Annotated in this window: 61 protein-coding genes, 1 tRNA gene and 1 pseudogene (1 of these 63 only partly in view); 25 read left to right on the top strand and 38 right to left on the bottom strand. The window is 65.8% G+C overall.

Going from position 1 to position 54,957, the window contains the following annotated elements; genetic code table 11:
- The 3 genes in view from QP045_RS13445 to QP045_RS13435 are tightly spaced (at most 54 nt apart) and all read right to left on the bottom strand, a layout consistent with a single transcriptional unit that may run on beyond the window.
- On the bottom strand, positions 1–350 hold the 5' portion of the coding sequence (locus QP045_RS13445) for a hypothetical protein (RefSeq protein ID WP_422515501.1). Its footprint begins 550 nt before the window's first position; 350 of the gene's 900 nt are visible here — the first part of the coding sequence; it begins with the start codon at positions 348–350; its stop codon lies off the left edge, out of view.
- Between the two features lie 12 nt (positions 351–362).
- Positions 363–4,724, bottom strand: a complete 4,362-nt coding sequence (locus QP045_RS13440) for a hypothetical protein (RefSeq protein WP_422515500.1) — start codon at positions 4,722–4,724, stop codon at positions 363–365.
- Positions 4,725–4,778: 54 nt separating this feature from the next.
- Positions 4,779–7,364 carry a hypothetical protein gene (locus tag QP045_RS13435; protein ID WP_422515499.1) on the bottom strand — a complete coding sequence of 862 codons (2,586 nt, stop codon included), beginning with the start codon at positions 7,362–7,364 and terminating at the stop codon, positions 4,779–4,781.
- Between the two features lie 24 nt (positions 7,365–7,388).
- Here QP045_RS13435 and QP045_RS13430 point away from each other — a divergent pair, with 24 nt between their 5' ends.
- Positions 7,389–7,736 (top strand): hypothetical protein, encoded by a 348-nt coding sequence (locus tag QP045_RS13430; protein ID WP_422515498.1) that lies wholly within the window; start codon positions 7,389–7,391, stop codon positions 7,734–7,736.
- Here the strand turns inward: QP045_RS13430 and QP045_RS13425 are convergent.
- The 22 genes from QP045_RS13425 to QP045_RS13320 form a co-directional block, all read right to left on the bottom strand.
- Positions 7,733–8,152, bottom strand: a complete 420-nt coding sequence (locus QP045_RS13425; protein ID WP_422515497.1) for a DUF6950 family protein — start codon at positions 8,150–8,152, stop codon at positions 7,733–7,735. The two genes, QP045_RS13430 and QP045_RS13425, sit on opposite strands and share 4 nt — an antisense overlap.
- Entirely contained in the window at positions 8,149–8,796 is a 648-nt protein-coding gene (locus tag QP045_RS13420; RefSeq protein WP_422515496.1) for a hypothetical protein, read from the bottom strand. Before QP045_RS13420 ends, QP045_RS13425 begins: the two co-directional genes overlap by 4 nt.
- Complete coding sequence (locus QP045_RS13415) at positions 8,793–9,401, bottom strand: hypothetical protein (protein ID WP_422515495.1); 609 nt, start codon at positions 9,399–9,401, stop codon at positions 8,793–8,795. Before QP045_RS13415 ends, QP045_RS13420 begins: the two co-directional genes overlap by 4 nt.
- On the bottom strand, positions 9,392–12,667 hold the full coding sequence (locus QP045_RS13410) for a phage tail length tape measure family protein (protein ID WP_422515494.1): 3,276 nt from the start codon (positions 12,665–12,667) through the stop codon (positions 9,392–9,394). Before QP045_RS13410 ends, QP045_RS13415 begins: the two co-directional genes overlap by 10 nt.
- A gap of 9 nt (positions 12,668–12,676) precedes the next feature.
- Positions 12,677–12,826 carry a DUF7697 family protein gene (locus QP045_RS13405; RefSeq protein WP_422515493.1) on the bottom strand — a complete coding sequence of 50 codons (150 nt, stop codon included), beginning with the start codon at positions 12,824–12,826 and terminating at the stop codon, positions 12,677–12,679.
- Positions 12,827–12,858: 32 nt separating this feature from the next.
- On the bottom strand, positions 12,859–13,425 hold the full coding sequence (locus QP045_RS13400) for a hypothetical protein (protein ID WP_422515492.1): 567 nt from the start codon (positions 13,423–13,425) through the stop codon (positions 12,859–12,861).
- On the bottom strand, positions 13,425–13,706 hold the full coding sequence (locus QP045_RS13395; RefSeq protein ID WP_422515491.1) for a hypothetical protein: 282 nt from the start codon (positions 13,704–13,706) through the stop codon (positions 13,425–13,427). The genes QP045_RS13400 and QP045_RS13395 overlap by 1 nt, the downstream gene beginning before the upstream one ends.
- A 20-nt stretch (positions 13,707–13,726) precedes the next feature.
- Positions 13,727–14,680 carry a phage tail tube protein gene (locus QP045_RS13390; protein ID WP_422515490.1) on the bottom strand — a complete coding sequence of 318 codons (954 nt, stop codon included), beginning with the start codon at positions 14,678–14,680 and terminating at the stop codon, positions 13,727–13,729.
- A 17-nt stretch (positions 14,681–14,697) separates the two neighbouring features.
- Complete coding sequence (locus QP045_RS13385; RefSeq protein WP_422515489.1) at positions 14,698–15,120, bottom strand: hypothetical protein; 423 nt, start codon at positions 15,118–15,120, stop codon at positions 14,698–14,700.
- A complete protein-coding gene (locus tag QP045_RS13380; protein ID WP_422515488.1) occupies positions 15,117–15,767 on the bottom strand; it encodes a DUF6441 family protein in 651 nt (216 codons plus the stop codon). The genes QP045_RS13385 and QP045_RS13380 overlap by 4 nt, the downstream gene beginning before the upstream one ends.
- Positions 15,764–16,102, bottom strand: a complete 339-nt coding sequence (locus QP045_RS13375) for a head-tail joining protein (RefSeq protein ID WP_422515487.1) — start codon at positions 16,100–16,102, stop codon at positions 15,764–15,766. Before QP045_RS13375 ends, QP045_RS13380 begins: the two co-directional genes overlap by 4 nt.
- A 4-nt stretch (positions 16,103–16,106) precedes the next feature.
- On the bottom strand, positions 16,107–16,448 hold the full coding sequence (locus QP045_RS13370; RefSeq protein ID WP_422515486.1) for a DUF2190 family protein: 342 nt from the start codon (positions 16,446–16,448) through the stop codon (positions 16,107–16,109).
- Between the two features lie 6 nt (positions 16,449–16,454).
- On the bottom strand, positions 16,455–16,754 hold the full coding sequence (locus QP045_RS13365; RefSeq protein WP_422515485.1) for a hypothetical protein: 300 nt from the start codon (positions 16,752–16,754) through the stop codon (positions 16,455–16,457).
- Positions 16,755–16,822: 68 nt separating this feature from the next.
- Positions 16,823–19,009, bottom strand: a complete 2,187-nt coding sequence (locus QP045_RS13360; RefSeq protein WP_422515484.1) for a ClpP-like prohead protease/major capsid protein fusion protein — start codon at positions 19,007–19,009, stop codon at positions 16,823–16,825.
- A complete protein-coding gene (locus QP045_RS13355) occupies positions 19,010–20,563 on the bottom strand; it encodes a phage portal protein (protein WP_422515483.1) in 1,554 nt (517 codons plus the stop codon). It lies immediately after the preceding gene.
- Positions 20,564–20,779: a phage head-tail joining protein gene (locus QP045_RS13350; protein ID WP_422515482.1), complete on the bottom strand. Its 216-nt coding sequence runs from the start codon at positions 20,777–20,779 to the stop codon at positions 20,564–20,566.
- A gap of 1 nt (position 20,780) precedes the next feature.
- A complete protein-coding gene (locus tag QP045_RS13345; protein ID WP_422515481.1) occupies positions 20,781–22,631 on the bottom strand; it encodes a phage terminase large subunit family protein in 1,851 nt (616 codons plus the stop codon).
- A gap of 103 nt (positions 22,632–22,734) precedes the next feature.
- Complete coding sequence (locus QP045_RS13340) at positions 22,735–23,220, bottom strand: terminase (RefSeq protein ID WP_422515480.1); 486 nt, start codon at positions 23,218–23,220, stop codon at positions 22,735–22,737.
- A 221-nt stretch (positions 23,221–23,441) separates the two neighbouring features.
- On the bottom strand, positions 23,442–23,687 hold the full coding sequence (locus tag QP045_RS13335; RefSeq protein ID WP_422515479.1) for a hypothetical protein: 246 nt from the start codon (positions 23,685–23,687) through the stop codon (positions 23,442–23,444).
- Between the two features lie 231 nt (positions 23,688–23,918).
- Complete coding sequence (locus QP045_RS13330) at positions 23,919–24,710, bottom strand: Crp/Fnr family transcriptional regulator (RefSeq protein WP_422515478.1); 792 nt, start codon at positions 24,708–24,710, stop codon at positions 23,919–23,921.
- A gap of 266 nt (positions 24,711–24,976) precedes the next feature.
- Positions 24,977–25,678, bottom strand: coding sequence for a Crp/Fnr family transcriptional regulator (locus QP045_RS13325; protein ID WP_422515477.1), 702 nt, complete (start codon positions 25,676–25,678; stop codon positions 24,977–24,979).
- A gap of 14 nt (positions 25,679–25,692) precedes the next feature.
- Entirely contained in the window at positions 25,693–25,947 is a 255-nt protein-coding gene (locus QP045_RS13320) for a DUF6894 family protein (protein ID WP_422515568.1), read from the bottom strand.
- 126 nt (positions 25,948–26,073) lie between these two features.
- Between QP045_RS13320 and QP045_RS13315 the strand changes: the two genes are divergently transcribed.
- Together QP045_RS13315 and QP045_RS13310 are read left to right on the top strand one after the other, a co-directional pair.
- Entirely contained in the window at positions 26,074–26,316 is a 243-nt protein-coding gene (locus QP045_RS13315; protein WP_422515476.1) for a DUF6894 family protein, read from the top strand.
- A 7-nt stretch (positions 26,317–26,323) separates the two neighbouring features.
- Positions 26,324–28,183, top strand: a complete 1,860-nt coding sequence (locus QP045_RS13310; RefSeq protein WP_422515475.1) for a M61 family metallopeptidase — start codon at positions 26,324–26,326, stop codon at positions 28,181–28,183.
- Between the two features lie 120 nt (positions 28,184–28,303).
- Here QP045_RS13310 and QP045_RS13305 read toward each other — a convergent pair whose 3' ends face one another.
- Complete coding sequence (locus QP045_RS13305) at positions 28,304–29,161, bottom strand: manganese catalase family protein (RefSeq protein WP_422515474.1); 858 nt, start codon at positions 29,159–29,161, stop codon at positions 28,304–28,306.
- A 166-nt stretch (positions 29,162–29,327) separates the two neighbouring features.
- On the opposite strand from QP045_RS13305, the pseudogene QP045_RS13300 reads away from it, so the two are divergent.
- Positions 29,328–29,525, top strand: a pseudogene (locus QP045_RS13300) (IS630 family transposase); the annotation flags it as partial.
- Positions 29,526–29,619: 94 nt separating this feature from the next.
- The gene (locus QP045_RS13295; RefSeq protein WP_422515473.1) at positions 29,620–30,117 is read left to right on the top strand and encodes a DUF421 domain-containing protein; all 498 of its coding nucleotides are present in this window, start codon (positions 29,620–29,622) and stop codon (positions 30,115–30,117) included.
- A gap of 86 nt (positions 30,118–30,203) precedes the next feature.
- Here the strand turns inward: QP045_RS13295 and QP045_RS13290 are convergent, their stop codons facing one another.
- From QP045_RS13290 to QP045_RS13270, 5 genes are all read right to left on the bottom strand, one after another.
- Positions 30,204–31,001 (bottom strand): hypothetical protein, encoded by a 798-nt coding sequence (locus QP045_RS13290; protein ID WP_422515472.1) that lies wholly within the window; start codon positions 30,999–31,001, stop codon positions 30,204–30,206.
- A gap of 250 nt (positions 31,002–31,251) precedes the next feature.
- A complete protein-coding gene (locus QP045_RS13285; protein WP_422515471.1) occupies positions 31,252–32,103 on the bottom strand; it encodes a hypothetical protein in 852 nt (283 codons plus the stop codon).
- Positions 32,103–33,530, bottom strand: a complete 1,428-nt coding sequence (locus tag QP045_RS13280) for a replicative DNA helicase (protein ID WP_422515470.1) — start codon at positions 33,528–33,530, stop codon at positions 32,103–32,105. Before QP045_RS13280 ends, QP045_RS13285 begins: the two co-directional genes overlap by 1 nt.
- Positions 33,527–34,522, bottom strand: a complete 996-nt coding sequence (locus QP045_RS13275; protein ID WP_422515469.1) for a DUF7146 domain-containing protein — start codon at positions 34,520–34,522, stop codon at positions 33,527–33,529. Before QP045_RS13275 ends, QP045_RS13280 begins: the two co-directional genes overlap by 4 nt.
- Entirely contained in the window at positions 34,519–34,923 is a 405-nt protein-coding gene (locus QP045_RS13270) for a hypothetical protein (protein WP_422515468.1), read from the bottom strand. The genes QP045_RS13275 and QP045_RS13270 overlap by 4 nt, the downstream gene beginning before the upstream one ends.
- Positions 34,924–35,012: 89 nt before the next feature.
- Between QP045_RS13270 and QP045_RS13265 the strand changes: the two genes are divergently transcribed.
- Complete coding sequence (locus QP045_RS13265) at positions 35,013–35,246, top strand: hypothetical protein (RefSeq protein ID WP_422515467.1); 234 nt, start codon at positions 35,013–35,015, stop codon at positions 35,244–35,246.
- A 146-nt stretch (positions 35,247–35,392) separates the two neighbouring features.
- The gene (locus QP045_RS13260; protein ID WP_422515466.1) at positions 35,393–35,665 is read left to right on the top strand and encodes a hypothetical protein; all 273 of its coding nucleotides are present in this window, start codon (positions 35,393–35,395) and stop codon (positions 35,663–35,665) included.
- 153 nt (positions 35,666–35,818) lie between these two features.
- On the opposite strand, the gene QP045_RS13255 is transcribed toward QP045_RS13260, so the two are convergent.
- Positions 35,819–36,037, bottom strand: a complete 219-nt coding sequence (locus QP045_RS13255; RefSeq protein ID WP_422515465.1) for a hypothetical protein — start codon at positions 36,035–36,037, stop codon at positions 35,819–35,821.
- A gap of 86 nt (positions 36,038–36,123) precedes the next feature.
- Here QP045_RS13255 and QP045_RS13250 point away from each other — a divergent pair, with 86 nt between their 5' ends.
- The 10 genes from QP045_RS13250 (at position 36,124) to QP045_RS13205 (ending at position 43,641) form a co-directional block, all read left to right on the top strand.
- On the top strand, positions 36,124–36,804 hold the full coding sequence (locus tag QP045_RS13250; protein ID WP_422515464.1) for a S24 family peptidase: 681 nt from the start codon (positions 36,124–36,126) through the stop codon (positions 36,802–36,804).
- A 113-nt stretch (positions 36,805–36,917) separates the two neighbouring features.
- Positions 36,918–38,060, top strand: coding sequence for a hypothetical protein (locus tag QP045_RS13245; protein WP_422515463.1), 1,143 nt, complete (start codon positions 36,918–36,920; stop codon positions 38,058–38,060).
- A 5-nt stretch (positions 38,061–38,065) separates the two neighbouring features.
- Entirely contained in the window at positions 38,066–38,581 is a 516-nt protein-coding gene (locus QP045_RS13240) for a hypothetical protein (RefSeq protein WP_422515462.1), read from the top strand.
- Between the two features lie 100 nt (positions 38,582–38,681).
- Positions 38,682–39,008, top strand: coding sequence for an HIRAN domain-containing protein (locus QP045_RS13235; RefSeq protein ID WP_422515461.1), 327 nt, complete (start codon positions 38,682–38,684; stop codon positions 39,006–39,008).
- A gap of 86 nt (positions 39,009–39,094) precedes the next feature.
- Complete coding sequence (locus QP045_RS13230) at positions 39,095–40,756, top strand: hypothetical protein (RefSeq protein ID WP_422515460.1); 1,662 nt, start codon at positions 39,095–39,097, stop codon at positions 40,754–40,756.
- Positions 40,753–41,055, top strand: a complete 303-nt coding sequence (locus QP045_RS13225) for a hypothetical protein (protein ID WP_422515459.1) — start codon at positions 40,753–40,755, stop codon at positions 41,053–41,055. The genes QP045_RS13230 and QP045_RS13225 overlap by 4 nt, the downstream gene beginning before the upstream one ends.
- Positions 41,052–41,549: a hypothetical protein gene (locus QP045_RS13220; protein ID WP_422515458.1), complete on the top strand. Its 498-nt coding sequence runs from the start codon at positions 41,052–41,054 to the stop codon at positions 41,547–41,549. The genes QP045_RS13225 and QP045_RS13220 overlap by 4 nt, the downstream gene beginning before the upstream one ends.
- Entirely contained in the window at positions 41,546–41,773 is a 228-nt protein-coding gene (locus QP045_RS13215; protein WP_422515457.1) for a hypothetical protein, read from the top strand. The genes QP045_RS13220 and QP045_RS13215 overlap by 4 nt, the downstream gene beginning before the upstream one ends.
- The gene (locus QP045_RS13210; RefSeq protein ID WP_422515456.1) at positions 41,770–42,156 is read left to right on the top strand and encodes a hypothetical protein; all 387 of its coding nucleotides are present in this window, start codon (positions 41,770–41,772) and stop codon (positions 42,154–42,156) included. Before QP045_RS13215 ends, QP045_RS13210 begins: the two co-directional genes overlap by 4 nt.
- A 135-nt stretch (positions 42,157–42,291) precedes the next feature.
- On the top strand, positions 42,292–43,641 hold the full coding sequence (locus QP045_RS13205) for a tyrosine-type recombinase/integrase (RefSeq protein WP_422515455.1): 1,350 nt from the start codon (positions 42,292–42,294) through the stop codon (positions 43,639–43,641).
- 17 nt (positions 43,642–43,658) lie between these two features.
- On the opposite strand, the gene QP045_RS13200 is transcribed toward QP045_RS13205, so the two are convergent.
- Positions 43,659–43,734: transfer RNA gene (locus tag QP045_RS13200), tRNA-Ala, on the bottom strand.
- A gap of 214 nt (positions 43,735–43,948) precedes the next feature.
- Between QP045_RS13200 and QP045_RS13195 the strand changes: the two genes are divergently transcribed.
- Complete coding sequence (locus QP045_RS13195) at positions 43,949–45,259, top strand: DUF2171 domain-containing protein (protein ID WP_422515454.1); 1,311 nt, start codon at positions 43,949–43,951, stop codon at positions 45,257–45,259.
- 125 nt (positions 45,260–45,384) lie between these two features.
- On the opposite strand, the gene QP045_RS13190 is transcribed toward QP045_RS13195, so the two are convergent.
- Genes QP045_RS13190 through QP045_RS13170 form a run of 5 tightly spaced genes read right to left on the bottom strand, consistent with a single transcriptional unit; the run spans position 45,385 to position 48,479 of the window.
- On the bottom strand, positions 45,385–46,392 hold the full coding sequence (locus QP045_RS13190; protein ID WP_422515453.1) for a zinc-dependent alcohol dehydrogenase family protein: 1,008 nt from the start codon (positions 46,390–46,392) through the stop codon (positions 45,385–45,387).
- Positions 46,393–46,450: 58 nt separating this feature from the next.
- Positions 46,451–46,630 carry a hypothetical protein gene (locus QP045_RS13185; protein ID WP_422515452.1) on the bottom strand — a complete coding sequence of 60 codons (180 nt, stop codon included), beginning with the start codon at positions 46,628–46,630 and terminating at the stop codon, positions 46,451–46,453.
- A gap of 22 nt (positions 46,631–46,652) precedes the next feature.
- On the bottom strand, positions 46,653–47,108 hold the full coding sequence (locus QP045_RS13180; protein WP_422515567.1) for a YaiI/YqxD family protein: 456 nt from the start codon (positions 47,106–47,108) through the stop codon (positions 46,653–46,655).
- Positions 47,105–47,581, bottom strand: coding sequence for a GreA/GreB family elongation factor (locus QP045_RS13175; protein WP_422515451.1), 477 nt, complete (start codon positions 47,579–47,581; stop codon positions 47,105–47,107). Before QP045_RS13175 ends, QP045_RS13180 begins: the two co-directional genes overlap by 4 nt.
- A gap of 4 nt (positions 47,582–47,585) precedes the next feature.
- Entirely contained in the window at positions 47,586–48,479 is an 894-nt protein-coding gene (locus QP045_RS13170; protein WP_422515450.1) for a neutral zinc metallopeptidase, read from the bottom strand.
- 125 nt (positions 48,480–48,604) lie between these two features.
- Between QP045_RS13170 and QP045_RS13165 the strand changes: the two genes are divergently transcribed.
- The 7 genes from QP045_RS13165 to QP045_RS13135 all read left to right on the top strand — a co-directional run bounded on the left by QP045_RS13165 (position 48,605) and on the right by QP045_RS13135 (position 54,697).
- The gene (locus tag QP045_RS13165; RefSeq protein WP_422515449.1) at positions 48,605–49,771 is read left to right on the top strand and encodes a patatin-like phospholipase family protein; all 1,167 of its coding nucleotides are present in this window, start codon (positions 48,605–48,607) and stop codon (positions 49,769–49,771) included.
- Positions 49,772–49,788: 17 nt separating this feature from the next.
- Positions 49,789–50,574 (top strand): 3-hydroxybutyrate dehydrogenase, encoded by a 786-nt coding sequence (locus tag QP045_RS13160; protein ID WP_422515448.1) that lies wholly within the window; start codon positions 49,789–49,791, stop codon positions 50,572–50,574.
- Between the two features lie 194 nt (positions 50,575–50,768).
- Positions 50,769–51,284: a DUF4893 domain-containing protein gene (locus QP045_RS13155; protein ID WP_422515447.1), complete on the top strand. Its 516-nt coding sequence runs from the start codon at positions 50,769–50,771 to the stop codon at positions 51,282–51,284.
- A 70-nt stretch (positions 51,285–51,354) separates the two neighbouring features.
- Entirely contained in the window at positions 51,355–52,659 is a 1,305-nt protein-coding gene (locus tag QP045_RS13150) for an amidohydrolase (protein ID WP_422515446.1), read from the top strand.
- A gap of 133 nt (positions 52,660–52,792) precedes the next feature.
- Positions 52,793–53,413: a 50S ribosomal protein L25/general stress protein Ctc gene (locus QP045_RS13145; protein ID WP_422515445.1), complete on the top strand. Its 621-nt coding sequence runs from the start codon at positions 52,793–52,795 to the stop codon at positions 53,411–53,413.
- A 95-nt stretch (positions 53,414–53,508) separates the two neighbouring features.
- Positions 53,509–54,081 carry an aminoacyl-tRNA hydrolase gene (pth, locus tag QP045_RS13140; RefSeq protein ID WP_422515444.1) on the top strand — a complete coding sequence of 191 codons (573 nt, stop codon included), beginning with the start codon at positions 53,509–53,511 and terminating at the stop codon, positions 54,079–54,081.
- A 10-nt stretch (positions 54,082–54,091) separates the two neighbouring features.
- Complete coding sequence (locus QP045_RS13135; RefSeq protein WP_422515443.1) at positions 54,092–54,697, top strand: TIGR02466 family protein; 606 nt, start codon at positions 54,092–54,094, stop codon at positions 54,695–54,697.
- Positions 54,698–54,957: the final 260 nt, after the last annotated feature.

Raw genomic sequence — 54,957 nt, 5'->3', positions numbered from 1 at the left:
GTCACCGCCTCGGGGGGCAGCAGATTGCGGCTTATGCCAAAAACAGTGAATTTGTCGGTGAGGGGTACGGGCGAGAAAACCGCAAGACCGCCCGTTCGCGTCACCCGGTCGAGCGACGTGGCAACGCCCCCGGCGGTCTTGAAGGCGACAGAGCCGGGGATAAGCGGAGCGTCGTTGCCCCTGCCGCTCCGGTCGGTAGCCGGACCCGCATAGGCCTCGCCCACGGTGCCGCTCTCGAAGAGGTACAGCGCCTCGAGATTGTCGGCCGGGACGCCGTAGAGCAGCTTGTTGACCTTGGGGTTGCCGATCGCGCTGAAGTCGGCGCCGGGAACAGTGATAAGAATGGACATGGGATCGGCTCCTCAAGCGACCGGAAGGAAAAAGGCGACGCTCCAATTCCAGAGCGGGTAAGGCTTGTTCACGAACTGAGGGATGTTGGCGGTCGGGTACATTCCGCGCTCGGGCTCGTAGACGTAGTTGTCGCAGGCGACGGCCGGATCACTGTCGCGGACCATGCCGTTGCCCGTGGTGCCCTGGCTGGCGTACCAGACCCTGGCGTTCGCCCCGATCGCGCGCGTCGTGGTGATGCGGATGATGGTGTCGCGGACGATCGACACCTCGGCGATCCCGATCGCACCCGCGTCGTCGGTGAGGCGAAAGCCCTTCGTCGGACTGCTGTATTCGTTCCCGCCCGACATCTGCGGCTCGTCAAAGACGAGCGGGCCGAACGGGACATGGTACGAGACATAGATCGTCGAGGTGCCCGACTTGGTGGTCTTGATGGGGCGCAGCGGCTCCCAGGCCCGGCCTTCCACCGCGACGTGGTGATAGACTTTGGCGAACTGGTGCCCGAACCAGCGCGAGCCGTTGCTGTCGAGATGCCCGCCCTTGTCCGTGTACGGGTAGGCCGGCCCGACCATCGCCGCGGTTGCGCGGTTGGCGAGAACCGCGTCGAGCTGCGCCATGCCGACATGCAGGCCGGGAACGCCGTCGCCATCGACGTCGCGGGTGTAGCTGCCGCTGGTCTGGTAGGTCAGGAACAGCGGCGGCAGCGCCTGCCCGGTGATGCTGATCGCATCGCCCTGCATGTTGGCGATCATTGCCTCGAACTTCTGGCGGTACGTTGCATAGGTGCGGTTCAGAGAATTGTGGCCGCTCGCCTGCTGATAGTCGTGCTCGCCCTGCATGTAGCCGACAGCGCCAACCGTGACCGACTTGCCGTCGGCGCTCGCGATCGCCTTCACCTTGGTAATGGCGCTCGTGTACCGCCCGTAGCTCTCGCTTCCGCCCTCGGTGTGGTTCTTCGCCAGCTCGCCGATGGTTGCGCCGGAGACCGCGACGTTGACCGAGACGAAGCGGCGCGACGAATAGTCTTCGTTGAGCAGATATTGACCGAGCGCGTAGCGCGCGCCGTTCGCCCAGCCGTGGTTGATCGGCTCGCCGCGCGCGCCATTTCCGGGTGCGAGCTGCGCCTCGCCGGCCGCATCAACGAACGTGCTGTTGTTCGAAAACGTCACCGCCACCAGCGGCTTCAGCACGTCGGCACCGCCCACCGGCAGGAAGGTGCCCGTTGTCGCGTTGACCCCACCGCCAAGGTATTGGACGCTGTCGCCCAGCATCAGATTGCCGAAGCGATTGGTGCGGGACAGCGCGGGCCAGGTCTCGTCGCCCTGCGCCAGCGACTGCCCGTACACCGGCAGCAGCACATAGGGCGAGGTCGGCCGCTGGACGGTGGTGACACGCCGCATGTAGACCGACTGTGAATAGGCTTTGTTCGCCGCGTCCTGCGCGTCGAGAGCGTCGTCGTCCCCGGACTTGCCCGGACCATAGAAGGCGCCGTTCATCCACCCGGCAAGGACGTGCCCCTGCGGGTCGGCAATCGCGACATCATAGTCGTGCTTGCCGAAGTCGATTGTAACCCCGTTGAAGTAGCTGACGGTAAGGCGCTCGTTGCCCATCTCAGCGGTGAAGCGCGGGCCGAAAACCTTGCGCCCCATGACACCGAACAGGACATTGCCGGCGTCGTCCTGGATCACCGCGTCATAGTTGGCATCTTCCAGGTCGATCCGGGCGCCGCCCTGGTCCCGGCCGATCGAGCCGCGCTCGTCGAACTTCACCGCGCTATCGCGCCCCATGCTCGCCTGTGCTCCGGCCGGCATCAGCAGGGACGCTGCTTTGACCAGCGGGGCAACGACGCTCGACAGAGCCTGCAGGCTCTTTGCAGTCCATGCGCCATCAGAACCCAGACCCGCGCCGAAGTGGCCCGCCTCGTCGACGAAGGCGGCGATGAGGTTGAGCAGTGCTGGGTCTGCTGTCGACAGCTTCGTCAGCGGGTCCGGGGCAAGCCCAGCCGTCTTGAGCTCGACGGCGGCCAGATCGGTTTCGACAGTGCCTCCGCCGGGCCGCTCAAGATCGGACGCGGCAACCGCGGAGCCGCGGTCGACCCGAACGATTGCGCTATGCTGCCCATTCGCACCGATCGCGGTGACCGTGAAGTCGGTCGTCTGCGTCACCGGGTCGGGCAGCGACTGCGCCCGAAGCGCGCTGTCCACGAAGTCGGCAACGGCACGATCGCCTGCCGCGTTGAGGTGGAGGGTATCGCCCGCGCGTCGCAACGACCGCGGGGTGAAGCCCGCTGCCACGTCCGCCAGATCGTTCGCCGATCCATCGTTGCGGCTCTGCAAAAACTGCAAGAGCGTGCGGCCATCCGCGTGCTTCGCCATCAGCCCCGGAAACAGTGCCTCCGTCCGCGCATTGGCGGCTTCCATCGCCGTGTACGGGGTACCGAGCCCCCGCGTCGTCCACTCCGCAACCGGAATTAACGGAAGCAGGAGCACGCGGCATCCCTGCGATTGCAGGAAGGCGACGATCAGCCTGAGGTCGACCCACATCTGCGGATTCGTGTGGTCGCCGTATTCGTTCGCGACGCCGCTGAAGAAGAAGTTGTTGCCCATCCAGACGACGGCGGTCCGCCCGGCAACGGACAGTGCGAAGTCAGGCACAAACGTTGCGGGCCCGTCGAACGTGATCGCTGCCTGGCCCGGCTCTTGGGCGACCCGATAGGCGAAGCTGGCGGCGTTGGGCGCCGAGACCGTGACGCGACGCGTTTCGCCGTTTCGCTGAAGACGGCCGGTCATGCTCATGCCGGTCGTCAGGCCCGGGTCGCCCGTCGTCAGAAACGCGGCCGGGTTGTTGCCGTCGATCGGCGCGCCGTTGATCTGGGTGATCGCGACCGTGCCGCTGGCAGGCAGAGCCCCGGCCAGCGTCAGCACGATCGGCTTGGCGCCGCTGCGGTAGACCATCCGGGCGTCTGACGAATAGCGGGCGACCGACACGAAGGGCTGGCCGTAGCGAGCGGCGAGTTCCTGCGTCCAGCGATCGGTGGTGTCGGTGCTGTCCGCGAGGGAGTTGCCGATGAAGGCGAACGGCTGCGCGAGGGAGTTGCTGGGGAACTCCATCCGGCGCGCGTCGCCGCCGAGCGTGACCGTGCGGCTACCCCATTTGACGGTGTGCGCTGTGGGCTGGCCGCTGGTGGTCCACTCGACATAGCCGCGCGGGTTCGCTGCGCTGGAAAGGGCGACGGCGCGGGCGGAGAGGATCTTGACCCCCGAAAGCTCGGCGAAGGTCTGCGCGGTGACGACCTGCTTCCGGTACGCGATGCACCAGCGGAGCTGCACCTGGCCGTTCGTGGTCGGGGCATCGAGCGAGATCGTCTCGGGGAGGTCCGGGAAGCTATAGGTGTAGCCAGCGTCGCCCGACTGCACCTGAGCCACGGCGAGCGCGCCATCGGAAGGCTGAATTGCGAGGATGTCGCCCGGCAGCACAGCGATGGGGTTTGCCAGCGGGCGGTTGCGAACCGTTCCGCTGCCCGAGGTGGTGACGCTTTCCAGCGCAACGCGGGTGAGGTTGGATGGCGCGCCACGATAGACGGCGATCCGCACGGTGCCGGCCCCTTTGTCGAACACGTCGATGGACTGGAGCGTGCCCGGGTGGTCGACGGTGTCGTGCCAGTATACCGCGCCGGTGCCCTTCGGCGTGCCGTCGACAAGCACGGCGCCACCGGGGCGACCGATGAACTCGGTGCTGTCGGTGCTCAGGTTGTCGAGCGCGATGGTGGCCTCAACTGCTGCTGCCACGGCTTCGTCGCGTAGAGCCTCAACTGCCCCGCGCACCTCGCCGATCAGGTCGGCGCCATCGATCACGACAGTCGCCCCGCCGTCCTGGCTGATCGTCAGGGTTGCGCCCGCATCTGGGGACACCGCTTGCCGTGCCATTCCCGATGCATAGGCAAGCGGCCGGTTGGCGGGAGCGTCATCGGAGCGGTATGGGTGCGCCGGCAGAATGACCCGCCCGGTGAGCCGCGTGCGCCCCCCGATGACGAGCGCATATTCGAACTCGGCGGGAGTTCCGACCGGTCCGTCATAGCCGAGACCCTGCAGGGTGCTACGATCCATCCGGATCCGGATGTCGCTGACGTCGACACCGTCAACGACAGTCACACCTCGGAAATGGACGCCCTGCGTTTCGGAGGTAGCACCCCCCTGGCCCGGCACAACCTTAGCCAGAGCAATCTTGGGCGGGCCGGGAACGTCGCCCTCCAGGCGAACCTCCATGGCAAGCGCGATGTCCTTCAGGTCGGCACCGACGACACGGATCGGGTACTCATAATAGTCGTCGTTCCGCCAGATCTTGAGATCGTGGCGTGCCGTGACATCCTGCGTCATGGACGGTTCTCCGGTCAGGTGTTTGGGTGCGGACAGGACGGCTGGCCGGCTGGATCAGGTCTGGTCGACCTGCCGCGGCTCCATCTTGATGTTGTGCGAGAGGACGCCGTTGGAGACGTAGGTATGGGCGTCCGTCACGGTCGCCTTCACGATCCGATGTGAACCCGGAACCGGCGTGCCGATGTCGCGCATCTTCACCCAGGCGCCGGTGTAGACCAGGTGGTCGCCGGTGGCGCGCAGCTGCCGGCCGCCAACCTCCGCCTGCCAGACGTCTTCGCTGTCCGCGATCTCCACCGCCTCAACCGGGAAGATGCCCCATCCCCCTGCGATCTCGTTCAGCCGCAGCTCGTGCCGCGTCAGCATGCGGTCACCAACGGCAAGGTCGCCAGCCGGCTTCTCGGTACCATCGGCCATCAGGATCGGCGTGTCGGTGGTCACGCACTGCCCGCCCGGCGGGGTCGCGCCGCCGCCGCTCGACGGCGGGCTTCCGGCGGTCGGGATGATTGCATAGCCCAGGTAGTGCCGGCCGGGGTGGTCTGGCGCAGCGCGGGCGTCGATATCGTCTTCGAACAACTGGTAGGTCACCGCGCCGCCAAGGCGCTCCTCGTCGTCATAGCCAAGCGCTCGGAAAGAGCCGGGAGCAAGGCCGGTGGCGATCGTCGCCCCGGCAACGGCAACGTCCGGATGGCCGTCGGTGTAGCGGCGAGTGTGCGCGCTGATCGTCAGCGTCCCGTCGTCGCCGGCCGAGATCGTCAGGCCGACGGGGAAGGAGTTGGCGATTGCGGCTTGGGTTCCGCCCGCCGCACTAAACACCCCGGCTGTGACCGGGCCCAGCACCAGCCGGTCGCTGTAGGCGCCCGCCACCATATAGCGGACCGCAACCTCGTACTGCGTGCCGGAGCTAACGCTCGTGATCTCCTTGCGAGTGATGCCCGCTCCGTCGATACCTCCGCCGCTCCAGCCGGCGTCCGGCTCGGCGCCAGCCGCATAGGGCCGGTATTCGAACAGGACGCCTGCCATCGGACGATCATCGGCCGCGCCGGTGACGATCACGGCGGGGAAGGACACGCCGTTGGCGCTCAGCACCGCGCCGTTGGCGGCCCAGTCGGCGGCATCAGGCGCGCTGAGGTCGACCGTGGGGATCGAAAGATCGGGCGTCGGCGGCGCGGTGCCGCCCTTGCCCAGCGCGAAGTTGTGCTTCGAGGCAGTCTCCGACCGGCAGGTGAAGGTCACACCGACCGTCGCCATGTCGATCTCGCGCATACGCACCACGACGCTGCGGCCGACGAGCGCGGCTTCGGGAATGTCGACCGTCAGGCAGTCACCGGGGCGATAGCCGATCATGGTCGCGTTGCAGGGAAGAAGAATGCCGTCGAGCTCGCGCCCGTTCAGGATCTCGTAGAGCCCCAGCTGCGCGCCCTGGTCGATCTGCTGCACCAGCGGGAACTTCACTTCCCACGGCCGGCTGCCACCGTCGACGGCGACATAGTCAGGGATCGGGATGGCGTCGAGCGGGACCATCTCCCAGCCGTGGCTTTCCAGCCGTACCCACGGGATGACGGTGTTGCGGCGAGCCCGGCGGGAAGCGGTGCCCGGCACGTCGACGTCGCCGATGATGTCTGCGCTGGTGATGGTGCCGATCGACACGCGCGGGGCGTTGAAGGTGACCGACAGCTGCCCGGCGACCGGCATCGGCTCGCCGCCGCCCGCCTGGCAGATCATCTTGAGGATGTCCCAGTCGTTGTCGGCCGTCGTGTAGACGATGCCGCCGACCTTCCAATTGTTCGCATCGCAGACGTTTGCGAACTCGACAAACGGCGCGAGATCGAGGCCGACGATCTTCATGCCGCCCCCGGCGATCAGCGTGCCGTTCTGCGCGCGCCCGTGCGCCCAGGTGATGGCATGCAACGCCGGGTTCTGGCTGTAGACGTACGTTCCCTCCTGCCCCAGCCGGCACGAGCCCACCCCGCCCGGATAGGTGCTGTCGAGGCGGGGATCGTAGACGAAGACCCCCTCAAGGATCCGTCCGCGCTCGGGCACCCCGTTCGGGAACATCTTGCCCTTGCTGTCGAACTTGAGCGTCCACAGGTCGGCAGCGAGCCCGGATAGTTTGGAGGTGGCGTTCCAGCCGGGAAAGTCCCCCTGCGGCCCCTGCAACGCGCGGCTTTCCGGGCAGGCGCCAAGCTGTTGGTCGAGCCACATGTAGCCCGCGTACGTCCCCAGCGCCGCACGGTTGGAGAAATTGACGGTGGCCTTCTCGACCTGGAACGGCCCGAGGCTCTTGATAGGGCCGATGCTATGGACCGCGACCCAGCTCTCCAGGCTGTTCTTCGACCCATAGAACTGGCGGTGCACGACCTTGCCGGCCGAGTAGGTCCGGCCCATCGCGTACGGCAGGCCCGATTCCTTATCGATCGTGAACTGGGTCGGATTGCCGCCAAGCGAGCCCTTTGGAGCGGCAGCCGCCGAGGCAATCGACAGAGCGGCCGCACTGAACTGCGCCACTGTCGCAACGGTAGCGATCGTGGCGGTGGTCGCGCTCGCTGCAACCGCACCAAGGGTCACAGCCGCCCCTACGCCTGTTGCAGCGAGCGCGACTGCGCCTACAACGAAGGCTGCGGTGCGGAGAGCCTTGGCCATGCGTGCTCCTGGGAGATAGAACAGATGAAGATCATGGTGGCGCCGATACTGATGCTGCTAAGCGCGCCGGCTATCTCCGGGCCCTTGTCGAAGTTCGACGAGAAGGAGCCCGTCGCTGACTACGTCACCTCAGCTTCGATCGGAGACGTCGAGCGGTGTCTGATCGATATGGACGGCTGGCTGGCACCGAACGTTTACCGACAGCCGGATCGACCTGACCGTGTCACGCTGGTGTGGATTGCCGGTGGTGTCAGCTCAGGCAAAGCGGCCGCTCGGGTCGACCTGACGACTGGCGATAAAGGCACTCACGTCCGGTCCTGGATGCCCGCCAAGCAAGCGCTCGCTTGCGCTCCGAAGCAGGGCGCCTCTTAGGTCCGCCAGGCAGTGAGCATCTCAACCGGCTGAAGAATGTCCGCCCCTTCGATAGCCTCGTGATAACCGATCAGGCGACCGTTCCCGACGGCAACGGTTAGCGCGCCGCCAAACGGACCCGCGGCAGGTAGCAGCACCAGATCCGCTACCCATGCAGCAGCGGGAGCAATGCGCGGCAGGCCCAGCGCGTCGACGGCAGCCGCCAGATCCTCAAACCCCGAGCGTTGGAGCGCGCGAGCCGCACCCAGGGCCGTCTTGTAGCTGCCCGCCCTCGCCAGTTGCGGCCGGTGCCCCATCTTTCGCAGCAGAAATGCCGCCAGCCGCACGCAGTCGTTTTTGCCATAGATCAGGGGCTGACCCTTGAAGCGGTCGAGCGTCGCCTGCGCGGCACGCTGGCGGCGGAGGAGCTCGGTCATAGTCCGATGTTCCCGAGGAATGAGGCGGCAAGACTGCCGCCGCCAACAACGCGGACGTTTGAGGGGGGCTTCTCGACACCCCATAGCGACGTCTTGTCGATGCCGGTCATGTTCGCCAGCCCGGTCTCGCCCGGCCACATCATCCGGTGCCAGCTATCCGACAGCCGGGCGCCGCGCTCTTCGTCATGGAACGTCTCGAGTGCGGAGGCGCAGCGCCATTCCAGCGTGCGCGTCCCCTTCCCGACCCTCAGCCGGGGCACGTCCAGCTCTCCAGCGAACAGCTGCAACGGCTCCGGCAGCAGCCGGCCGGTCGCGGGATCGATCAAGCCGAGCCAGCCGGCGACCTCCCCGCCCTGAGCGGTTGCCGACGCCAGTTCCGAGGCTGCAGCCTCATTCGGAGGAACGAAGGTCAGCTGCCAATCCGGCGCCTCGTCCGCTACACCGTCTTTCAGGTTGCTCGCAGCGACCAGGACGCCGAAGCGCGGATCCTCGCCGACGTAGCGGTCCGCCCCGAACGGCACCTCAACCGACCCCACCACCTGGCAGAGCGTGTATCCGCGCAGCCGCACCCGCACGAGCGGCGCAAACGGGTATCGCCCGGTCCGCAGCGCGGCCGACATCTGGGGTGTCAGGCGAAAGGTCATGCCCGCTCCTGGATGCTGAACGACAGTGGGTCCGTCTTCGCGCGCCGGAACAGCGCGCCCTTGTCGAAGCCGAGCAGCTTCCCCTCGATCCTGGGGGCTACGAACTCGACGGGTTCAGCGTCGATCGTCAGGAAGCGGAGCATCGGCCAGATGGGCAACTCCACCCTTCCGGTATCCGGCACCATCATCTGCCCGGCGCCCGCGATCATGTGGACGTAGTGCCGGCCTCGATGAATGATGCTGAAGAAGTTGCCGCGGGTGAGCCAGCCCCGCTGCAATCCGCGCAGCGCCAAAGTCGTGCCCCCCTGGTCCACGCCATCGACCACCACGCCAAACCCGGCCGTATGACGTGCTCGATTCGGCTGGATGATCCGCATAGCCGCTGTGCCGTTGCTGGCCTCGAACAGCGCGGCCATCATCATCCGGCCCTCGTCGTCATTCCGGAAGTGGGTCGTCTCGACGTCAGCCGCGAAACGGTCTCCAGGGCGCGGGATGGGGAGATCGGGGCCGCCAAGCGCACCCTCCTGCTCCCCGCTAAACAGGCGCGGACGGAGGGCAAAAGACTTGATCCGCAGATGCGGGATCTCAACAGCCATCAGCGCCAACCCCGCCCTAGACGTCGAGCGCCAGCCGCCATGTCGTTCGCCTCCGCGATCGCCGCGCCGCCCGCCGCTGCAACCTGGGCGCCTTGAGCGACCATCGGGCCCGCCACCGACGAAACCCGTGCGTCAAAGTACGGAGACGGGGTTAGCTCAAGCTTCAGCTTCATCTCGCCCCCCGGCAGTCCCCCCGCTCCGCCCAGCAGGCGCCGCGTCTCACCGGCCGACGTCACCCGCGAACCCTGCGGCAGGTTGACGATCTCCGGCCCGTTCTCCGCCAGCCACGTCGCGCCGCCCGACCACCATTCGGTGCCGGCGGCGTTGTTGCCGACGCCCTTGGAGCCGAACAGCTTCCCGATGTTGCCGATCGCGCTGGTGAGGGTGGGCAGAGCCTTGTCGCCGTTCAGCAGGTTCTTGATCGGGTTAAGCAGCGCAAGCTTGATGAACTCGCTCTTGAGCATGTTCGTGACCGTCTTGCCGGCGTTCCCCCAGCTCGACCAGGTGTCCTCGGAAAGCACGGTGTCCACGAAGTCGCTGCCGAAGTCGCGCAGCTCCTGGAACCCGGCGGCGGCGAGCTTCGCCTGATTATAGAGGCCATCCAGACGCTCATGGTTCGCGAGGATTTCGCGGCCTTCGGCGCTGTCGACATCGATCCCCTGGCGCTTTAGGTCCAGGATCAACCGCAGCTTCTCGGCCTGACGGCCGCGCTCGTTATCGTTGGCGGCGGACAGCGCCAGCTCCAGCTGCGCAAGCTGCAGGGAATCACGCTGATCCTCGACGGTGCCAGCGTAATACTCGGCCCGGCGCTTCGCCTCGCCCGCCCAGGCTTCATCTACGCGGGCGTCGACGAAGCGCTGCCGCTCCTCTCCCTTGTAGCCCTGGCCGTCCGCCTCCGCCTCTGCGGCCCGGCGCGCGCTGTCCATCGCGCGGCTCAGCGGATCCTTTGCGAGGTCATAGATGCTGGAGATGGTCTCCGCGAACCGGGCCTTGGCCGCATCGGTCGCCTTCACAGCGCCGCTATTTGCCTCTTCCTCGTGCATCTCGGCCAGCGCCTTGCGATACGCCTCGATCACCGTCGTCAGCTGCGCCAGCGCCTCGCCCTGCGCCACCGTCTGCAGCTTCAGCAGCGGCCGGAGCGCAGCCTCGTCGGACAGCGCTCGCGCCATGTCCTGCGCGGGCAGCGTGCCGGCGAGCACCTGCGCGCGAACAGCCGCGCGTGCCTCGGTCTCCTCACGCAGCTGGGCAACGGACTTCGCGCCGCTCGCCACCTGCTCGCCGACCATCACCTGCAACTGACGGGCGACCTGCGCGTCGGTGTCGATACCGCGGCGCGTGGCATCCGTCAGGCCCTTGCGGGCAGCCTCGGCGCGCAGGGCGGCGGCTCCGCCCACCAGATAGGCCTTCGCCAGGTCGAGCGACGCTTCGGCGTTGACCTCCATCGCCTCGGCCTGACGGCCCAGCGATTCCGCGCGGCGATCACCGCTGCGCCGGCTGGCGTCCTGCGCGACGTTGAGATCGCGCTCGGCGGCCGTGCGTGCCTCCAGCAGCTTCGCCTGGTCCGCCTGCGTCTTGCCGCTCGCCGCATAGGCGGCATCGGCTTCCTTGATGCGGATTTGATACTGCGCCTGCGCGCGGTCGAGCGTGGTGGTCGCCCCGGCGAGCTTGGCACGCGCCTCCAGCAGGCCGGTGTCGGCGTTTGCGAGGGCGGTGGTATCGCCACGGAGCGCGCGGAGCTCCTTCTGCAGGTCGGCGTTCTCACGCGTGGCGATGATCGCCTGACCGCCGATGCCGGATACGTCGAGGGCCACCCGAGCCAGTTCCGGCCGAGTTTTCGCCAGCGCGGCCAGACCGTCGGCCAGCTTCGCCACGTCGCCACCTGCAGAGCGAATGACCCGCTGCACATCGACGTCGTCTTCGAAGCTCACGCCGCTCGTGGTGGAGCCCGGAGCGGCGCGGGTCGTGCGGAGGGTAGCATCCGCGGCGCGGTCGAACGCCTTGCTGCGGGCGTCGGTGATCGCCTTCTCGTTCGCCGCGATCTGTGCCTGCCGCGTCAGGATGGCATTGAGCACCAGCGTGCGGTTCTGCTCCTTGAGCTTGCCCGTCGTGGTGTCGATGAAGTTCCCGATATCCGACTGCCGGTCCTGGAACTTCTTCATGCCCGCCTCGGCCTTTTCCGAAGCGTCGTTGTTCTTGAGCAGGTGATCCGTGAGCGCGCCGAGCAGCAGCATGCCACCCGTGATCGCGAGGCCATAGGGCCCGATCATGAAGCGGGCGAATGACCCGGCCTTGCCCTCTAGGTGGGCAAACTGCCCTGCCGCCTGCCCGCCCTGGATTGCGAGCACACTGAGCGGGTTCGCGCCCATCGATAGCTGGGTGAATAGATCCTGCGCCTGGAACGACAGCCCCTGCATCGCCGCGCGCTGGGCGCCAGCCGAGTTGGCATTGCGCTGCTGCGCCGCGGTAGCCGTGTCGAGAGCGGCCCTCTCCTGCCCCAGCTTGGCGACGTACTGGTCGAGCGAGATCCTGCCCTTGCTGACAAGGTCCCGGGCGTTCTCCATTTCGGCGTTGAACCGCTGCTGTGCGGCCGCAGCGGGGAGGATAGAGGCGACCAGCGCCCGGGTCCGGGCGTCCAACTGCTCTTCGACGGTGAGCAACTCGCTCATTGCCTGCGCCGAGCGCTTTGCCGAGCCCTCCCACCGGCCGAAGCCGGTTCCCGCAGCAGCCTCTACGCGAGCCTGCACCGCAGTCAGCTCGGCTGTCTCGGTCGCGGCCGTACGCGTTGCGCCAGCCACCTTTTCGAGGACCGCAGCTGCCTGGGCCTCCGCCTGCATGAACTGATCGAGCGTGATCCGCCCGGCATCGTGCAGCGCCGCCGCCTCTCGGATCTCCGCGTTGTAGCGCTGCTGAGCCGCAAACGCCGGATCGATCGCGCTCACTAGCGCCCGGGTCCTGGCCTCCAGCTGCTCTTCGGTTGCGATGAGCTCCTTGAACGCGGCCGCAGATTGCCGGGCCGAGCCCTCCCATTGGCCGAAGCCGGTGCCGTTCGCGTCGGCGATCTGCATCTGCAGCGGCGACTGGGGCGTGATTGCAGCGATCTTCGCGGCAGCGTTGGCCTGCCGCTGGATCGCCGCCTCGGCGTCCTCACCTGCCCGCTGGTAGGCTTTGCTCCAGCGCTTTGCCGACGCGTCACCCGACGCGGCGATCTCGTCAAAGGTGCGGGTGACATCGGCCTTTCCGGTGGTGCCCATGCGGATCGAGACGGACTTTTCCACGCGCCCTCCTCAATCCCCGGCTTCGTCCCCGGCGAACCGGGCGACGATCACGGCTTCCGCGTCTGGCAGCACGTCCGCCAGCATTTCCATGTCAGCGCCTAGGGCGGCGCCGATCGCCATTACGGCGGCGTAGTCGAGGGCGAACGGCTTGCCGTCCATGCCCCGGACGCGCAGCTGCCGCTCGCAGGAGGTCAGGACTTGCCAGACACCTTCCGCTTCCTCGGTGTCCGGCTCTTCGATCCGGTACGGGCACTGCTCGCACCGCCGCGCTTCGCTCGCTTGGCAGGTGAGCTGGCAGTATCGTTCACCGGCATCGCCGCCTCCCCAGTGCCAAGATGAGAGGCGGCGGAGACGTTTTTTGTCCGCTCCCGCTGCACGAACGGCATGACATAGGCTTGGTCGAACGCTTCAAAAGTGAGCGGGTCGGACAGCGCGTACTCAAGGTTTTCGCGGCTGAACGGAAGCGGCTCGCCCGGCCCCTCGTCGTCCGGCCCCGCCATCAGGCAGACGTCCTTCCAGTCGCGAGCGCCGGCAAGGATCAAGGCCACGCTGAGCGCGTCCCCCAACTCCTCCAGCTGCTCGGCGGGCGGGGCGTCCGCGGCCTCTTCGCCTTCCTCGGGCTCCTGCCCCCGGATCGCCTTGATCGCAGCGCGCCGCGCCGCCCGCATCATCTTCCGGTCGACTGGCGCAAACAGCACCTGGCAGCCCATGACGGGCACCCATGCGGGCCCCTCTGCCTTTTTCTGGACAACGAGCATCAGGCGGCGTCCCCGATCCACTCGAGACGGACCTTGCGCTCCTCCTCGATGACCTTCAGGTCGCTGCCCTCGCGGACGAAGTTGCCGCGCTCGACGGCATAGCGGCGGACGGTACCCTTGTCGGTGTCCGCCTCCAGCACGTGCGCGATCGCCTTGCCGGTCTCGGCGTCGATCACGCGCAGGTCTGCAAAGCCGGGGGTGATGCCGGCGGCAGCATGGGTCGGCAGCGGCGGCGGGGTCTTTTCGGTCGCCGCGTTGGCGGCGGTGTCTTCCTTCTTCACGGGCGTTCTCCGCTGGAGGATCAGTAGCTAGCCACGTCGTTCTTGAGCACGGCCGTCAGCGTGTGACCGCCGGCACCAGATGCCTGCCAGTTGGACGTGGCCTGGACGCCGCCGGGGCCGGTGATCGGCGTCTTCACCCGCGGGAGGAACACGCGCGGGACAGTGAAAAAGAGACTGAAATCGCCCCGCTTCCAGCCGAACGACAGATCGATCGGGGTGCCGTCGACAGCCGCATCATAGAGGTCCAGCCGGTCGAACCGCATCGTCAGTTCGCCGTTCATCATCGCCTTGAGCGGATCCGCGCCATCGATACGGCCATCTTCGCGGATGGCTTCCACCTTCTCGTAATTGTTCGAATAGGTGAAACCGGCGCCCGTGACGCTGCCCAGCACCTCACCGCCGCGCTTGATCGATCCCGTCGCCTGCTGAAACCGCTCGCCGGCCAGGGTGGTGGGCGTGCCAGCAACGCTCAGCGCCTGCTTGCGGGTCTCGCCCTGCGCGATGACGCCAATCGTCGCGTTGAGCATGCCAGAGCGTGCCATCGAAACGCGCAGCTGGTTCGCGAGCGCGCCGAAGTTGACGGAGAAGCTCGGGATCTCGGGGTTGCCGATCTCGATAGACGCGGACGGCAGCTGGTCCTTGCCGGAAGTGAAGGTGTGCGTGGTGACGCCGCTCGCGGTGGCGGAAACCGGGTCGCCGAGCAGCAGCTTCAGCCACCAGCCGAACGCGCGGGTGTCCATCGGCACCACGACGTCACCATCGTTCGTCGCGACATCATATTCCGGGTCCAGCCCCTCGCGGCCGAAGCCAAGCTGATCGTCTTCGATGAGCGGCCGCTCCTCCCCCAGCGAGTTGCTGACGAACGGCAGGCGGCGGAAGCCGCTCGTGGGCGTCTGCCCATAAGCAGTTTCGAACACGGCCGACTGCACGGCATTGATGCCGAGCGCGCGCCGGCGGGTAGGCTGTACGGCCATGGTGGGTTCCTTCGGGCTCAGTTGAGAGGGGAAGTGGTCGAGTAGGAGGCGACCAGGTCGAAATCTGCGCCTCGCGCAGGGTTCGCGCCCTCGCCGTAGATGTCGTCGGTGTTGGGTCCCGTCGGCTCCAGCCAGTCGCACAGCCCGCCGAGCGTGCGGTCGGCTTCGACCTGGGCGCCGATCCGACCCATCATGCGGTCGACCTCTTCCTCGGTAGCTCCGGTCACCTCGACCGGGATGCGGTGCGCATAGTGGTAGACGAGCGGACAGAGGTCGACTTCGGGCTCGCCGGGCTCGCCGCTCCGGATTACGACGCGGCCAGTCGGCGGGATCCGTGCGGGCGCAGCGTCGCTGCCATCGAGCCCCAGCACCTGCGAGTGCGGCACGGCCGCCTGTACGAGCGCCTTTACCGCGGCGAGAACATCGAGGCGCTTGCTCACCAGTTCTTCTCCAGCCCGCGCGTGAATGCGGCGATGTAGGCCGCGCTCCAATTCGCGGCGGGGCGATCTAGGTCGAGCAGCTTGGGCATGCGCGCCACCGGCACGAGGGTGAACATCAGCACGCGCTTGAGGACCCGCCCTTGGGCCAGTCGCCGTGAAGTGGCCTGGCGGATCCCGCGCCCGCGCCGCGCGCCCACTGCGTTGATGAACGCCAGCACACGACCATTCTTGCCGCGCTGATAGAACAGGTCCTGGTTGAAGGTGTGCTCGACCTGCTCCGGCGTCATGCGGCGCGCAGAGCCGCGACGTCCAAGCGCCCGGGGCACGCTGGCGGTTGGAATGGCGAGAAAGCGAGAGCCGTTTACCGGCAAGATCGTCGCGCCTCGCACGAAGCTGTCGATAATGTCCGGGGCACGGCTGTAGATGTAGCCGGCCGGGTTCATCCCGTTGCGCGACTTCGGATAGACGTTGCCGCGCCAGGTGTTCGCCAGGCGCTGTCCGAGGCCGGCCGAGGTCACCTGCCCGCGCAGCTCGCGCAGTGCATCGCCAGTGGTGGCGCGCATCGCGACGGTAGCCGCACGCGCGACGCCCCCCTCGGCCTCGCGCATCACCTTGGCAAAGTCGGGAACCTCGACCTCGAATTTCACGCTTCCGGCGCCTCGCAGGTCCAGGTCATGCGCTCGACATCGAGCGCCGGGTCGCCGGTGACGATGCAGACGGTTAGGACCTCAGCCTGGGCGGCCGGGTCAATCTCGCGGATCAGGAAGCGGTCGCCGGCAGCAGGCGCCGGCACTTCGGAGCGCCGCACGTCGATCATGCAGGTGTCCTGCCGGATCCGGCTGTCGCCGAACGGGGCATCGGCGGTCGGGCGGGAACGGATGACCCGCACCCCCTCCTGCACGCCGCTTTCGGTCACGTAGTCCGCCGCCTCGGAGCCCGGCCCGTGGAACAGGGCGTCGAGCGCCGGGGCGAACGGATCCATGGCTTTAAGCGGCGATCTGGCCGGTCAGCAGAACGCGACCGACGGTGTCGGCAGACGCCTGCGACTGACGAGCAACGCCGATCAGCGTGTTGCCGGTGGCGGTCGACGTGACCCGCTTGTTGGTGTTGTCCCAGTAGAGCTTGGTGGTGTCCGCCACCCAAGCTTCTCCAGGGGCCTTGGTCATGTCGAACACGCCGACGCGGCGCGCTTCCACTGGAGCACCCTGCGCAGCAGCGGCGAGGGCAACGGCGAACACCGCGCCGACCAGCAGCCCTGCGCCACTGGTTACCGCGTAGGGAGCGGTCATGGTGATGGTCTCACCGGGTTGAATGAAGTTGCGTGCCATCTTGGCTTACTCCTTGTCCGCCGCGGCCTTGCGGCGCGCAGGCTTGGCCTCGGCCGGAGCGTCGGTTTCGACTTCGGCCTGATGGGGATTGGCGGGGGTCTCCGCTTGCGAGCCGCTCGGCTCGGTGCCTGCTTCGACCGGGGTCTCCCGATTCTGCTTGGCGGTAAAGTCGGCGGTGACATCCTCACCCACCTTGCTCTCGACGAGGCGCTCGGCTTCGGCATCGTCAACATGCAGCACACCCTCGTGGGGGTGCCGCAGCACGCCCGCGACGTGCGCTGCGGTCAGCAGCTTCACGAATTTCATGGCTGTTCTCCTGAAGCGGTCAGGGCGGCCGCAGCCGGCCCTGCCGCAGGTTCACGGGTACGCGGGCTTTAGGCGCCGGGCTGCTTGTAGGCGGAGCGCCAGTTCACGGCGCCGACGCCGTAATCGTGGCGGACCTTCCACTCGACACCGTCGACACGCCAGCCGTCCTGGCTGTCGGTGAACGGCTCCGTTACGCCGTTGAGGAACACCACCTCGATTGCCGGCGCGACGTTCGGATCCGCGAAGGCGTAATAGGCGGTGCCCGAAAGGCGCGGGCTGTCGACGATATCCTCGAACATGCCGTTGACGATGTTCGGCCGCTGCAGCTTGTTCACGGCATCCGGATCGTACTGGCTGCCGTTGATGACGCGCGCTGCGCCACCCAGTGCCAGCGCGAGCAGCAGGATGGACGGGCGGATGTCGAGGAACTCGTTTCCGCTGACGTCCTTCTGCTGCGCCATTGCAACGCGGATCGCGTCGAAGGCGGCGACCGAAGGCGCGGCGCCCGCGGCAGCGAGGTTGCCGTGGTCCGCGTGGAACAGCGGCTTGCCGTCGTTCATGATCGGGTTGCTGTTGAGCAGCGCGAAGACGTCAATCTCGATCGTCAGCTTGGCGGCGCGGCCGAGGTCGACGGCGAGCCCGGAGAAGACCTCCATGTCGTCGTTCACGATCGCCTGACGCGACAGGTTGATGATGTTGCCCTTGGTCGACGCGGTGATCGCTTCCTTCGCAAGGTCGGGGATGGCCTTGTTCTTGAACTCGCCTGCCTCGTTCACGTTGTCCAGCGCACCGAACGAGCCGCGCAGGTACCGGCTGTGCGGGCGGAAGTCGGTCACGGTGCCGGTGCCGCAGAACCGCGTCCAGGTGTCGGGCGTGGTCGCATAGGCCGCCTGCAGCGTGCGATGGATCGCGTTTTCGAACAGGACCGGGAAGTCGCTGGTCGTCTGCGTGATCACCGTGCCCTGCGAGGTCATCGCCTGGCGCACAATCTGGTCCGGGTCGCGAGTGGTGATGTTCACGCCCAGGTTACCGAGCGATTCACGCGCGAGGTCGACGTTGCGAACGCCACGGAACTCGCCCGGGTCGATCTTGATCGGCTTGCCGTTCAGCGCGGCGGCCTTCTCGACAAGGTGAGCGACGCCCGCCTTGACGAGCAGCCAGTTGGTGGCGCCCTCCCGGAACTTCTCGCGCTGGTCGACGGTGACCCGGGCGGGGCTGTTGTGGCCGATGTTGGCGGCATCACCCTCCTCCGCCAGCTTGTCGAGGATCTTCTCGCGTGCAGTGGCGAGCGGAGTGCCGTCGTTGACAAGACTGTCGATGAACTCGCCGGGCAGATTGTGCTTGGAGCCGAGCGCGCGGATGGTCCCAACGCGGGAGCGTTCCGCGGTCACGGCGTTCTGCACATCGGCAGTGGTGAGCGCGACGACCGACGCGTCGGTCTGGGGCGCCGGAGTGTTGGTGGCCGGCGTCAGGGCGAGGGCACCGGTTGCGGGGAGCGCGTCCTGTGCATTGAGCGCCACGGCAGACTTGACGATCTTGTCGATCTCGTTCTGCGTGCCGCCGTCCTTCTGGAACGTGGCGATCGCGGCAACCAGCGCCGCGCGGGTCTTATAGAGGTCCATGGTTTTCTCCTGTGGACGTTTAGGAGCGGCAGCGGCCGTCCGCGGGGTTCCCAGCATCGCCATTGCGGAGATGACCGGGCTTTCGGGGGCCTTGCGAAACCCGAATGCTGACACGTTGCAGGCCGCGGCGTTCGACGCCTCCGACACGGACGTGATGAACTTTTGCTCGAGCGCCTGCTCCGAGGTGAGCCAGGTCTCTGCGTCGAGCATGGGGATCAGAGCGTCGGCGCTGAGACCAGTCTGACCCGAGTAGATCCGCACGAGCTGGTCGCGGATCACGTCGAGCTTGTCGGCCGCAGCGCGAAGCTCGCGAGCGTCGCCGATCGCCACATCCCACGGGTTGTGGATCATCATCAGCGCGTTGTCGGCCATGACGATCTCGTCGCCGACCATCGCGATCACCGACGCCATGGAGGCCGCGAGCCCGTCGATATGGACGGTGACCTTGCGCCCGGCGGCCTTGGCTGCGGCGAGCGCGTTGAAGATCGCCAGCCCTTCCATGACGTACCCGCCAGGCGAGTTGATGCGGACCACGATGTCGCCGTCGTCGCTGGCGATCAGGGCGAAGAGTGTCTTGGCATCAAGGCCGTCCCACTCGTCACCGACGATTCCGTAGATGAGGATTTCGAGCATTCAGGCCCCCTGAGGCTGTGCGGGAGGAGCGGAGGACTCTTGCTCCGCGGGGTTGCCGACAGCGGTGACCCGGCGAGGGTCGCAGTCGAAGATCAGGCCGAGGGCATCGAGCTTTTCAAAGTCGGCCTTCGCCTCAGCAAGGAAGGTGTCGGGATCCTCGCCCCGCTCGCGCGCCCACTGCGAGATCGTCTTGCCCCCAGCGCGGATCGCGTCACGGCTGGCCTTCACCTCTTCGGTGGGGTTGATCATCTCACGGCCGGGCGGCGTCCACCGCACGGTGACACCATCGACGTCCTCACCGAGCATCGCGAAGGCGTCGATCAGCCAGGCTGCAACCGCACCGCAGAATTGCGGGATGAACATGCTCCACTGCCAAGCGGACAAAGACCGCTGGTATTCGAGCCATCCCATGCGCCCGGAGGAGAAGTTCACGTTGGACAAGTCACCGGTGAGCGCCTCGTAGGGCACCCCAAGGCCGGCACTCACCGCCCGCAGCGACACCTTCGTGTAATCAGCGTACCCCTCCACCTTGGGAGGGTCGGAGAAGGTGACCTCTTCGCCCGGCCTCGCGTACTGGAAGGTTCCGGGTTCGATGTAGTCCAGCGGTTCGCGGTCTTCGCCGAGCGTGACTGGTTCGCCAGCGTCGCCATCCTCGCTTTGGATGCCAGGAATGGTCCCGCCCGGGTCTTCGCCGGTGACGACGCCGACAAATGCGCTGGCCAGCTTCTGCCGCGTAAGCTGCGCGTCCTCGTAGTCGCCGAAATCCTTCATCCGCAGGATGACCGGTGCGAACCAAGTCGCCCCATGCTCCATCTCCGGGCGATCGGCGCGGAAGACGTGCGCTACGTCTGCCGCCTTGACGAAGGTAGAGCCCAGCGCGTCGGCGCGGCCGCCACCCGGATGGCCGTTGAACAGCCAGTAGCCCTCGCGCGCACCGAGCGGACTGAACTGCACGCCGTTGATCAGGAACCCGCCTTGCACACCGGGAGCCGTAGAGAGCGGCCCGTGCTTGGACGGATCAATGTAGTCCGGCTCGATCACCTGGAGCTGGAACGGCAGCGGCAGCCGGTCCGAGGCCCGGCGCCAGCGGCGACGCATCACCACGGCGCCGCTCTCGACGATGGTGCGCGCCGCCTGAAGCTGCAGCCCATACAGGTCATGGCGGCGGCTGGCGTCGCACGCGGTGGTGTCGAGGTGCCGGCGCGCGAGCTTGTTCAACCGGTCGTCGATCTGACCGTCGCGATACACCTGAAAGGTGATGCCGGTCCCGACCATGTTGTTCGCGATCGTGGCCGCGCCGCGCGCCGCGAACGGATTATTGCGGACCAAGTCACGGGCGATTCCGCGCAGCGCGGCGGCAACCATCGGCGAAAGCTCGCCGTTGGCATCCAGCCGGGTCCGCCTCCAGCCGGCGGCGCGACGGCCTAACGTTGCGCCGTCATACTCAGCGCGCGCTCCGCGCCCCGTGCGAATGCGCTTCGGTGCCGTAGCAGCTTGGACCGGCTTGCCAGTGGGACGTGCGCGGCCGAACAGCCGTTCGAGGAACGACGCCACTTAGAGGCCGCTCCGGTAGTACGGCACCCGACGACGCACGACCGCGCCCTTCGCGGTCTCCTGCATGGACAGCTGCGTCGCCACCACCTTGCGCGCGGCAAGCAGCTGATCGAGGTTCTGGTACTCGGTGCGGCGCCCGTCGGCGAAAGTGACTGAGCGCACGCCACTGCTGATCGCCGCGTCGAGCCGGTCGAGATCTGACTGCTGGTAGGCCATGCTACCTCCTGCGGCTCGTGAACGGATTTGCGCGTCGCGGCTTCATGCCCGCCCTGGCCGGAGCAGATGCCGCTGTGGATTGGGCCTGAGCCTCGGCAGGCTTCACCGGCGCCGGCCGCTTCACCGCAACGGTGCCGAGCAGCTTGCCCCACTGGCGCTGGGTCCATTCGTCGGCACCCAAACTGACCGCCACAGCACGCGCGTAAATCGCGTTGTCGAGCGCCTCGTTGCGGGGGCGAGTTTGCTCCCATTCAACGCGCGAGCGGCCATTCCTCAGGTTCTTTTGGACCAGCTGCTCGGCAACCAGCTGCTTGATCCACTCGTCCGTGGTGCCCTGGGGCAGGAAGACGTAGCCCTCCGGGTAAGGCTCGCCGTCGACCGGCTTCTCCAACGATAGGTATCCGTATAGCTCCAGCTTCAGCATGGAGGTGCCGATGGTCCACAAGCGAACGCCACGCTTCAGCTTGCGGCCGTTGATCGTCAGGTCCTGCCAGGTCGGCCCGGCAATCGCCTGTCCGATACCAACCGCGTGCCGACCCTTCACCGCCATGGCGAACGCCGGATGCCGGCGCGCCCAAGCGTAGACGTGCATGGTGTTCGCACCATCGCCAGAATCGATTGCGACCCGTGCGAGCCTTAGCGAGCGGCCGTCCTGCGTCCGCCAGGTCCGGCCAACCGCTTCGTCCAGTTTGGTCCAGGTCGCGTGATCGGCGATCGAGCCGTCGATCTCGATATGCTCGACTAGGGCGCGCTGCTTCTTTGGCCCGAACGCCCAAATGTCCAGTTCGAGCCGGCCACCGCCGCCCCGCTGTACGTCCACTGATCCGATCAACAGGCCGGCCCAGACCGGAGGCGTCCCGATCGCCATGGCTGTCTCCCGGCGATCGTAGAGGCGCTGCCACTCGGGAGCCTCTCCCCGCTCGGACCATGCCTCCCCGAGTGTCTGGTTGACGAAGGTGCGGAGAAGGTTCGGGTCCTTGCGGACCTCCATAAACTCGCGGGCAATCTCCAGCCAGGCGGCACCCGGATGCTGGCTGTAAGCCGCCCAGATGTGGAAAGACCGATGCCGCGGGAATGCGCCGGGGTTGTGCGCCCGCCACTCGCCGGCTTCATCCATCGCCGCCTTATCAGCTTCGTCGATGTCGCAGCCGTTCACGCAGCGGTACCAAGCGCGGGTTGGGTTCTCCTTCGGTTCCCAGCGGATACCGGCGCCAGTACCGTCGCCGAACACGAGCTGCTGCATCTCGCCGCAATGCGGACAAGGAACGTAACGGTATTCCTGGCTGCCCTGCTCGAACAGCAGGTCGATGCGGCTGAGGCCTTTTACCTTCGGAGTTGAACCCGCTGCGCTGAACCGCCGGGGCGAAGTCAGGTTGCGCTTGTAGGCTAGCCGGGCGGGGTCGCCCTCTTCCTTCGAGGCCCACGGGTAGCCGTCGCACTCCTCCAGGAAAACGTCGTCGGCGGTGACCCGGCGGAACTCCTTCGGGCTGTTCGCGCCTTTAATCTGGATCCAGCCGCCTTTGTAGCGCTTGGCCCGGATCTGGTTGTCCGCATGCCGCGGCTTGAAGGTCGCGACCTCCCGGACGACATCCCACTGCAGGACCGGCTCCAAGTCGTCGCGGCTGTACTTCTCCGCGTCATCGATCGTGGGCTGATAAATCAGCGACCGGGCCGGATCGTACCTGATCCGGTAGGCCATGAACGACTGCAGGATCGTCGAGTAACCGATGCGGCTGCTCTTTCGGCAGCTCAGCTGGGCCGTCTCAGGATCCGTGAACGCGTCCGCCATCTCCAGCTGGAAAGGGAACGGCGTGATACTGGCGCCTGTGTCGTCGCAGGCGTGCTCCAGCATGAACTCGGACAGCTTGGGCTTGGGCCGGGGCGCAAACATCGCCAGCCATTCGCGAACGGCCGACAGTACGGCATCGTCGCCGCGGATCTGAAGTGCCTCGAACTCAGTCTGCTTCGGCGGCCTCTTCGGCATCTAGGCCTCCGCCTCTGGCCTTCTCGACCTTGGCGACGCTCAACTCCTTGAGGGCGTCGTTGACCGCCTTCTCGATGCGCGTCCTGAGTTTGTGATCGCCCTTCGCGACGATCATGCCGACTTGGCTCAGGCGGGATACCGCCATGGCGATGACGCTGATAACGGCCCCGGACATATCTGGCAGGGAAGCCAGTTCGCCACGACGCTCCGCGTTATCCATCGCCTTCGAATCTGCCTGCTCTTTCTTCAGCCGGGCGCTCTCGGCGTCAAGATCGAGCGCACCCTGAGCCCCGTCGATGCCGTACTTCGCCTGCGCCCACGCCTCGATGTTTTCAAGCAGGGAGGCGCCGTCCTCCGGCAGGTCGCCCTTGGACCGCAGTTCGCCGATCCAGCGGCTGGAAACGCCGAACACCGCGGCAAGCTGGGGCCGAGTGGGCTCCTCAAGGTCGATTTCCACTCACTTCCCTCCCAGAGGGGTCATACTTCCCTGCTAAAACGCCCCAAAATGGCGGAAAAGTGCCGTTTCACAGCCCGACAGGGAGGAAGAAGTAAGACGATTTCCTGTGGCTAGACGGAAGTTGCGCCTTTGCCCCCCGTATTACCCTGCAGCCCCGGAAGGACCCGAGGGGGGGTGGCATCCCATCCTTTGGGACGCCGCTTGGCCGGTCGTCGCCGCGATCAGCACGCCGCCAGTCCGTCCTGGTGCCACAGCGGCGGATGGATCGAACGGACAGGCCCGCGCACCACGGCTCGGACGTCACACGCGATGCGCTCGCACTCGGCGATCAGCATGTCGCTGCGGGCGGTGGAGCGTGACGGCCGCTCCATCGCGTCGGCTAAGCTCTCAAGCTCAATGGCGAGGTGCCGGAGGCGGTCCGACGAACTGAGCGCCCTGACCGCCATCGCCACCTCCAGAAACGACAAAGCCCGCCATAAGGCGGGCCGTCTGCGCCAGACATAGCTGTCGCAGGGATTTTCTGACACATTTCGTGGCCGGATGCAACAGTTCTCAACCGCTCTCCGTGCATCGGCCGTGACCGTGGGGGTAGGGCGTAGGGAGAAGATGAGCCGGGTCACTGAACTGCCGGCAATGCAAACATGCAGCTTCCGAGGGCGGGTCCGATAGCAGGCAGTCACCCGTTGAGTAGGTGTCCGCTACGCAATTCTGGCGACGCCGAACGCGGGTGGATTGGGCTCTTCGGTGATGCGAGGAGTCGGTCCTCCGAAAAGCATATAGCCGTCGTCGAAGTCTCCGATCCCGACCAGCTGATCCCAGTCGTGAACGGTGATTTTTCCAGCTTTCGCTGTGATGAGGAATCGGGCCTTTAGCGCCTTCAGCGTCCGGTTGACATGGACATTCGTAAGGCCGGTCGCGTCGCCAAGATCGGTCTGCGTAATCGGCAGCGGGAACGCATGTCTGTTGCCGTGGTCTGCTCGCTCATACCTGACGGCCATCTCGCAGAACAGGTGGGCAAGACGAGCAAGCGCGCTTCGGCGGCCCATATTCACGACCCATTGCGAATAGATCGACCCGTCAACGACACAGTCTCTCCAGAACGCTTCGGCGATTCCAGGGTACCTTGCGGCGGTGCGACGAAGCTCAGCATGTGGCAGGCGCAGGATGGTCGTGCTGGTAAGGGCTGAAAGGCCCCACCCCGACGTAGGGCACACAACCGATGGCAGGTCCGCCATGTCGCCGGGAATGTGAAGGCAGGTGATTTGTCGAGCGCCGTCGCTATTTTGCCCGAAGCGGCCGACGAGCCCCTCAATGACGAGGCAGGAGTGATCCACCTGCTCACGTTGCCTGACAAAGTCGACGTGCGCAGGAACCTGCTTCACCTCCCCCTTTAAGCCGAGGAGAGCGTTTGTCTCTTCGTCGGTCAGGACAGAGCGCGACGCGAGGCGGGCTACAAAGAGTTGAAGTGCAGAAGCGCACGAGGGGTCCATGGCGTGTACTCCGACTGAGAGGCGGGAGCACGCAAGTCTCGCAGCCACCAGCGCCCGACAAGCCTGTACCGGTGATGAAGCACGTTTACCACGCTTCCGGGCGGGCGCCTAACTCGGGAGAACCCTGCGACTCACGTGACAGCAGATCCGAACCAGCGACGGCTTTCGGGCGCGAGCTGGCTGCCTGATTATGACCATCCCGCCCGTTCACCCTGCAGGATCCGCTCGCCTGGCGCGGCCTGCTGAGAGTGGTGCCTAGCGGCCGTTCAGCGGCGGCGCTTCTCTAGATAGAGATAAGCAGGATCGAATTCTCCGACCCTTGCCAACTCATCCCTGTTCAAGATGCTCAGCCTTCCCCCCTTCCATTCCAAGAGCTTCCGCTCGCGCAGTTCCTGCATGACGCGGTTGCAATGGACCGGAGTGATACCGAGGCAATCTGCCACCTCAGCTTGGGTCAGCGGCAGATCGTAGTACATCCCGTCAGACAGACCAACGATCTCCAGACGAACGTTCAACTCGCAAAAAAGGTGAGCCAGGCGAGATAATGCGCTTCGGCGGCCGAGCGAGACCTCCCACTCCCGATGAACGGCGGCGTCTACATTGGTCCCAAACCAATATACGCGCGTGAGGTGCGGATGCCGCTCGGTGATCTCGGTGAGCTTCGTGTGCGGCATTAGTGCCAGCTTGCATGGGGTAAGCGCCATAACGAAGTGATCGAGGCGCTTGAGCGTGAAGCTGTGAAGATCCAGAAAGTCACCCGCGACGTGGAGCTCGGTTATCTGGCGCTGCCCGTCCCGCATGTCCTTGTAGCGGCAGGCGATCCCGTCCAGAAGGAGGGTGGAGTGGCGGAGTTCCTCGCCCGGTCGAATGATCGTGGTGTCCGCAGGAACCGCTGCACGGGGCAAGAGTGATGACCGGATCGCGGCTTCTTCCTCGGCGGAAATCTCGTCGCGCGCGCGCAGCTTCATCAGGTGCCGCTCAATCAAGCTGCGTCTCCACTCAAGTGTAGCTCGAACGCGTCTCGATAGCGTACCACCCCTAGGACGCTTCCGTTCGCATCGGCGATCTCGACACGTCCCTGCAGATCCAGGACGCCGTGTTGCACTTCATCAGCGATGATAGAGCGGACGCTCCGAACCGCTTGATCTCGAGCAGCTTCCAGGTTGGAAAGCTCGACCCCCTCCTCGTCGCGGACGGTGCCGATGCTGTTATGTAGGTGGAGATAGAACCGAGCCATGTCGCGCAAACGCGGCATAAGCGGTTCGGTTCAGGCCTTTGCGAGGTTGTCAGCGTCAGAATGGGAAATCGTGCTGATCTACGTTTGCATGGGCAACCGGGGGGCCTGTGCGGGCATTTTTACCGCATGCCTGCTTATTCCTTTCATCTCTGCACCCCAAATGCCACCCGCCCGATCAAGAGCGACCATAACGAGTTCCCCAACGTAGGCGCCGCCCTGGCCGAAGCCGCACGCATCGGCCGGGGCATGATCCGTCAGCGGGTCCGCCGCCAGCCCTGCGCCCTGCGCGCGCACCTGGACGTGCGCGACGGCGGCGATACGCCCGTCGCGCGTATCCTGCTTGCAGAACTCGCCCGCCAGATTTCCTAGGATCCTCATGACCGAGACCGAGACGACCGCCCGGGACCATGTCATCCCGGAACCCTGCGACGTGCCCTATCCCGGGCGCATCCGCCTGGAAGTGGATGCCCGCGACGTCATCCGCCGCATCGTGCGGGTGCGCGAGGTCATCCCGGTCGCGGAGCCGGGCGTCCTGACCCTGTTCTTTCCGCAATGGCTGCCCGGCTATCACGCGCCCCAAGCGCCGATCGAGCTGTTCGCCGGACTGGTGATCCGCGGCGGCGGCAAGGACCTGTCGTGGAAGCGCCATTCGACGAAGGTCCACGCGTTCCACGTCGATGTGCCCGAGGGCGTCGTGGAAATCGAGGCGCAGTTCCAGTTCCTGTCGCCCACCGACAGCGCCCAGGGCCGGATCGTCATCGGGCCCGAACTGCTCAGCCTGCAGTGGAACACGGTGCTGCTGTACCCGGCGGGCTATTATGCCCGGCGGATCGCGGTCGATGCGAGCCTGACGGTGCCGGACGGCTGGCGGCAGGCCTGTGCGCTGAAGGTCGTGGGGAGCGAGGGCGGGACCGTGTTGTACGAGACCGCGGTGCTCGACGTGCTGGTGGACTCGCCGGTGTTCGCGGGGCGTCATCACGCGCGGATCCCGCTGGACGACGAGGGCATGGTCCACCTCGACATTTTTGCCGATGCGGCGGAGATGATCGACCTGTCGCCCGAAAAGATCGAGCCGCACCGCGGCCTGGTAACGCAGGCGGTGAAGCTGTTCGGGGCGCGGCCGTTCGACCATTATGACGTGCTGTTCGCGCTGAGCGAGGAGATCGGCAGCATCGGGGTGGAGCATCACCGGTCGTGCGAGGCGGTGACGCTGCCGGACTATTTCACCGACTGGGACGGCACGTTCTCCCGCCGCGACACCATCCCGCACGAGTTCATCCACGCGTGGAACGGCAAGCATCGGCGGGGCGCGGACAGCTGGACGCCGAGCTTCGACCAGCCGATCCGCAACAGCCTGATGTGGGTCTATGAAGGCCAGACCCAATATTGGGACCGGGTGCTGTGCGCGCGTTCGGGCCTGTGGACGCCGGAATGGACGATGCAGGCGATCGCGCTGATCGCCGCCACCCATGCGGCGCGCGCCGGCAGCCGCTGGCGCCCGATGAGCGACACGACGCGCGACCCGATCATCGCCGCGCGCGCGACGCTGCCCTGGCCGAGCTGGCAGCGCAGCGAGGATTACTATTCCGAGGGCGCGCTGGTGTGGCTGGACGTCGACACGCGCATCCGGGAACTGTCAGGCGACACGCGGTCGCTGGACGATTTTGCGCGGGCGTTCTTTGCGGCGGATGCGGACGGCAGCTTCACAACCCGGACCTATGATTTCAACGAGGTGGTGGAGACGCTGGGCCGGATTGCCCCCTACGACTGGACCGGCTTCTTCAAGCAGAAGATCGAGGGCACCCATGCGGGCGCGCCGCTCGCCGGGCTGGAGCGGGGCGGCTATCGGCTGGTCTATCGCGACACGCCCAGCGACTATTTGCGCAACAGCGAGAAGGTGGCGGGGAACGTCAACCTGATGTTCTCGCTGGGGCTGACGGCGCAGGCGACCGGCAAGGTCGAGGAAGTGCTGTGGGAAGGTCCCGCGTTCGAGGCCGGGCTGACGACGGGCGCGACCATCAAGGAGGTTGAGGGGCAGTCGTTCTCACCCGAGCTGCTGCGTCAGGCGGTAGCGGAGGCCCGGAGGCCGGGCGGCACGGTGCGGCTGCGGATCACGGTCGGCAAGCAGGAGCGGGAGGTTGAAATCCGCTGGGCCGAGGGGCATCGGTATCCGCACCTGGAAGCGGTAGAAGGTGCGCGGCCGAGGCTGCTGGAGATCCTGGCGCCGCGCGAGTGAAGGTGTGGAGTCGCTAGCTCCGCTGTGGCAGATCTGAGCAGGCGATCCGACTGCAGCCCCCTTCCCTCAACGGACCGGGGACAGGACAGACCGCGAGCGACCTGCCTGCCCCCAAGCCTGTTAGGCAATCTGTTGTGCCTGCGCGCCGCTGTCGGGTCGCGCCGGCCCAAGTTCCGCCGGCTCGGGTGTCAGCGGCTGGTTCTGGAACACGGTGAACTCCCCCTTGCCGTCGACCGAGGGGCCGCTGGTCCAGCGACCCTCCGGCACCGAGCCATCCACCGAGGTCGCGTAGAAATTATAGTTGTTCTGTTGATCCTCCATCTCCTGCGGAAAGGAGTTGGGGATCGGCATGTTGACGGCGGGGCCGCCGAGCTCATCCAGAACCGCGAGCCACTGGTTCTGGTGCATCGTGTCACGCGCGATCATGTAGTGAAGCATCCGCTTCATGCCTTCATCGTCAGTCGCGTTGAACAGGCGCACGGCGAGCACGCGCCCGGTGCTTTCCGCCGCGACGTTGCAGTACATATCTGCCGCGACATTACCGCTGGCGTAGATGTGACTCATGTTAAACGGGACGCCATCCGAATCCATCGGCATCGCGGCGAGCCCACTGGACAAGAGGTTCTTGTGGATGAGGCCTTCGATCGAGGCCTTGGCGCTGCTGCCGCCCATCACCGCACCGACGATGCTGTCCGCTGCGCCTTCTTCCTGCGCGGACGACGGTGCCGTCTCGAGGTTCATCGCAACAGCTGTCGCCAGCATTTCAATATGGCCAATCTCTTCAGTCGCGGTGTGGAGAAGCATGTCTCGATATTTGCTGGTTGGCGCGCGATTGCCCCAGGCTTGGAAAAAGTACTGCATGCACACGCGGATCTCCCCCTCCACGCCGCCGATCGCCTGCTGAAGCATGCGGGCGAACTGCGGATTCGGCTTGTCCACGACAACGGGAAATTGGAGCCGCTTGTCATGATAATACATGAATAACCTCCGCCTGTCTGGTTGCTACTGGGCCGTTTGCCCGGCAACCCGAACGAACAAGTGGGCCGTAAGTCGATCCCCTCGCGTAACGAAAAGCCCTAATTCTCAGTGATATAAGTTAAGACCGTCAGAACCTGACAGCCACCTCTCGGTCTCCGAGCGACGTTACACGACCCACAAGACCGCGCTGGTCCGGGCACGGCTCGCTCGCCCACCGCATTACCACGTCCACTTCACGCCAACGTCAGCATCGTGGATCAACCAAGTGGAGCGCTGGTTCGCCGAGCTTACCCGCAAGCAGTTGCGCCGCGGTGTCCACACCTCAACCAACGAGCTCGAGCAGGACATCCGCTCCTTCATCGAACGGCCCTGGCGCACCTCGGGAAATGGTCCCGCACACCAACAAGAGCTATGATAGCAGCGGCGCCACTCGGCGCTCAGGATGAAAAGAGAGTCACGTGAAAGTTCTACCGGAAGACTGGCATAGCATCTTCGCGTCAGAAGCAGCAATTCTGGAAATCATGGCCCGCGGCACAGCCTTATACTTTGGCCTGATCATCCTCATGCGAGTAATGCCCCGGCGAATGGGCGGCGAACTCGCCACGATGGACCTCGTGTTCATCCTCTTGATTGCTCAAGCAGCAGCACACGGGCTGGGAGGCTACACATCTATTGCCGACGGGTTCTTCATGATCGCCGTGCTGATAGCTTGGGATTGGCTGCTTAACTTCCTCAGCTACCGTATCCCGATGGTTGAGCGGCTCGTGTCAGCCCCGCCGATCGAAGTCATACGGGACGGCAAGCTTCTGAGGAAGAACATGCGCCGTGAATACCTGACCGAAGACGAACTCCTTAGCCACCTGCGGACAGAGGGCGTCGAGAGCTATGCCGACGTCAAGCGGGCATGCATCGAAAGCGACGGTCAGATCAGCGTCGTGCCGATGTCCAAACGATAGCCCCAGTCGCAAGCGAGCAACTAAACCGATTACCAGAGCACGTGAGGGTCATATCAGAATAGGTTGGCCGTAGACCGTGCCCCGCCTCATCCTGCAGCATCGACAGCAGCGTGAATATCCTCCTCACTGTGCACGCGGTATGCGCGACCGACACACTCCGGCCAAGCATTGATCGCGTCCAGCAGGAACCGCTTCGCCTTGCGATTATGGACGCCATACCGTTTTGCGGCGACCGTGTAGCCGATCGGATCCCCCACGATCATGTCGAGTACCATCTGGCGCGGCTGAGGTAGCTCCGCCCGCCAGTACCCGTAGGCCAGGTGCAGACGAACCCGCCGGACGCTCTCCCCCACCAGCCCGCCGCACTGGCGCGAGCTGTCCACCCGCGCTTCGAAGCTGGCAACCTTCAGAGCCACGTCAGCCTCCAGGCTGCGGTAGACGTTTGCGATCTGGGCCGCCCACTCCAGCTGTTCTTTGTCGATCGTGCCGTTGCGCTCGAGCTGGATGAGCGCGTCGGCATGGGTGCGCTCGGCGTGCTCGTGCGTCTCCGGCGTGCCCGTCTGCTTGTGCGACCAAGCTTCCTTCAGCTTCATCGCTTCTTCGAGACCCGGCTCGAGCTCCGCACCCGCCGCGAGCTGACGCTTCCGCTCAACCTTCCACTCGGCGCGCGGCATGCCGGCAGGCTTCACCGGAACAGGCTTGGGCCGCGGCTTCCCGAGCACCAGGTGCTCAAACCGCTGACGCTCACGCTTCCGAGCAGCCGCCAGCCGCGCCATCCGCAGGTTAAACGCGGTGACGCTTGCAGGATCGGCCGCATAGCGCTCCGCCAGTTCCCGGCGAGCCCGGGCGATGCGCTCTGCGCGGGCCTCATCGCTGCCACTCATGCACGCGCCTCCGCGGCAGGCCCGTACTCACCGCACCAGTCACGTTCCCAAGTCACCGGCCAGTGCGCGGCCTTGGCCGCATCCGCGCTAAGCGAACTCTTATCGTCTAGATCGGGCCTGCGCCCCACTGGCGGGAAGCGGCGGCACATGCCGGTGTGATCGTCCTGCAGTTCGTAACAGTGGTCCAGGTCCCATGCGCTGGTCCGCAGGCGGTTCCAAAATCGGCAGCCACCGCAGCTCGCCTCGCTCATCATCGCTCTCCTCCAGCAGCTCGCGGCGGTCCCGCCATTTCCATCCTCCGATATCGCTCAGCAGTCGCCCGGCTGATCGCGAGGGCTTCGTCCTCCTGCTCGCCGGCTGATCGGAAGCGTGCTGTGATCCACTCGACAGGCTGGGTGATACCGGCGTCCCGAGCAGCTACGATCGCAGCGAGTGTTGGCGCGTCGCCCTGGTCCTTCCGCCACTTGCCGATCATCGAGCGGGCTCTGGCCGGGGGTGTCCCGGTCGAGACCAGCAGCGCAATCCCGGTGTCGATTAGCGCCTTCACAGGATCATCCGGCGGCGCCGAAGCGCCCGTAGCGTTAGCTACGGAACTACTTCTCCCTCCTTCCTCCTTCCTCTGGCGGCGCTTTTCCCCACCGGTGGGTAACTGGTTCCCCACCACTTCCCCACTCGACGGGGTTGCGCGGGCCTTAGGTTCCCCATCGCCCTGCTCTGAGGCCCCCTCTCCTTCCCCACCATCACGGATTGATCGCGCCACAGTGCGCACCCATTCCCGAACTTCATCCGTCTGTGGGTGGACCGAGTTCGGCTTTTTCGGCCGCTGATACTGGCAGAAGTTCCGAACTGCCCCGTACTGCCGGCCGCCCGCTTCGTACTTCATGACCATCTGACCGCCCTCGAGCTCGGCGAGCAGCTCAGTCGTGTCGGCGTTGTCAGCCGGCAGGAGCCGCATCTTAAGCTTGATGGGAGACCATTCGAACGATCCTTGATCGTCGCATTCATTCCACAAGCCGATGAACAACAAGCGAGCGGGGAGCGTCAGCGAGACGAACCGCTCATCGGTCCATAGACCAGGGTGTACCGAGCGTATGCGCGCCATCACCGGCCCTCCAATTGGTAGAAGTCACTGCCGCGGACGGCGGCGTTCGCACCGAAGAACCAGCCCATGGCCTTGCCCGTGGGGCCGCTCCTGCGCTTCGCGACGATGAACTCGATCTTGTTGCGCACGGCGTCCATGTCGGTGCGCCATGCCTCGTACTTGGGGCCGAACTGGTCCTCCGGTTCCGCCCGGCGGAGGTACTCTTCCTCGCGGTAGACGAAGAGGATCACGTCGGCGTCCTGCTCGATCTGGCCGCTGTCGCGCAGATCGGACGGCATCGGCCGCTTGTCGGGGCGCCGTTCAAGGTCACGGCTTAGCTGCGCGACCGCCATCACGGTCAGACCCTCGGCCTTGGCGAAAGCCTTCAGTCCGGTGCTGACCTCCGAAGCATGCTCGTACGGGGACATGCCCTTGCGGCTGTGCGCCATGAGCTGGAGGTAATCGACCACAACCAGCTCCAGCCGCTGCCCCTTCGCAGCCAGGCGGCGCTTGTGGGATCGAGCCTGGCGCACAAGCTTGGCCAAGGTGAGCCCACCCGTCTCGTTGATTTCGAGAGGGATCGCGTCCAGCCGCTTCTTCGCCGCGAGTACCGCTGGCATGTCGGCCTGGCTCACCGTGCCGTCGCGGACCGCCTCATAGGGCACGCTCCCATCCACGGAGCAGCACATGTCTGCCAGCATCCGCCGCGTCAGTTCGTCGGCGCTCATCTCCAGAGAGAAGATGAGCACGCCGTGCCCGCGCATGGCGGCCCCGATCGAGTACGAAGTGACCGCCGACGTCTTGCCCATACCGGGGCGGCCACCCACCACGACCATATTCGTCGGCCGCAGCACGCCCATCTTGTCGTCGAGCGAACCGATGATCCCGCAGCGAACGCCGACGATCGGCTTGCCGAAGCTGTCGATCACGACCTGCGCATAGGCTCCGACGGTATCCTGTTGGGTGACGACCTGGTCGGCCATCTCGGCGACTGCTTCGTCTGCCTGCGCCAGCAACTCCTCGCGAGTGACGTCAAGGTTCCGCGCCGACGTGACGACATCCTGAAGGCCGGCCGTCATGCGCCGCCGCTGCGACAGCATGCGGATCTGGTCGAAATAGCTCCTGGTGCGGGATAGCGACCCGGAATTCATCGCGGCCGCGGCTAGAACCGCCCGAGCGCGTGGCCATTCTTCCTCGGTCGCGAAGAAGGGCCCGAGCGTCGTCGCGTCGATCGCGGCACCGGCTGCAGACATCTCCAGCATGCGGGCGTAAATCTGCCCGTAGAGCGGGACAGAGAAGTCCGCGGGGCGAAGACCGCCGTCGACGGTCAGGTCGATGCGGCGGGGATCGTCGATCAGATCTCCGAGAAGGCCGATCTCCGCATCCGCATTGTGCAGGGGGCTGACCGTATCGGCCGCGGCGAACTGCTGATCAAACGCGCCGGTCATGCCCGGATCCCCCGCAGCTGATCGTTCCAGTCCTTGAACCCCTCGCGCGGCCAGATCGTCCGGACTGCAAAACCCCGCTGCGTGATGCCGGGGATCGCCTTTGCTACAGCCGCACGGCCGGCGGGATCGTTCTGTCCAGCGATGCACACCGACCGAGTGGCGAGCGGATACTCGACGAACGGCATCATCGCCGTGCCGAGCGTTACCCAGACCTCGCGGTCGGGAATTTCCTGCGCGAGGCTGAGCCCATCCTCGGGGCCCTCGGTTACGATGACCTCGGCGGACGCAGGCCCCTGCCCGCTCCCGAGCTTCAGCGCACCACCCTTGATGCGACCCAGGCTGCGCTTCGGCTTCTGCATCGCCGCCTTTGCCCGTCCGCCCTTCGAGAGGAAGATCCGCTGTAGGCCGATGACGCCGGTGCGATCCGTCACCGCGCCCACCAGTGCGGGCAGGTCGGGGCCACAGCTTCCCTCGTCATCGTCGTACCAGGCCGGGGTCTGTGCGAAGCGGATGGAGGATGGCAGCGGCATGACGATGCCGCGCGAGCGGGCGTAAACCTCCGCTGGTGTTCCCGCAGCCGGCACCGCTGACGCCCAGACGTCCCGAGCGCGGTCAATCGCCCGCTGACGTTCCCGCGCATCCTCCTCGGCTGCCTGGATACGCGCAGCTGGATCGACGGCAGGCAGTCCAGCCGCACCCAGCCAGCGCATTGCCTCCATGAAACCAAGGCCTTCGGTTTCCCGAACCAGCTTCACGATGTCGCCGGACGCACCGCAACCGAAGCAGTGATAGATGCCCTTCGCGTCGTTGAGCCGCATCGAGGGCGTGCGTTCCTTGTGGAAGAGACACAGCGCGACCAGTTCGCGGTCCGCGCGCACCACCTTCGTCCGCCGGCGCACGACATCGCTGATATTGTGCCGCTCCTTCGCCTCGTCGACGAGGCGCCGGAAATCAGCATCGTCGATGCGGCCCCTTCCCGGTCCCGCGCTCATGCCAGACGCCTCGCGTGCTCGGCGGCGATCATGTCCAGCCACATGCCGGTGATTCGATGAACGCGGCGGATCAGAACCTCCTGCGGCTCGATCTCCGCGACGGTGGTCTCGCCATCCAGCTCGGCAGCGATGATCGCCGGCAGCAGTTGAGATAGCGTCAGCGAGGCAGAGGCTTCGTCACCAGTGCAGACGGAACCCGCGTCAGCCCAACGCCCGCCGACGAGTGCCAGGAGCGGGTCAGCGAACCGGCCTTTCCACTCTCGGCAGCCGCGGAGGAAGGTCGGCAAGTCCATCGGCGACGTACCGGCGCCGTATACCGCGCCCCGGTCCTCGGACTTGCCGAGCACCTCGCCGATATCCTTCCAGGTCGCGGCGTCGTCGTTCTTGATGTCCGTCAGCACGGAGCCCTGCACCTCAACCGCGCGAGACGCGGAAAACGTACGGCGGCGGGCGTGGAAGTGCGGCGCGTTCATGCCGTAACTCCGTATGTATGGTGAAGGATCGAAAAGCTCGTCGGCAGAACCAGGTCACGGCTCTCGCGGTCGGCAACATGGTTGCCGCGCTCGTCGACACGATGATGCGGGAGGATCTGGGCAATGACGTCGCCCACCACTTCCTTGACCGCCTGCAGGATCTGAACTCGATGACCCTGCACGGGCCCGCGCTCTACATCCTCGACGACATTGTCGACGTGGTGCGGGGCACGGTGCCGGTGAATGACTAAGGGGCGGCCATCCGACCGGGCCGGCGGCTTGAGCGCAATTGCCATGGGTCCCAGGCTTTCCATCAAAGCAGCCCGTCCGGGAGGCGGCTGGACGCCGCCCCCCGTCCGGCTATCGTGCGGTTGTCGAGACCAGCACGGAGAGAAGAATGGACCAGCTTTTTGAGCTGCGCGCGGAAGTCATTGCGTATCGTTTCGCGTTGGAAAACCTGTGGGCGAATTTCCTCCGGTCGCACCCTAACGCGCTCGAAAACTGCAAGCGGGTGGCTGAGGAGTCGCACCAAGCGCTTGAAGGCGCCTACCTCAGCAACAACACGCCCTCCGAAGAGCTCGCTCATTTCACGCAGATCAGCCTTGCGCATCACGAGTCCCTTTGGACGAGCATCGAGAAGCAGCTTCGCGGGCATCTGGCCAATCCGTGACTGCGACGACGCGGGGGGCAAAAACATCCCGTTGTGCCGCAAGCCTCCCCGCGACCTCGGCGATCTGACGGAGGAGACCTTCCTGATCAGCGGCGAAGGGAGCACCGGCCAGAGGATCTGGAATGCCGAGCCAGCGGCGGACGGCGGAGCGGATCATGCTGCGCGAGCCTCGGCACCAAAGTCAGCCATAAAGGAGATGATCCGGTTGGCCGTCTTGAGGGTCAAAGACCGCTTACCAGCGCGCAGTTCTGACACGAGGTTGCCGTCTCCGATGGCGCGCCGACCGAAGGTCGTTGTTGGCACCTCCTTATCCCGGCAGAATTGCTCAATCCGTGCGAGAATGTCCGCGTCGCTCGCCAGCGTCGTGTGCATCAATCCGATATAGTCGGATGTTTCCGACGGATCAAGTTGGAAACTTCAGGCTACCTGCGTCTCAACCCCTGTGGGAGACGTCCTACATGGCCGAAATGGAAGATCTGAGGGGTCGGGCACTTTACGACGCCCTCATGTCGATCAAGCCCGAGGGCTTGGCTGAGACTGATTGGGCCGTGCGGGCTGGGGTCAATCGGGGTTTCTTCACGAACCTCAAGAACCAGCCCATCAGCCCCCGTTCCGACACCCTCCGCAAGCTCCTGCGGGAGGTCGGAAGGAGCGAAGCAGACCTGTATGCCCCGAGTGAGGCTCGGACCGCCGGAAAGCACCCGGAAGATCACGGCCCCTCAACTGGCGACGTGCACACCGTAGGCATTCAGCACATCGACCTTGCCTTTGGCCTCGGCGCGACATTCGCGGACAGCCCGGTGGAAGTGGAGGTGCTTCAGTTCCCGCAGCAGTGGGTGGAGACGATCACGCTTTCGCCTGCCGAGTTGCTGACCTGGACGCGGGGCCGGGGTGACTCGATGCTTCCAACCATCGACGACGGCGACTTGGTGCTACTGGACCGGTCTCAGCGGGAGGTGAAGGAGCAGGACGCTATCTGGGCCTACACGATCGGCGACATCGCGGCGATCAAGCGCTTGCGGGTGAAAGGCGACCGGTACCAGATCTTTTCGGACAATCCGGCCGTAGCGCCGGACGAGGAGCCGATCGATTTTGTGAATATCGTGGCGCGCGTCGTCTTCGTTGGGAAGCGCCTCTAAAGCGCTTATAATCTGGCGTTTGAAAAAGTTCTGAGCGCAACCGCGCGTACCTGAATTGACTCTAAACAACTGTCAGCGATAGCCATTGCTTCCAACGAAGGGGATAGAGGCAAATGGACGACTTCGGTGAGCTTATTGACGGGTCGAAACCAATCGAAGTTGAGCTAGATGCCTACGTCATCGCTGAATCTCACCGGGTGTGGAAGGCATCTGCCGGAAAAACACACCGGTTCTATAAAGCCGTGCGTGACGCCCATACGGTCTTCCCGGATGTTCGAGGTTTAGATGGCCTCGAGGGTGCGCCATCTACGTGGCGCGATGAGGATCTGCTTCCCCTAATTGCCGCTGATCGATGGGAGCGAGAACTCGCGAGTCGAGAACGTGGAAACAAACCTCAGAGCGCCGAAGGCATCGGAGCTCAAGACCGCGGGGTACTGACGTTCCTGAAACGCCTCTGGCACGAGGCTGCCAAGGGAGATTTGGTGGTTGTGCCTGCGGAGGGTTACCGCGAAAATGTACTCATTGGCGAGTTCCTCACGGAGGCCGGCGATATCCGAAGAGTTGAGGCTAAGGATGGTGAGTTTACAGGAGGATTTTACGGCCGCCCCGTAGCTTGGCGAATTGGCCTTCCTAAACTTCTTCTTGACGAGGACCTCATCGCCGCGCTGCATACTCGTGCCGCAGTTTTCACATTAGGCGAGACTGAGAAAGAGTCAGTATACCGCTTAGCCTACAGCAACTTTGTCTATAAGGGACGCTTTGTGGCCGAGTTCCGGACCACGAAGAATCGCTTTACGGCGGAGGATCATGCAGTCCTAGCCACTTGGCTAAACGCGTTCGACGTCCTTCGGGATTCTATCGAGCGAGGAGAAACTCGGCCGGAGAGCTTTGCCGAGTTAGGGCTTGAGAAGCTCCCAGATGAGCGCGCTGCGGAGTTGAAGATAGATATACAGTCGCCCGGGGAGGTTTTTGTCCGCTCCGTGTCGCCATTCGCACTCTCCCTCATGGCATTGTTCGCTCTTAGCGCGTGCGATTCAAAGCAGGTTGGCGACAACCGTGTGACCGTGCGCCTCAAGCATGTCGGCGGCCATGATAACGCCATAGAAAAGGCGGTAGAGGAGGATGTGAATGCGATTAAAGCCGCGCTGGGAGAGGCTCGCATAGAACAGCAGGCAAACCTCGCCCGTCGGGCCAGGGGGGATGCCTACGTCAGCACCAGGGCAACCTTGAAGTTTGAGGGCAAAGGGAGCAAATAGCGGCCATGGCTAGCGCTGCGCCTCCTACCCCGTGGCTGACGCCAGAACGGGCCAAGCGATATTTGAAACTCGCGATTGGCGGCTTGGCAACCGCCATTCTCGGCGGGTTTCTGGCTGCCCTGTTCACGTACATGTTCACCGCACGACTTAATCAAGAAGCAGCGCTTCAGCAGCAGTACCTGGCAGCCGTGCAGGAATTCGTAGCTACTGGTGCTGTCGTTGATGCCAGCGTAACCGGTCTGGCGGACAGCGTATTAGACGCTGAAGGCATCAAAGCCGGGCGCAGGGAAGCTCGCCAGGCTATCGCGGCACATGTGGCGGCAACCCAGTCGTTGTCGCAAGTTATCGGCACAGGCAATTCGGACGCCTATATGGAAGGTCTCGCCACCCTTCGCAAACTCGTCGATGAAACCACTGATGTCCAAAGTGCGCTGAGGGCGTCCCGCGCTCGATTTGACCTAATGGACAACCGGACGATCATCGTCGCTGAGGCTAGACGGCGTATCTACGGGAAACCGTAAGAACATCGGTCTAGGTGTGCCCCGCCCCGCTCTCAGCTTAGCCGTGGTCGGAGCCGCGCATCCGAACAAGCGGGGCCCCACACGCCGGTTTGAACTGGCGATGTGTGCACCTGGCGAGCCCGTTCAACTCGTTCCGGAACCGAAGAACCCGAAGGACGAGAACGCCATCGCGGTATTCAGCTGCCGCGGGGTCCAGATCGGCTATCTCACAGCCGAGCGAGCGCCTTTCATCAGCGGCCTGATGAAGGCCGGCCACGAGGTGCAGTGCGTCTTCCAGGAACTCACCGGCCACGGCGCGGTGATCCGTGCAGCGTTCAACGGAGAGGTGCCTGTGCTTCCGCCCAAAAAGGCTAAAGAACCGGAACACCGCGCTTCAGGAGCGGATTACGACTGCGGATGGTATCCTGATGAGGAATGGCCCGACTAATATCGGAAGTTTCCTACTTTGCGTTGACTAGTCGGATATCTCCGACTATCCATACTCCGTCGGCCGCGACGACGTGGCGGCATCTGATGGAGATCATCATGGCAACGCAATTCAAGGACATCGCCTTTCCGGCCGCGCAGACATCGTCCCGCGCGCCGACGGCCGCCCTAACCGCGGTCAACCGGGCATTCGGCGGCACTTCGACTGGAGCGGGCGAGCAGACGCTCGACGAGCTGGCTGGACAGGCGCAGTCGCTCGACCTCGCTGCTTGGGACGCCGCGCTTGCTAAGGCTGAGGCTGCGATCGCTGCCCGTGACGCCCACTGGGACGAGCATATCGAGCCCCTTTTCGCGGACGCAGGGGCAGAGCTCCGCAAAGAGCCGAACTGGCAGGCTTACCTCCCGCTCACCAAGGCCGCTGCCCGCGCCGCAGTGGAGCTCGCAAGACTCACCCCGCCCGATCAGAACGGCTTCATCCTCGCGGTGCATATGCTGTGCAGCACTGCAATGCTCGGCGTGGAAGATATCGTGCCTCACGGTGGCGAAGCCCTGGTCGACGAGATCAAGCGCCATGCAGGCGACTTGCTTGATGGAGCGGTGGTTCGTGAACGCTTCATGGGCGGCGCGCTGGCACACTGGCAGCGGCTTTGGGCTGGCGTTGAGGAAGCGCGCGCGGAGTACCGCCGGTACGAGGCTGAAGTCTACACCCCGGTGGTCAAGCGCTACGAGCAAGCGATCGCCCTCCTTGACGCCGGCACACCGACGGACGCGGTTCAGAACGATATTGACGCGCTCGGACAGGTAGAGGCGCACGATAGCTACCTTGCGTGGGGATACTGCGACGCGCGAGATCAGCTCTACCGCGCTCCTGCCCCCGGCCCGGCCGAGCTCGCGGTCAAGCTCCAGCTTATGGCAGAGGAGCAGGATTGGGCACGCTGTGGTGAGCGGACGGCCGAAGTTCTTGCATCCGACGCGCGTCGGTTCGGGCGCTTGGGCGCGTTCCTTCAGCGCGACGCCGACCTTCTCTCCGCGTTTGCGGAGTTCAGACGGGGCACCGAACTGTGGCTGGCTTCCGGACCGGGTCACGATCTACCGGAGGACGACGCTGCGGCTGATGCGCGGACGGCGGCTCTCGAAGACCTCGTAATCGCGACGCAGGCGACCACCGTCGAGGGAGTGCTCGCTAAGCTGCGCCGCGCTTTTCAAGGCATCGTTGGGGAAGCGTGGTCCGATCGAGCCATGACCGACCCGAAGCACCCCGACTTCGTCGAAGGGCTGCAATCTGCCGACTGGTACCCCCGGCTGATGTGGCACGCGATCGATGACTTGGCGAAGTTGGGAGGTGTCGACCTTGCGTCTCATGGCACTGACGGCCAGCCGGCGCCGACTCCGCGGATGCGGCCCGCAGCAGCGGACACGCCGGACCTGGTGAAACTGCCACGCCCGGAAGCCAAAGCAGCCGGCCTCCGCAGCATTCTCGATGAACGGAACACGGTGCTTAAAGGGCTGAATGAGCCGAGCCTCACCGACGAAGAAGGCGCGTTAATCGGCCAGCAACTGATGGAGGTGGAGTGTCGCCTGATCGACACTCCAGCCGTCACTGCAGACGACATGATGGCGAAGCTGCTGCTGATCGCTCAAATCGCGGAAGAGGGCCACGAGGCTGAAGAAGACCTCGCGGCCAAGGTCCTCGCTGAGGCACGTGCACTCGGCTTCGCTCAGGGACCTGCTCGGAGCGAAGCGGCATGAGCGAGGTCGACCACGCCTATCAGGCACGCTTCACCGAGGCGCTCATGCAGGCGATCATGACGGTGTCGATCGTCGACGAGCCTGGCCAGCCGCGCACGGCCTTCGTGCGCAGCGGAGAGGTCATCGACTCCATGCTGTCGATGATCGCTCTTCTCAGCTCGACCAGCGTCGAGACCAGGACACCGGCAAAGACGCGGGCGCTGTGCGACCGACTGGCTCGGAAGCTTCAGCGTCTGATCGCCGGGGCCCAGCGGTCGCCTAGCCCCTTCGAGACGATTAATCCGGAGCTCCGCTCATGACCGGCGTCTATAATCACCAATGCTTCATCCCGTTGCACCAGGTCGTCAGCGCCGTGCCGGTCGAGAACCGGCACGGCGTGGAGATGGTCCAGCTTCGGCAGGCGGACGGCACCACGAACATGGACCTGATGACCTGGGAGCGGTTTGGCGCGACACCTGTCCAGCTGATCCCCTCAGAGACGGGAACCAGCTTCCTTCATGTCTTCACGGGTGGAGACGACACGGACGAATGGTCTGTAGAAGCTGTGCCGTTGATCGGCTGGGCGCTCTGCGTCGACGGAGATGTCCGCCCTGTTACCGCCGCTGGCGTCAATGACGGCGTCAGCGAGCCAGGGGACATCGGCAACTTTGTGCAGATGCCGAACGGCAAGGTGGTTTCGTGCTCGTCCTGGGCAAGCCACGGCTGGTTCGAGAACACCGAGAAACTACTCACCTTCGCGCTGGAGGTCCGCGGCAAGCGACCGGTGCCGGCGACGCAGGAGCCGGCGGCATGATCCGGCTCGCAGTAGAGAACTCGTCGACCGACGTCGCGTGGCGAGCCTTCGACGAAGCGGCGCTCGCGCTTCACCGGCGCTACGCTGCCGACGCCCGTCGCCCAAGCGCGATCTCTCCACCTGAGCGCACCGCGCGCATGAGGGCCGCGCAGGAAGTGGCACGGCTCTGGGATGAGTGGCGCGTCCTGTTCCTGGCGGTCGACAACTCGGGAGGCGCGGCGTGATCGACAACAAGCGCAATCAAGCCGGCGTGCAGCTCGGAATGGACAAGCTGCTCCGCACCGTCCGCCGTGACGTGCCCTGGCTGGAGCCTTGGTATGACTGGGGCACCAGCAACGTCTTCCGCCTCGACACGCGGGAGGTGGATTTCTCGGACGAGAGCGAAGGGCCAGCCAAGTTCTTCGAGCTGCAATGGCTGGGCATCAGCTTGGCCCTTCAGATGGGTCGCACGCCGCGCAAGATTCCAGCCGGGGAAGTCGCAGCCAACAAGGCGCGTAACGCGACCTACGAGGCGGATCGCCTGGCGGAAGCACAGGGCGCCGCGCCGGCGAGATCTCCTCTGCCCACGATCTGCACGGGAGGGATCAATGACCCTGCCCTTCCATGAGCTGACAGATCAGCTCGAGCGGGCGGCCCGGAACGGCACCAGGGCGCACCTCGCGCCGGACGTCGTGCGCGCTCTGGTGGAGTCCCCCGCCTATTCCATTCTCACCGACGAACGCAGGAAGGAGCTCGTCTCCACATGGCGCGACAAAAGGCCCAAAGCGCTGAGCGCGTCCAACTCGGCTCCTACTGGCTCGAATACCGAGCCGAGCGGGATGACTGGAGCATCTGCTGGTACGATCCCGCCGCTCGTACACGGCGCCGCCGCAAGACAGGCATTGGAGGAGGCGGCAGCACTGAGCCGCCCGAGGCAGCGCGGGAAGCGCTAGCGCGCCACTACCTGGAGGCGAGCAAGCCGGCCGAGCCCCAGCCGAAGGCGCAGGCGATGGTACCGGAGCTGCTGACCGGCTGGATGCGGGATCATGTGGCTACGAAGGCTGATAGCGCGCGCTATGCCATCTCGGTGCAGCACCTGCTCCGCTTTTTCGATCGTGAGCAGCGCCTCGGCCACGTCACCGGCGGGGTGACGGTCGCAGACGTCAACAAGACGTTCGTCGATCGCTTCATTGCCTTCAGAAAGGGCGAAGGTGTCGGCGGCCACACGATCAGCCGCGACCTGGCCGCGCTCCGTGGTGCGCTGAACTGGGCTTGGCGCGAGGAGCTGATCGAGGCCGCTCCGTTCGTGAAGGACGTCGAGGCGAAGGAGAAGGCGAAACCGCGCGACCTGACCTATTCTATGGAGCAGGTCGCGGCGCTGTTGGAAGCCGCCTGGAGCCGGCCGGAGCGGCACCACGTGTTCCTCTATTCGCTCATCGCGCTCAGCACCTGCGGCCGCAGCGAGGCGATTCTGGACCTGCACGATCACCAGATCGACCGTGGGCTGATCTTCTTCCTAGATCCGGATCGTGACCAAACGTCCAAGCGTCGGTCGATCGTACCGATCGCGCCGACCCTGGCGCCGTGGCTGCAGGGGATCACCGGCAAGGTCATCAAGTACCGGGCAGAGCTGGCGCCGGCGAAGTGGGCGGATCCAGCTGTGCCGGAGTTCTTTGAGCGCGACTGCTACGACCTGGGCAACGCCTTCGACGCCTGCTTGGTGGAGGCCGGGATCAGCCGACCGGTGCTCGACGCGCGAGGCAAGCCAGCCTGCCTGCCGCCCCGTCGGAAGCTGGGTGAGACGGAGCCCCGACCGAAGCTGCGCGGCCGCGGCACGCCGAACACACTACGCCACACAATCATTACCGAAATGCACGCGCGCGGCGTTCCCGAGGCGCAGATCGAGGCGGCAGCTGGGCACATCGGCGAGGGCACGAACAAGCGGAACTACCGGCACCTGCGGCCCGACTATCTCAGTGAGTTGGTCGAGGCGGTTGAAGATTACTGGTCAGAGATGAAGCGGTACACGACCGTGCATTTGCGGTCCCGGTGCGGTCCCAGAAGCGCCGGCTTGTCAGCTGGTCATGGAGGTCAGCATGTCGCCAGTGGCTGAAATGCTGGAATGTGGGGTGGTGGAGCTGAGGGGAATCGAACCCCTGACCTCTGCAGTGCGATTGCAGCGCTCTCCCATCTGAGCTACAGCCCCGCCCCGTCCCCGGCAGCGCCGGGGTCGCTCCCTTAACTCGGCTGCATGGGCGATGCAACTGCCCGCCACCGCAATTCGCGGGAGGTGCCACTGCGCCGAATGGCGGCGACGGCGCGTCGGACTGTCGGAACTTGGGATTTCCTGACCGGTTATATTCCCCGGAAGCTGCGCCACGAGACGCGGCACCGCAGGATGACGTTTCAGGAGACGATCCATGGCGTATGAACGCTATCCCCGAGGAGGCGAGTCCGCGGGTGATTACGGCCAAGATTTTGGCTCCGGCCGCGACTACACCTATTCGAGCGCAAGAGACTATGCCGCCGCCGGTGAAGACGGATATCGCGGGCGTGGGCGCGGCGGTTATGGCCGCGAAAGCTATCGCAGCCGCGACTTTGGTGCCCGCGAGAACTACGGCAACCGGGACTATGGCTCCCGCGGCAGCGAGAACTACGGCGGCGGCCGCTACCGCGACCGCGGCGCGGAAGCCTATCGCGGCAGCTATGCCAGCGACGGCCATCGCTTCAACGACGTAGATCGCGACGAGCGCAGCAGCTGGGAGCGGGATAACCGCTATTCCGGCGACCGCGAAGGCCGCGGCGACTATCGCCCGCGTGGCTATGGTGCGGGCTCCAGCTACGGCGAGCGTGGCTATGGTGACCGCAGTCATGCCGATCGTGGCGGGCAGGACCGCGGCTATGGCGAACGCTACCGCGAAGACCGCTATGCCTCGCAGTCCCGCTACCGCGACGACCGGGACGACCGCCGCTTCCGCGGCCAGCCGCAGGGTTATGAATATGACGAACGCGGCTTCCTGGATCGCGCCGGCGACGAGGTCCGCTCGTGGTTCGGCGATGAGGAGGCGGAGCGCCGCCGCGAACTCGACCAGCGATACGACGAGCGGCGCGAAGCTCGGGAAGGCCGTTATGGCCAGGACCCGCATTATGGCAGCTGGCGCAGTGCGCAGCTTGCCGAGTTCGACCGCGATTATGACGAATATCGCCAGGAGAACGCGAGCAGGTTCCACAACGAGTTCAGCAGCTGGCGCACCGAGCGCCAGGGCCAGCGAAGCGCGCTGAGCCGCGTGCAGGAGCACATGGAAGTGGTCGGCTCCGACGGCAAGCATGTCGGGACGGTGGACAAGGTCCGCGGCGATCGCATCCTGCTGACCAAGAACGACGTCGACGCGCACGGTCGCCATCACTCGATCCCGTCACGCTGGATCGAGACCGTCGATGACAAGGTGAAGATCCGTAAGACCGCGGATGAAGCCAAGAACCACTGGCGCGACGAGGAACGGAACCAGGCGATGTTCGGTGACGACCGCCACAGTTCCTATTCCGGCAACGCCTCGACCGGCGGCAGCACGGCCACGAGCGGCACTGCGACGAGCAGCACCGCGGGCGCCGGCACGCCGGGCACTACGGGCTCGACTGCCAACACGGGCGGAACGTCGACGACGGGTACTCCCGCCGGCGGCGGTCAGACCGGTGGTAGTTCGACTCAGGGCGGTTCAACCTTCCGCTGAACCCCCTGAGCGCTGCCGGGCTTCCCCTGCCTGGCGGCACCTACGGACTGGGCCCGGACCATCGGTCCGGGCCCATCTTCTTTGGGACGCTTGCTGGTGGAACGTGGCCGTTCTTCAGGCCGCGATCACCATTCGACACCGATCTTGCCGAAATGGCTGCCGCTTTCCTCGTAGCGGAACGCGTCGGCAAGCTGTTCCAGACCGAAGCGGCGATCGACCACCGGGCGGATGCCGGTCGCCTCAAGCGCCGCGACGAACGCCTGCTGGTCCGCACGGCTGCCGACGATCAGCCCCTGCAACCGCGCCTGACGGCCCATCAGCGCTGCGGTCGGCACCTCGCCGCCGACACCGGTCAACACGCCGATCAGCGAGATATGGCCACCGACCCGCACCGCCTCGATCGACTCGGCGAGCGTTCCGGGTCCGCCGACCTCCACGACATGGTCAACGCCGATGCCGCCGGTCCAATCGCGAATCGCGCGGCCCCAATTGGCTTCGGACCGATAGTTGAGCGTGAAGTCGGCGCCCAGAGCGCGCGCGCGCTCCAGCTTCTCGTCCGAGGACGACGTGATCGCCACCCGGGCGCCCATCGCCTTGGCGATCTGCAACGCCCAGATCGACACGCCGCCTGTGCCGAGCAGCAGGACCGTGTCCCCCGCCTTCAGCTGGCCGTCCACGACCAGCGCACGCCATGCGGTGAGGCCCGCGGTGGTGATCGTGGCGGCCTCTACCGCATCATAGCCTTTGGGCGCGCGGGTGAAGGCGGTTGCCGGCCGCACCACATATTCCTGCGCGAAACCGTCGATGCCGTCGCCTGGCGTGCCGCTGAAGTCCCCGATGATCGGCGGCCCGGCCTGCCAAGCCGGAAAGAAGCAGGAGACGACGGCGTCGCCCACGGCGAACTCGTGCACGCCTTCGCCGACTGCCTCGACGACGCCGCCGCCGTCCGCCAGGGGAATACGGCCGTCGCCACAGGGCATGATGCCGCTGACGACGCCATAATCATGGAAATTGAGCGAACTACCGTGCACCGCCACGCGGATTTCGCCAGGCCCCGGATGCCCGGGATCGGGCCGGTCCTCGATCCGCAACCGGTCCAGCCCGCGCGGGGTGCCCACAACCATCGCCTTCATGCTCTGCTCCTTCTGATCGGGAATGCAGAGACAACGCCGCCGGGGCCCCCGGTCTCCCTCAGTGCAGCTTCGAGATCGACAGGCCGTCTTCCTTGGCGCGCTGTTTCACCGATTCCTCGCTGCGGGTGAGCGCCTTGGCGATCGATTTCAGCGGCATTCCCTTCTTGGCCAGGGTGTGCAGCTTCTGGATCTCATCGGGACGCCAGGGCTGGCGATGGCGTTCGAAACGTTCGGCCATGTTGGTTCTCCTTACCGTCCCGCTACCCCGTCCGCGTCAGTCGCACCAGCAACGTGTCGAGCGCCTGAAGGAAGCGCGAGCGGTCCGCCTTTGAAAAGGGCGGCGGACCGCCGATCTGGTCGCCGCCTGCGCGCAGGTCCGCCATGATCGCCCGCACCGCGATGGCGCTGCCGATCGAGGCGGTGGTGAACGGCTTGCCATTGGGTGCGATCACGCTAGCCCCGGCCTTGAGCGCGCGGTCCGCCAGCAGGATATCGGCAGTCACCACCACCGATCGCACATCCGCGTGCTCGGCGATCCAGTCATCCGCAGCATCAAAGCCGCTGTCCACGACGATCCGCTCCACGCCTGGCGGGACGCGCAGCCAGGCGTTGCTGACGATGGTGACCTGGGCACCCACTCGCTCGGCGACGCGATAGACCTCGTCCTTCACCGGGCACGCGTCGGCATCGACCAGGATGCGCGGTCGCGTACTCAGGACTCCGCCTCCGCGATCGGGCGGGTATCGAGCACCTCAATCGCACCCGCCTTTCCGCCAAAGTCGAGAAGCTCGCCCACTTCGGCACCCGTCATCGCCACCGCCAGCGGCGCGGTAAAGGGGATCAGCCCCGCTGCAGGTTCCGCCTCGTCACTGCCCACCAGCGACACCGTGCGCGTCTGGCCGTTCAGCCGGAAGGTGACGCAGGATCCGAACGCCACCTCCCCCTCGGGCGGCGGCGGCGCGATGTTCGCGGTCGAAAAGCGCGCGTGCCAATAGCGCAGGTCGCGCTTCAGGGCCGTCCGCTTCTCCTCGTCGGTCTCCGCGGCGAGCGCGGCTTCCAGGCGCGTGACCTCCGCCTCGATCTTCGCGAGACCGCGGCGAGTGACCAGATTGGGGCCCGGCGGCAGCGGCAGCTCGAATTTCGGCTCCTTGTGCTCGTCGTCTCCCTCACGTCGAAAGGCCACGCTCATTGGGTCAGATCGCTCCGGAGAAAGTGTCGCATTTCGCGGGATCACCCGATTCCAGCCCGATGCGCAACCACTTCATGCGCTGGGCAGAGGTGCCGTGGGTGAAGCTCTCCGGCACGACGCGGCCCTGCGACTGTTGTTGCAGCGTGTCGTCGCCGATCGCCTCGGCAGCGCGCAGGCCTTCCTCGATGTCGCCCGGCTCGATCCGGTCGCGGTTCCGCGCCGCCCAGACGCCGGCATAGCAATCGGCCTGCAGTTCCAGCCGCACCGAGGCGGCATTGCCCTCTGCCTGGCTGGCGCGCTGCTGGATGGCCGTCACCTTTGCGGCAGTGCCGGTCAGGTTCTGGATATGGTGCCCAACCTCATGCGCGATGACATAGGCCTGGGCAAAGTCACCCGCCGCGCCGAAGCGCTGCTCCAGCTCCCGGAAGAAGCTGGTGTCGAGGTACACGCCCTGGTCCGGCGGGCAGTAGAAGGGCCCCATCGCCGATTGCGCGGCGCCGCAGCCCGACTGCGCATTCCGCTGGTAGAAGTTGATCGTGGCCGGGCGATAGGTTGCTCCCTGTTCCTGGAAAATCCTGCCCCAGGTCTGCTCGGTCGAGGTCATGACCCGGCAGGAGAACAGCTCCGCCTCCGTATCGCAGGCGACGTTGTTGCCGCTGCTCGCGACCCGGCCTTGCTGCACGCCCTGTCCGCCACCGCCGCCCAGGATGCCGCCGCCACCGCTCATCAAGAGGTAGCCGACCACGATGACGGCGAGGATGGCGAAGCTGCCGCATCCCATGCGCCCGCGCCCCAGCAGCAGCGGCAACAGCCCCAGCAGGCCGAAGCCACCACCGCCGCCGCCACCGCTGCCCAGGTCGCGCGCGTTCCGTGTGGGATCCAGATCGTCGAGACGCATCGCGCCATCCTCGTTCGTTGAAGGTCCGCAACTAAATGCGCGGCGCGCCGGGACGTTGCACCCGCCCCGCCGAATCCCGGCTGCGATGTTGAAGCGCGCGCCGGTCCGGTCCATGTTCGCCGGTAATGGCCGACGCCGATCCCAACCCGCACCGCCGCAGCCACCAGGCGCTTCCGCTCCCCGACTGCGTTGCCCTCGTCCTACAAGGCGGTGGCGCGCTCGGCAGCTATCAGGCGGGCGTGATCGAGGCGCTGGACGAGAACGGCATCGGCATCGATTGGGTGGCGGGCATCTCGATCGGTGCGGTCAACGCGGCGATCATCGCCGGCAATCCGCCGGAGCGGCGGATCGAGCGGCTTCGCGCATTCTGGGAGCAGGCGAGCAGCGCGCTTCCCCGCTTCCCGCTCTACCCCGACGATCGCGTCCGGGAGGCGGTCCACGAATGGTCCGCGGCCTTTGTACTGGGCACCGGCGTACCCGGCTTCTTCCGGCCGCGGCTGTGGCCGCCGGTCCTCGCACTTCCCGGCACGCCCGAGGCGCTCAGCTTCTACGATACCGAACCGCTGCGCGAGACGCTGGACAGGCTCATCGACTGGGACCTCCTCAACCACGGTCCGGTGCGACTGTCGGTGGGGGCAGTGAACCTCGAGAGCGGCAACTTCGCCTATTTCGACACGCGCGAGCGCCGCATCGACGCGCGCCACATCATGGCGTCGGGGGCGCTTCCGCCCGGGCTGCCGCCGGTCGAGATCGACGGGTGCTGGTATTGGGACGGCGGCCTCGTCTCCAACACGCCGCTGACCCATGTGCTCGACCATCAGGATGCGGCGATGCTCGTGTTCCAGGTCGACCTGTTCCCGGCCGCCGCCGAACGGCCGCGCACGCTCACCGACGTGCTGGCGCGCGAGAAGGAAATCCGGTTTTCCAGCCGCACCCGCCAGGTCAGCGACGAGCGCATGCGCCTGCGCCAGGAGCGCGAGGCGATCCGCAAGGTGCTGGCCAAGCTCCCCCCCGAGCTGCGTGAGGACCCAGAGGTCCGGGCACTGGCGTCGCGCGCCGCGGAACTGCCGGTGAGCCTGGTTCACCTGATCCACCGCGCCAATGCCTGGGAGGGGGGATCGCGCGACTTCGAATTTTCGGCACGCACCATGCACGAACATTGGGATGCCGGGCGGAACGCGGTTGCGCAGACCATGGCCAATGCGCAGGTGGTGGCCGCCGATCTCCTGGACGGCAGGACTGCCGCCTATGACCTTACCCGCACGCCGGCCAGCCCGCCGGCGCCGCGCTGACCACGAAAGGCACCGCCATGTTCCTGAAGGGCAAGACCGCGATCGTTACCGGCTCCACTTCCGGCATCGGCCTCGCGATGGCGCGCGCGCTCGCCGTCAAGGGTGCGACGATCGTCATCAACGGCTTTGGCGACGCGGAAGCGATCGAGCGCGAACGCTCGAACCTGGCCATCCTGAACGGCGGCGAAGCCCGCTATGATCCGGCGGACATGACCAAGCCCGACGAGATCGCGGCGATGGTCGACCGTACGGCCGAAGAGTTCGGCGCCGTCGACATCATCGTGAACAACGCCGGCATCCAGCATGTCGCGCCGATCGAGGATTTTCCGGTCGACACGTTCAACGCGATCATCGCGATCAACATGGCCTCTGCCTGGCACATGATGCGGGCCGCGGTTCCGCACATGAAGAAGCGCGGCTGGGGCCGGATCATCTCGACCGCCTCCGCCCATTCGCTGGTCGCGAGCCCGAACAAGTCGGCCTATGTCATGGCCAAGCATGCGATCGCGGGCCTTACCAAGACCGTGGCGCTGGAAACCGCGACCCACGGCATCACCGTCAACTGCATCTCGCCGGGCTATGTCTGGACGCCGCTGGTCGAACAGCAGATCCCCGACACCATGTCGTCGCGCGGCATGACGCGCGAGCAGGTGATGAACGACGTGCTCCTCGCTGCCCAGCCGACGAAGGAGTTCGTCACTGCGGAGCAGGTCGCCGCCTTTACCCTGTACCTGTGCCGCGAAGACGCCAAGGCGATCACCGGCGCCAACATTTCAATGGACGGCGGCTGGACTGCCGCCTGACGGCACTTGCGCTTCCGGATCGAAGCGGCGAGCGTGGTGGTTTGACGGTTCGAGTTGCCAGGGGCGTGTGCATGCGAGGTTGGGGTTGGACGGTGATAGCGGGGGCGCTGCTCGCAGGCGGGTGCGCCCGGGACGGCGGGAGCAGTCCGACAGCCGCAGCCGCCAGCCGTGCGGCCACCCCCGACTGGCGCACCATGGCGACCGCCGCCGACCGTGACCGGCTGCGCAATTGGCGCACCGCCTGGATCTCGGCCCTGACAGCGGCACGGGCGAGCGATGCGAAGGCGGTGGCCGCTCAGGGGGTGCTGTTCGATCCCGACCATGCACTTCCCGGCGAACCGCCACCGCCCGGGAATTATCGCTGCCGCGTGTTCAAGCTCGGCACGGGCCGCGCGGCATCTCCGGGCTATGTGGCCTACCCGAACTTCGCCTGCCGGATCGATAGCGAGGCGGATGTGCTGAGCTTCTACAAGCTCAGCGGATCGCAACGTCCGGTCGGGCTGATCCTGCCGGCGGCCCAGAGCTTCAGCGTCTTTCTGGGCACATTGGTGCTCGGCGATGAGGCCGCCCCGCTTGATTACGGCCGCGACGCCACGCGCGACATGGCCGGGCGGGTCGAAAAGGTGGACGAGCGCCGCTGGCGGCTGGTCCTCCCTTATCCGCGTTTTGAATCCACCCTGGATGTCATCGAGCTGGTGCCGACCGACTGAGTACGACCTTCGCCCGCTTGCCAAGCACGCGGAACCCGTAGCAGGCTGTCGTCAAACACGGGGAACTGTCATGCGTCCGTTGCTTGCCGCCACCCTGCTCGCCACCGCCACCCCTGCCGCCGCCGAACCCGTCCGCGATGCGACGACCGCGGCGATGCCGCAGTTGATGACGCTCTATCGTGAGCTCCACGCCGCGCCCGAACTCAGTCGCCAGGAGGTGAAGACCGCCGCCCGCATGGCTGCCGAAGCGCGCAAGGCCGGCTTCACCGTTACGGAAAAGGTCGGCGGGACCGGCGTGGTCGCGGTGCTGCGGAACGGTCCCGGGCCCACGTTACTGATCCGCACGGACATGGACGGCCTGCCCGTGACGGAGGCGACGGGATTGCCATTCGCGTCCAAGGTCCGCGCCACCACTGCGGAGGGCGTCGAAACCGGCGTGATGCACGCCTGCGGCCACGACACCCACATGGCCAGCTGGGTCGGCGCGCTGCGCAACCTGGCGGCGATGAAGAGCCAATGGTCGGGGACTTTGGTGATGATCGCCCAGCCCGCCGAAGAGGTCGGGCTCGGCGCGCAGGCGATGCTTGCGGACGGTCTCTACAACCGCTTCCCGAAGCCCGGCTATGTCATCGCCTTCCACGACAATGCCGCCCTTCCGGCAGGCGTCGTCGGCGTTCGTTCCGGCTATGCCTTTGCCAACGCAGATACCGTCGACATACTGGTCCGCGGCGTCGGCGGGCACGGCGCCTTTCCGGACACCACCAAGGACCCGATCGTCCTGGCCGCACGCATCGTGGGCGCGCTCCAGACCCTGGTCTCGCGGGAGCTCGATCCGCAGACGCCAGGCGTGGTGACGGTCGGCAGCTTCCAGGCAGGCGCCAAGCACAACATCATCCCCGACCAGGCAAAGCTGCTGCTGACGGTGCGCAGCTACAGCGACGAGACGCGGAAACACTTGCTCGACGGCATTGCCCGAGTAGCGCGGGGAGAAGCGATCGCCGCCGGCATTCCCGAAGACCGCATGCCCGTCGTGACGGTCGAGCAGAGCTATACCCCGGCCACCTTCAATACCGAGCCGCTGTCCGGCAGGCTGCGCACGCTGTTCACAACCCGCTTCGGCGACTCGCGGGTACAGGAGGTGCCGGCGACGATGGGCGGCGAGGACTTCGGTCGCTATTACCTGGCCGACAAGTCCATCCAGAGCATGATCTTCCTGGTGGGCGGAGTGAAAAGCGACAGCTGGGCAGCGGCACAGGCCGGCCAGGCGAGCCTGCCCTCCCTGCACAGCGCCACCTGGGCCCCGGATGCGGAAGCGGTGATCGGCACCGCGACCGAGGCGTTGACGGCCGCCGCCCTGGACGTGCTCAAGAAGTAGCGAGTCCCTCCCGCGGGCGTGCTTCGCTTGCCTTTTGGCGCGCTTTCACCTAAGCGCCGCCCCTTGTCGTGCCGGGGTCATCCCTGGAGGCCCGGTCGGCGAAATTGGAACCAAGCGCAATACGGAGACTGTGATGAGCGACCAGCTTACGCTGTCGGCCGAGACGCGCGATCGGGTTGGCAAGGGAGCCTCCCGTTCGCTTCGTCGCGAAGGCCGCGTGCCCGCCGTGATCTACGGCAACAAGGAAGAACCGACCCCGATCCACGTCAATGGGCGCGAGCTGATGCGCCTGCTGATGACCGGCCACTTCATGAACTCGGTCGTGATGATCGATGCCGGCGGTTCCTCGATCCGCACGCTGCCCAAGGACGTGACCTTCGACCCCGTCACCGACATGCCGGTGCACGTGGACTTCCTGCGCATCGGCGAGCACACGGCCGTCACCGTCCAGGTGCCGGTGGTGTTCGTGGACGAGGACGCAGCCCCGGGCCTGACCCGCGGTGGCGTGCTGAACGTCGTTCGCCATGAGCTGGAACTGGTCGTCGACGCGGCGAGCATTCCGGACCAGATCGAAGTGTCCCTGAAGGGCGCCGAGGTCGGCGACTCGATCCACATCTCGTCCGTGACGCTGCCTTCGGGCGCGAAGACGACGATCGAGGATCGTGACTTCACCATTGCTACGATCGTGGCGCCGTCGGCGCTGAAGTCGAGCGAAGGCGAGACACAGACCGAAGGCGAGGCAGAGGGCGCCTGAGCCCTTTTCCTTTCCGATATCGGTAAAGACAGCATCGCCTCCGCAACCCGTTGCGGGGGCGATGTTCTTTTGGACACCCAAGCACGGGGACAGTGATGCAGCTCTGGGTTGGCCTGGGCAATCCCGGCCCGCAACATGCAATGCAGCGCCACAACGTCGGCTTCATGGCCGTCGATGCGATCGGCGCGGTGCACGGCTTTTCCCCGCCGAAGAAGGCGTTCCAGGGCTGGGTTCAGGAAGGGCGCATCGGCAACGAGAAGCTGCTGCTGCTCAAGCCCGGCACCTATATGAACGAGAGCGGCCGCTCGGTGGGCGAGGCGATGCGCTTCTACAAGCTGACGCCCGCAGACGTGACGCTGTTCCATGACGAGCTCGACCTCGTCCCCTTCAAGGTGAAGGTGAAGACCGGCGGTGGTGCTGCCGGCCACAACGGCCTGCGCTCGACCGACCAGCACATCGGCAGCGACTATCGCCGCGTCCGGCTCGGCATCGGGCACCCCGGGCACAAGGACCGGGTGACCGGCTATGTGCTCGGAAACTATGCCAAGGACGAGATCGAGGACCTGTCAGACATGCTGGGCGCGGTCGCGGCCGAGGCCGAGTGGCTCGCACGCGGCGATGACGCGCGCTTCATGAGCGAGGTCGCGCGGCGGCTGCAGCGGGACTAGGAGTACCACCATGCCTGTCCGCCATCTCTTCACCACCCCGCTCTATCAGGAGCAGATCGACCAGCCCGACCTGATCGCCGAGCTGGAAGAAAGCGTCCGCGCGCTTGCCGAAGACGACATCGCCGGCAAGCGCTGGTCGCGGGAACACCGCTATCGCGGCTACACCAGCTATGCCTCGCTCAACGACCTGCCGATCCGCGACCCCGCCTTTGCCGACCTCAAGCGGCTGCTGGACCGGCATGTCGCCCGCTTTGCCGAGGCGTGCGCGATGGACCTCGGCGGACGCCGGCTGAAGCTCGACAGCCTGTGGGTCAACCTGCTGAAGCCGGGCGGCGGCCATTCCGGCCACATCCACCCGCACAGCGTGGTTTCCGGCACCGTCTATGTCGCCGTGCCCGAAGGTGCCGGCGGACTGAAGCTGGAGGACCCCCGCCTCGCCCGTTTCATGGCCGCGCCGCCGCGTCGCGCCGACGCACCGGAGAGCCTTTCGACCTTTGTCGAGGTGAACCCGCAACCAGGCACGATCCTGCTTTGGGAAAGCTGGCTCCGGCACGAAGTCATGGCCCATGCCGGCAAGGGCGAACGCATCAGCGTGAGCTTCAACTACCGCTGGTAGGGGAACGCGGGCCTCGCCGGGGGGTTGGTAGGGTACAAGCCCGGAAGGACCGAACCATGATTCAGGACCCGAACCCCAACGAGCAGCCCGACGACGCACAGGATGCGGACGCGCTGGAGGAAGCACAGGCCGAGGCCGCCGAAGAGCGCGAGGAAGAAGGCGGCTATCAATAAGCCCTGCCGCATATCCCCTTAGCAGACCGGAAGATCGCCCATGAGCCATACCCCACCCGTTCCCGACGCAAACCAGGCCCCCTATCC

The sequence above is a fragment of the Sphingomonas sp. 3-13AW genome (assembly GCF_049311085.1).
GTDB lineage: Bacteria > Pseudomonadota > Alphaproteobacteria > Sphingomonadales > Sphingomonadaceae > Sphingomonas.
Note: the sequence above shows the minus strand (reverse complement) of the source record. Positions and strands in the feature narration are given on the sequence as shown.

Bases quoted from the DNA above. Each gene is read 5' to 3' on its own strand.
- QP045_RS13250 (WP_422515464.1), top strand. From the start codon at position 36,124: ATGGCCGAAATGGAAGATCTGAGGGGTCGGGCACTTTACGACGCCCTC.
- QP045_RS13425 (WP_422515497.1), bottom strand. From the start codon at position 8,152: ATGACCGAGCTCCTCCGCCGCCAGCGTGCCGCGCAGGCGACGCTCGAC.
- QP045_RS13220 (WP_422515458.1), top strand. From the start codon at position 41,052: ATGACCGGCGTCTATAATCACCAATGCTTCATCCCGTTGCACCAGGTC.
- QP045_RS13285 (WP_422515471.1), bottom strand. From the start codon at position 32,103: ATGGCGCGCATACGCTCGGTACACCCTGGTCTATGGACCGATGAGCGG.
- QP045_RS13375 (WP_422515487.1), bottom strand. From the start codon at position 16,102: ATGGATCCGTTCGCCCCGGCGCTCGACGCCCTGTTCCACGGGCCGGGC.
- QP045_RS13315 (WP_422515476.1), top strand. From the start codon at position 26,074: ATGCCTGCTTATTCCTTTCATCTCTGCACCCCAAATGCCACCCGCCCG.
- QP045_RS13160 (WP_422515448.1), top strand. From the start codon at position 49,789: ATGTTCCTGAAGGGCAAGACCGCGATCGTTACCGGCTCCACTTCCGGC.
- QP045_RS13150 (WP_422515446.1), top strand. From the start codon at position 51,355: ATGCGTCCGTTGCTTGCCGCCACCCTGCTCGCCACCGCCACCCCTGCC.
- QP045_RS13240 (WP_422515462.1), top strand. From the start codon at position 38,066: ATGGCTAGCGCTGCGCCTCCTACCCCGTGGCTGACGCCAGAACGGGCC.
- QP045_RS13155 (WP_422515447.1), top strand. From the start codon at position 50,769: ATGGCGACCGCCGCCGACCGTGACCGGCTGCGCAATTGGCGCACCGCC.
- QP045_RS13370 (WP_422515486.1), bottom strand. From the start codon at position 16,448: ATGGCACGCAACTTCATTCAACCCGGTGAGACCATCACCATGACCGCT.
- pth (WP_422515444.1), top strand. From the start codon at position 53,509: ATGCAGCTCTGGGTTGGCCTGGGCAATCCCGGCCCGCAACATGCAATG.
- QP045_RS13310 (WP_422515475.1), top strand. From the start codon at position 26,324: ATGACCGAGACCGAGACGACCGCCCGGGACCATGTCATCCCGGAACCC.
- QP045_RS13230 (WP_422515460.1), top strand. From the start codon at position 39,095: ATGGAGATCATCATGGCAACGCAATTCAAGGACATCGCCTTTCCGGCC.
- QP045_RS13330 (WP_422515478.1), bottom strand. From the start codon at position 24,710: ATGGACCCCTCGTGCGCTTCTGCACTTCAACTCTTTGTAGCCCGCCTC.
- QP045_RS13225 (WP_422515459.1), top strand. From the start codon at position 40,753: ATGAGCGAGGTCGACCACGCCTATCAGGCACGCTTCACCGAGGCGCTC.
- QP045_RS13440 (WP_422515500.1), bottom strand. From the start codon at position 4,724: ATGACGCAGGATGTCACGGCACGCCACGATCTCAAGATCTGGCGGAAC.
- QP045_RS13365 (WP_422515485.1), bottom strand. From the start codon at position 16,754: ATGAAATTCGTGAAGCTGCTGACCGCAGCGCACGTCGCGGGCGTGCTG.
- QP045_RS13360 (WP_422515484.1), bottom strand. From the start codon at position 19,009: ATGCTCGAAATCCTCATCTACGGAATCGTCGGTGACGAGTGGGACGGC.
- QP045_RS13400 (WP_422515492.1), bottom strand. From the start codon at position 13,425: ATGCTCGTTGTCCAGAAAAAGGCAGAGGGGCCCGCATGGGTGCCCGTC.
- QP045_RS13185 (WP_422515452.1), bottom strand. From the start codon at position 46,630: ATGGCCGAACGTTTCGAACGCCATCGCCAGCCCTGGCGTCCCGATGAG.
- QP045_RS13280 (WP_422515470.1), bottom strand. From the start codon at position 33,530: ATGACCGGCGCGTTTGATCAGCAGTTCGCCGCGGCCGATACGGTCAGC.
- QP045_RS13305 (WP_422515474.1), bottom strand. From the start codon at position 29,161: ATGTATTATCATGACAAGCGGCTCCAATTTCCCGTTGTCGTGGACAAG.
- QP045_RS13255 (WP_422515465.1), bottom strand. From the start codon at position 36,037: ATGCACACGACGCTGGCGAGCGACGCGGACATTCTCGCACGGATTGAG.
- QP045_RS13320 (WP_422515568.1), bottom strand. From the start codon at position 25,947: ATGGCTCGGTTCTATCTCCACCTACATAACAGCATCGGCACCGTCCGC.
- QP045_RS13175 (WP_422515451.1), bottom strand. From the start codon at position 47,581: ATGAGCGTGGCCTTTCGACGTGAGGGAGACGACGAGCACAAGGAGCCG.
- QP045_RS13345 (WP_422515481.1), bottom strand. From the start codon at position 22,631: ATGCTGGAGCACGCCTGCGACGACACAGGCGCCAGTATCACGCCGTTC.
- QP045_RS13390 (WP_422515490.1), bottom strand. From the start codon at position 14,680: ATGGCCGTACAGCCTACCCGCCGGCGCGCGCTCGGCATCAATGCCGTG.
- QP045_RS13190 (WP_422515453.1), bottom strand. From the start codon at position 46,392: ATGAAGGCGATGGTTGTGGGCACCCCGCGCGGGCTGGACCGGTTGCGG.
- QP045_RS13265 (WP_422515467.1), top strand. From the start codon at position 35,013: ATGGTGAAGGATCGAAAAGCTCGTCGGCAGAACCAGGTCACGGCTCTC.
- QP045_RS13430 (WP_422515498.1), top strand. From the start codon at position 7,389: ATGAAGATCATGGTGGCGCCGATACTGATGCTGCTAAGCGCGCCGGCT.
- QP045_RS13165 (WP_422515449.1), top strand. From the start codon at position 48,605: ATGGCCGACGCCGATCCCAACCCGCACCGCCGCAGCCACCAGGCGCTT.
- QP045_RS13420 (WP_422515496.1), bottom strand. From the start codon at position 8,796: ATGACCTTTCGCCTGACACCCCAGATGTCGGCCGCGCTGCGGACCGGG.
- QP045_RS13170 (WP_422515450.1), bottom strand. From the start codon at position 48,479: ATGCGTCTCGACGATCTGGATCCCACACGGAACGCGCGCGACCTGGGC.
- QP045_RS13145 (WP_422515445.1), top strand. From the start codon at position 52,793: ATGAGCGACCAGCTTACGCTGTCGGCCGAGACGCGCGATCGGGTTGGC.
- QP045_RS13350 (WP_422515482.1), bottom strand. From the start codon at position 20,779: ATGGCCTACCAGCAGTCAGATCTCGACCGGCTCGACGCGGCGATCAGC.
- QP045_RS13275 (WP_422515469.1), bottom strand. From the start codon at position 34,522: ATGAGCGCGGGACCGGGAAGGGGCCGCATCGACGATGCTGATTTCCGG.
- QP045_RS13260 (WP_422515466.1), top strand. From the start codon at position 35,393: ATGGACCAGCTTTTTGAGCTGCGCGCGGAAGTCATTGCGTATCGTTTC.
- QP045_RS13435 (WP_422515499.1), bottom strand. From the start codon at position 7,364: ATGGCCAAGGCTCTCCGCACCGCAGCCTTCGTTGTAGGCGCAGTCGCG.
- QP045_RS13135 (WP_422515443.1), top strand. From the start codon at position 54,092: ATGCCTGTCCGCCATCTCTTCACCACCCCGCTCTATCAGGAGCAGATC.
- QP045_RS13205 (WP_422515455.1), top strand. From the start codon at position 42,292: ATGGCGCGACAAAAGGCCCAAAGCGCTGAGCGCGTCCAACTCGGCTCC.
- QP045_RS13195 (WP_422515454.1), top strand. From the start codon at position 43,949: ATGGCGTATGAACGCTATCCCCGAGGAGGCGAGTCCGCGGGTGATTAC.
- QP045_RS13325 (WP_422515477.1), bottom strand. From the start codon at position 25,678: ATGAAGCTGCGCGCGCGCGACGAGATTTCCGCCGAGGAAGAAGCCGCG.
- QP045_RS13245 (WP_422515463.1), top strand. From the start codon at position 36,918: ATGGACGACTTCGGTGAGCTTATTGACGGGTCGAAACCAATCGAAGTT.
- QP045_RS13405 (WP_422515493.1), bottom strand. From the start codon at position 12,826: ATGGACGGCAAGCCGTTCGCCCTCGACTACGCCGCCGTAATGGCGATC.
- QP045_RS13215 (WP_422515457.1), top strand. From the start codon at position 41,546: ATGATCCGGCTCGCAGTAGAGAACTCGTCGACCGACGTCGCGTGGCGA.
- QP045_RS13290 (WP_422515472.1), bottom strand. From the start codon at position 31,001: ATGAGTGGCAGCGATGAGGCCCGCGCAGAGCGCATCGCCCGGGCTCGC.
- QP045_RS13235 (WP_422515461.1), top strand. From the start codon at position 38,682: ATGTGTGCACCTGGCGAGCCCGTTCAACTCGTTCCGGAACCGAAGAAC.